53 protein-coding genes and 3 tRNA genes (1 of these 56 running past the window's edge) are annotated in these 56,504 nt (G+C 61.3%); 18 read left to right on the top strand and 38 right to left on the bottom strand.

Annotation, left to right across the window (positions count from 1 at the left end; all coding sequences use genetic code 11):
• The first annotated feature begins 90 nt into the window (after positions 1–90).
• Both nspC and speB read left to right on the top strand, forming a co-directional pair.
• A complete protein-coding gene (nspC, locus tag ACR0NJ_RS16905; RefSeq protein ID WP_480818294.1) occupies positions 91–1,260 on the top strand; it encodes a carboxynorspermidine decarboxylase in 1,170 nt (389 codons plus the stop codon).
• Positions 1,257–2,099: an agmatinase gene (gene speB / locus ACR0NJ_RS16910; protein ID WP_480818295.1), complete on the top strand. Its 843-nt coding sequence runs from the start codon at positions 1,257–1,259 to the stop codon at positions 2,097–2,099. The genes nspC and speB overlap by 4 nt, the downstream gene beginning before the upstream one ends.
• Here the strand turns inward: speB and ACR0NJ_RS16915 are convergent.
• Positions 2,096–2,686 carry an HD domain-containing protein gene (locus ACR0NJ_RS16915; RefSeq protein WP_480818296.1) on the bottom strand — a complete coding sequence of 197 codons (591 nt, stop codon included), beginning with the start codon at positions 2,684–2,686 and terminating at the stop codon, positions 2,096–2,098. The genes speB and ACR0NJ_RS16915 overlap by 4 nt on opposite strands.
• Positions 2,687–2,786: 100 nt before the next feature.
• On the opposite strand from ACR0NJ_RS16915, the gene ACR0NJ_RS16920 reads away from it, so the two are divergent.
• Positions 2,787–3,617 carry a LysR family transcriptional regulator gene (locus tag ACR0NJ_RS16920; RefSeq protein ID WP_480818297.1) on the top strand — a complete coding sequence of 277 codons (831 nt, stop codon included), beginning with the start codon at positions 2,787–2,789 and terminating at the stop codon, positions 3,615–3,617.
• 2 nt (positions 3,618–3,619) lie between these two features.
• On the opposite strand, the gene lptF is transcribed toward ACR0NJ_RS16920, so the two are convergent.
• Entirely contained in the window at positions 3,620–4,753 is a 1,134-nt protein-coding gene (gene lptF, locus ACR0NJ_RS16925) for an LPS export ABC transporter permease LptF (protein ID WP_480818298.1), read from the bottom strand.
• Positions 4,754–4,862: 109 nt separating this feature from the next.
• The gene (locus ACR0NJ_RS16930; RefSeq protein WP_480818299.1) at positions 4,863–5,306 is read right to left on the bottom strand and encodes a hypothetical protein; all 444 of its coding nucleotides are present in this window, start codon (positions 5,304–5,306) and stop codon (positions 4,863–4,865) included.
• A 195-nt stretch (positions 5,307–5,501) separates the two neighbouring features.
• On the opposite strand from ACR0NJ_RS16930, the gene ACR0NJ_RS16935 reads away from it, so the two are divergent.
• On the top strand, positions 5,502–5,708 hold the full coding sequence (locus tag ACR0NJ_RS16935; RefSeq protein WP_480818300.1) for a hypothetical protein: 207 nt from the start codon (positions 5,502–5,504) through the stop codon (positions 5,706–5,708).
• Between the two features lie 1,065 nt (positions 5,709–6,773).
• The gene (locus ACR0NJ_RS16940) at positions 6,774–7,532 is read left to right on the top strand and encodes a nuclear transport factor 2 family protein (protein WP_480818301.1); all 759 of its coding nucleotides are present in this window, start codon (positions 6,774–6,776) and stop codon (positions 7,530–7,532) included.
• A gap of 22 nt (positions 7,533–7,554) precedes the next feature.
• Here ACR0NJ_RS16940 and ACR0NJ_RS16945 read toward each other — a convergent pair whose 3' ends face one another.
• The 7 genes from ACR0NJ_RS16945 to ACR0NJ_RS16975 all read right to left on the bottom strand — a co-directional run bounded on the left by ACR0NJ_RS16945 (position 7,555) and on the right by ACR0NJ_RS16975 (position 17,000).
• Positions 7,555–9,165: a GMC family oxidoreductase gene (locus ACR0NJ_RS16945; RefSeq protein ID WP_480818302.1), complete on the bottom strand. Its 1,611-nt coding sequence runs from the start codon at positions 9,163–9,165 to the stop codon at positions 7,555–7,557.
• Positions 9,166–9,251: 86 nt separating this feature from the next.
• Positions 9,252–10,322 (bottom strand): acyl-CoA dehydrogenase family protein, encoded by a 1,071-nt coding sequence (locus tag ACR0NJ_RS16950; protein WP_480818303.1) that lies wholly within the window; start codon positions 10,320–10,322, stop codon positions 9,252–9,254.
• Between the two features lie 3 nt (positions 10,323–10,325).
• Entirely contained in the window at positions 10,326–11,513 is a 1,188-nt protein-coding gene (locus ACR0NJ_RS16955) for an acyl-CoA dehydrogenase family protein (RefSeq protein WP_480818304.1), read from the bottom strand.
• A 2-nt stretch (positions 11,514–11,515) separates the two neighbouring features.
• Positions 11,516–13,576, bottom strand: coding sequence for a 3-hydroxyacyl-CoA dehydrogenase NAD-binding domain-containing protein (locus tag ACR0NJ_RS16960; RefSeq protein ID WP_480818305.1), 2,061 nt, complete (start codon positions 13,574–13,576; stop codon positions 11,516–11,518).
• 21 nt (positions 13,577–13,597) lie between these two features.
• Positions 13,598–14,323, bottom strand: coding sequence for an IclR family transcriptional regulator (locus ACR0NJ_RS16965; protein WP_480818306.1), 726 nt, complete (start codon positions 14,321–14,323; stop codon positions 13,598–13,600).
• 6 nt (positions 14,324–14,329) lie between these two features.
• On the bottom strand, positions 14,330–15,517 hold the full coding sequence (locus ACR0NJ_RS16970; RefSeq protein WP_480818307.1) for an acetyl-CoA C-acyltransferase: 1,188 nt from the start codon (positions 15,515–15,517) through the stop codon (positions 14,330–14,332).
• Complete coding sequence (locus ACR0NJ_RS16975) at positions 15,510–17,000, bottom strand: class I adenylate-forming enzyme family protein (RefSeq protein WP_480818308.1); 1,491 nt, start codon at positions 16,998–17,000, stop codon at positions 15,510–15,512. Before ACR0NJ_RS16975 ends, ACR0NJ_RS16970 begins: the two co-directional genes overlap by 8 nt.
• 193 nt (positions 17,001–17,193) lie before the next feature.
• On the opposite strand from ACR0NJ_RS16975, the gene ACR0NJ_RS16980 reads away from it, so the two are divergent.
• The 3 genes from ACR0NJ_RS16980 (at position 17,194) to ACR0NJ_RS16990 (ending at position 22,683) form a co-directional block, all read left to right on the top strand.
• Positions 17,194–17,649 (top strand): putative molybdenum carrier protein, encoded by a 456-nt coding sequence (locus ACR0NJ_RS16980; protein WP_480818309.1) that lies wholly within the window; start codon positions 17,194–17,196, stop codon positions 17,647–17,649.
• A 213-nt stretch (positions 17,650–17,862) separates the two neighbouring features.
• A complete protein-coding gene (locus ACR0NJ_RS16985) occupies positions 17,863–19,719 on the top strand; it encodes an SLC13 family permease (RefSeq protein WP_480818381.1) in 1,857 nt (618 codons plus the stop codon).
• A gap of 171 nt (positions 19,720–19,890) precedes the next feature.
• Positions 19,891–22,683: a bifunctional aconitate hydratase 2/2-methylisocitrate dehydratase gene (locus ACR0NJ_RS16990; RefSeq protein WP_480818310.1), complete on the top strand. Its 2,793-nt coding sequence runs from the start codon at positions 19,891–19,893 to the stop codon at positions 22,681–22,683.
• A 63-nt stretch (positions 22,684–22,746) separates the two neighbouring features.
• Here ACR0NJ_RS16990 and ACR0NJ_RS16995 read toward each other — a convergent pair whose 3' ends face one another.
• The 5 genes from ACR0NJ_RS16995 to ACR0NJ_RS17015 all read right to left on the bottom strand — a co-directional run bounded on the left by ACR0NJ_RS16995 (position 22,747) and on the right by ACR0NJ_RS17015 (position 29,719).
• Complete coding sequence (locus tag ACR0NJ_RS16995; protein WP_480818311.1) at positions 22,747–24,450, bottom strand: ABC transporter ATP-binding protein; 1,704 nt, start codon at positions 24,448–24,450, stop codon at positions 22,747–22,749.
• Between the two features lie 4 nt (positions 24,451–24,454).
• Entirely contained in the window at positions 24,455–25,405 is a 951-nt protein-coding gene (locus ACR0NJ_RS17000; RefSeq protein WP_480818312.1) for an ABC transporter permease, read from the bottom strand.
• Positions 25,402–26,379 carry an ABC transporter permease gene (locus tag ACR0NJ_RS17005; RefSeq protein ID WP_480818313.1) on the bottom strand — a complete coding sequence of 326 codons (978 nt, stop codon included), beginning with the start codon at positions 26,377–26,379 and terminating at the stop codon, positions 25,402–25,404. The genes ACR0NJ_RS17000 and ACR0NJ_RS17005 overlap by 4 nt, the downstream gene beginning before the upstream one ends.
• A 101-nt stretch (positions 26,380–26,480) precedes the next feature.
• Positions 26,481–28,046: an ABC transporter substrate-binding protein gene (locus ACR0NJ_RS17010; RefSeq protein ID WP_480818314.1), complete on the bottom strand. Its 1,566-nt coding sequence runs from the start codon at positions 28,044–28,046 to the stop codon at positions 26,481–26,483.
• A 92-nt stretch (positions 28,047–28,138) separates the two neighbouring features.
• On the bottom strand, positions 28,139–29,719 hold the full coding sequence (locus tag ACR0NJ_RS17015) for an ABC transporter substrate-binding protein (protein WP_480818315.1): 1,581 nt from the start codon (positions 29,717–29,719) through the stop codon (positions 28,139–28,141).
• 269 nt (positions 29,720–29,988) lie between these two features.
• On the opposite strand from ACR0NJ_RS17015, the gene ACR0NJ_RS17020 reads away from it, so the two are divergent.
• From ACR0NJ_RS17020 to ACR0NJ_RS17045, 6 genes are read left to right on the top strand one after another with little or no spacing between them, the layout of a single operon-like run.
• Positions 29,989–31,122 carry a LacI family DNA-binding transcriptional regulator gene (locus tag ACR0NJ_RS17020; protein ID WP_480818316.1) on the top strand — a complete coding sequence of 378 codons (1,134 nt, stop codon included), beginning with the start codon at positions 29,989–29,991 and terminating at the stop codon, positions 31,120–31,122.
• A 24-nt stretch (positions 31,123–31,146) separates the two neighbouring features.
• A complete protein-coding gene (locus tag ACR0NJ_RS17025; RefSeq protein WP_480818317.1) occupies positions 31,147–32,502 on the top strand; it encodes an ABC transporter substrate-binding protein in 1,356 nt (451 codons plus the stop codon).
• Positions 32,503–32,560: 58 nt separating this feature from the next.
• Positions 32,561–33,793 (top strand): carbohydrate ABC transporter permease, encoded by a 1,233-nt coding sequence (locus ACR0NJ_RS17030; RefSeq protein ID WP_480818318.1) that lies wholly within the window; start codon positions 32,561–32,563, stop codon positions 33,791–33,793.
• Positions 33,793–35,001 (top strand): carbohydrate ABC transporter permease, encoded by a 1,209-nt coding sequence (locus ACR0NJ_RS17035; protein ID WP_480818319.1) that lies wholly within the window; start codon positions 33,793–33,795, stop codon positions 34,999–35,001. Before ACR0NJ_RS17030 ends, ACR0NJ_RS17035 begins: the two co-directional genes overlap by 1 nt.
• A gap of 5 nt (positions 35,002–35,006) precedes the next feature.
• Positions 35,007–36,254 (top strand): MGH1-like glycoside hydrolase domain-containing protein, encoded by a 1,248-nt coding sequence (locus tag ACR0NJ_RS17040; protein WP_480818320.1) that lies wholly within the window; start codon positions 35,007–35,009, stop codon positions 36,252–36,254.
• Complete coding sequence (locus tag ACR0NJ_RS17045) at positions 36,254–37,300, top strand: ABC transporter ATP-binding protein (RefSeq protein ID WP_480818321.1); 1,047 nt, start codon at positions 36,254–36,256, stop codon at positions 37,298–37,300. The genes ACR0NJ_RS17040 and ACR0NJ_RS17045 overlap by 1 nt, the downstream gene beginning before the upstream one ends.
• A 127-nt stretch (positions 37,301–37,427) precedes the next feature.
• On the opposite strand, the gene ACR0NJ_RS17050 is transcribed toward ACR0NJ_RS17045, so the two are convergent.
• The 6 genes from ACR0NJ_RS17050 to ACR0NJ_RS17075 form a co-directional block, all read right to left on the bottom strand.
• A tRNA-Phe gene (locus ACR0NJ_RS17050) sits at positions 37,428–37,502 on the bottom strand.
• Between the two features lie 79 nt (positions 37,503–37,581).
• Positions 37,582–37,764, bottom strand: a complete 183-nt coding sequence (locus ACR0NJ_RS17055) for a DNA gyrase inhibitor YacG (RefSeq protein WP_480818322.1) — start codon at positions 37,762–37,764, stop codon at positions 37,582–37,584.
• Entirely contained in the window at positions 37,761–38,783 is a 1,023-nt protein-coding gene (locus tag ACR0NJ_RS17060; RefSeq protein WP_480818323.1) for a ribonuclease E/G, read from the bottom strand. The genes ACR0NJ_RS17055 and ACR0NJ_RS17060 overlap by 4 nt, the downstream gene beginning before the upstream one ends.
• The gene (locus ACR0NJ_RS17065) at positions 38,780–39,358 is read right to left on the bottom strand and encodes a Maf family protein (protein WP_480818324.1); all 579 of its coding nucleotides are present in this window, start codon (positions 39,356–39,358) and stop codon (positions 38,780–38,782) included. Before ACR0NJ_RS17065 ends, ACR0NJ_RS17060 begins: the two co-directional genes overlap by 4 nt.
• An 11-nt stretch (positions 39,359–39,369) precedes the next feature.
• Positions 39,370–39,588, bottom strand: coding sequence for a translation initiation factor IF-1 (gene infA, locus ACR0NJ_RS17070; RefSeq protein ID WP_005978431.1), 219 nt, complete (start codon positions 39,586–39,588; stop codon positions 39,370–39,372).
• 91 nt (positions 39,589–39,679) lie between these two features.
• On the bottom strand, positions 39,680–40,555 hold the full coding sequence (locus ACR0NJ_RS17075; protein WP_480818325.1) for a carbon-nitrogen hydrolase family protein: 876 nt from the start codon (positions 40,553–40,555) through the stop codon (positions 39,680–39,682).
• Between the two features lie 147 nt (positions 40,556–40,702).
• Here ACR0NJ_RS17075 and ACR0NJ_RS17080 point away from each other — a divergent pair, with 147 nt between their 5' ends.
• Positions 40,703–40,918: a hypothetical protein gene (locus ACR0NJ_RS17080; RefSeq protein ID WP_480818326.1), complete on the top strand. Its 216-nt coding sequence runs from the start codon at positions 40,703–40,705 to the stop codon at positions 40,916–40,918.
• 91 nt (positions 40,919–41,009) lie between these two features.
• Here the strand turns inward: ACR0NJ_RS17080 and ACR0NJ_RS17085 are convergent, their stop codons facing one another.
• The 9 genes from ACR0NJ_RS17085 to ACR0NJ_RS17125 all read right to left on the bottom strand — a co-directional run bounded on the left by ACR0NJ_RS17085 (position 41,010) and on the right by ACR0NJ_RS17125 (position 46,799).
• Complete coding sequence (locus tag ACR0NJ_RS17085; RefSeq protein WP_480818327.1) at positions 41,010–41,603, bottom strand: GNAT family N-acetyltransferase; 594 nt, start codon at positions 41,601–41,603, stop codon at positions 41,010–41,012.
• Positions 41,596–41,994, bottom strand: coding sequence for a ketosteroid isomerase-related protein (locus ACR0NJ_RS17090; protein WP_480818328.1), 399 nt, complete (start codon positions 41,992–41,994; stop codon positions 41,596–41,598). The genes ACR0NJ_RS17085 and ACR0NJ_RS17090 overlap by 8 nt, the downstream gene beginning before the upstream one ends.
• On the bottom strand, positions 41,991–42,449 hold the full coding sequence (locus tag ACR0NJ_RS17095) for an arsenate-mycothiol transferase ArsC (RefSeq protein WP_480818329.1): 459 nt from the start codon (positions 42,447–42,449) through the stop codon (positions 41,991–41,993). Before ACR0NJ_RS17095 ends, ACR0NJ_RS17090 begins: the two co-directional genes overlap by 4 nt.
• A gap of 3 nt (positions 42,450–42,452) precedes the next feature.
• Complete coding sequence (locus tag ACR0NJ_RS17100; protein WP_480818330.1) at positions 42,453–42,932, bottom strand: UPF0262 family protein; 480 nt, start codon at positions 42,930–42,932, stop codon at positions 42,453–42,455.
• Between the two features lie 85 nt (positions 42,933–43,017).
• Positions 43,018–44,319: a histidinol dehydrogenase gene (gene hisD, locus ACR0NJ_RS17105; RefSeq protein ID WP_480818331.1), complete on the bottom strand. Its 1,302-nt coding sequence runs from the start codon at positions 44,317–44,319 to the stop codon at positions 43,018–43,020.
• Positions 44,320–44,371: 52 nt separating this feature from the next.
• A complete protein-coding gene (locus tag ACR0NJ_RS17110; protein ID WP_480818332.1) occupies positions 44,372–44,842 on the bottom strand; it encodes a GNAT family N-acetyltransferase in 471 nt (156 codons plus the stop codon).
• A gap of 53 nt (positions 44,843–44,895) precedes the next feature.
• Positions 44,896–45,372: a DUF2948 family protein gene (locus tag ACR0NJ_RS17115; protein ID WP_480818333.1), complete on the bottom strand. Its 477-nt coding sequence runs from the start codon at positions 45,370–45,372 to the stop codon at positions 44,896–44,898.
• Positions 45,369–46,637: a UDP-N-acetylglucosamine 1-carboxyvinyltransferase gene (gene murA, locus ACR0NJ_RS17120; protein WP_480818334.1), complete on the bottom strand. Its 1,269-nt coding sequence runs from the start codon at positions 46,635–46,637 to the stop codon at positions 45,369–45,371. Before murA ends, ACR0NJ_RS17115 begins: the two co-directional genes overlap by 4 nt.
• A 6-nt stretch (positions 46,638–46,643) precedes the next feature.
• Complete coding sequence (locus ACR0NJ_RS17125; RefSeq protein ID WP_480818335.1) at positions 46,644–46,799, bottom strand: hypothetical protein; 156 nt, start codon at positions 46,797–46,799, stop codon at positions 46,644–46,646.
• An 83-nt stretch (positions 46,800–46,882) separates the two neighbouring features.
• On the opposite strand from ACR0NJ_RS17125, the gene ACR0NJ_RS17130 reads away from it, so the two are divergent.
• Positions 46,883–46,957 (top strand) — tRNA-Thr (locus tag ACR0NJ_RS17130).
• 644 nt (positions 46,958–47,601) lie between these two features.
• On the opposite strand, the gene ACR0NJ_RS17135 is transcribed toward ACR0NJ_RS17130, so the two are convergent.
• The 4 genes from ACR0NJ_RS17135 to ACR0NJ_RS17150 form a co-directional block, all read right to left on the bottom strand.
• Complete coding sequence (locus tag ACR0NJ_RS17135; protein WP_480818336.1) at positions 47,602–47,829, bottom strand: hypothetical protein; 228 nt, start codon at positions 47,827–47,829, stop codon at positions 47,602–47,604.
• A 228-nt stretch (positions 47,830–48,057) separates the two neighbouring features.
• On the bottom strand, positions 48,058–48,855 hold the full coding sequence (locus ACR0NJ_RS17140; RefSeq protein ID WP_480818337.1) for a metal ABC transporter permease: 798 nt from the start codon (positions 48,853–48,855) through the stop codon (positions 48,058–48,060).
• Positions 48,855–49,595 carry a metal ABC transporter ATP-binding protein gene (locus tag ACR0NJ_RS17145; protein ID WP_480818338.1) on the bottom strand — a complete coding sequence of 247 codons (741 nt, stop codon included), beginning with the start codon at positions 49,593–49,595 and terminating at the stop codon, positions 48,855–48,857. Before ACR0NJ_RS17145 ends, ACR0NJ_RS17140 begins: the two co-directional genes overlap by 1 nt.
• Positions 49,592–50,110, bottom strand: a complete 519-nt coding sequence (locus ACR0NJ_RS17150; RefSeq protein WP_480818339.1) for a transcriptional repressor — start codon at positions 50,108–50,110, stop codon at positions 49,592–49,594. The genes ACR0NJ_RS17145 and ACR0NJ_RS17150 overlap by 4 nt, the downstream gene beginning before the upstream one ends.
• 56 nt (positions 50,111–50,166) lie before the next feature.
• Here ACR0NJ_RS17150 and ACR0NJ_RS17155 point away from each other — a divergent pair, with 56 nt between their 5' ends.
• Complete coding sequence (locus tag ACR0NJ_RS17155; protein WP_480818340.1) at positions 50,167–51,336, top strand: zinc ABC transporter substrate-binding protein; 1,170 nt, start codon at positions 50,167–50,169, stop codon at positions 51,334–51,336.
• A 37-nt stretch (positions 51,337–51,373) separates the two neighbouring features.
• Here ACR0NJ_RS17155 and ACR0NJ_RS17160 read toward each other — a convergent pair whose 3' ends face one another.
• Positions 51,374–52,264, bottom strand: a complete 891-nt coding sequence (locus ACR0NJ_RS17160; RefSeq protein ID WP_480818341.1) for a LysR family transcriptional regulator — start codon at positions 52,262–52,264, stop codon at positions 51,374–51,376.
• Positions 52,265–52,360: 96 nt separating this feature from the next.
• Here ACR0NJ_RS17160 and acdA point away from each other — a divergent pair, with 96 nt between their 5' ends.
• Complete coding sequence (acdA, locus tag ACR0NJ_RS17165; protein WP_480818342.1) at positions 52,361–53,590, top strand: 3-sulfinopropanoyl-CoA desulfinase; 1,230 nt, start codon at positions 52,361–52,363, stop codon at positions 53,588–53,590.
• 82 nt (positions 53,591–53,672) lie between these two features.
• On the opposite strand, the gene ACR0NJ_RS17170 is transcribed toward acdA, so the two are convergent.
• From ACR0NJ_RS17170 to ACR0NJ_RS17180, 3 genes are all read right to left on the bottom strand, one after another.
• A tRNA-Arg gene (locus ACR0NJ_RS17170) sits at positions 53,673–53,749 on the bottom strand.
• Positions 53,750–53,813: 64 nt separating this feature from the next.
• A complete protein-coding gene (locus ACR0NJ_RS17175) occupies positions 53,814–55,196 on the bottom strand; it encodes an ATP-binding protein (protein WP_480818343.1) in 1,383 nt (460 codons plus the stop codon).
• 19 nt (positions 55,197–55,215) lie between these two features.
• Positions 55,216–56,504 carry the 3' portion of a dihydrolipoyl dehydrogenase family protein gene (locus ACR0NJ_RS17180; protein ID WP_480818344.1) on the bottom strand. Its footprint extends 130 nt past the window's final position, so only the last 1,289 of its 1,419 coding nucleotides appear in the window; its start codon lies off the right edge, out of view — the gene reads right to left on this strand; the stop codon is at positions 55,216–55,218.

Genomic DNA, 56,504 nt, shown 5'->3' on the forward strand with positions numbered 1-56,504 from the left:
GCCCTCCACACCTACTTCGCCGGCGAAAGGGTGGCGGGGGGGGCCGGGGCGCCTGCCCCCCCTGCCTCTCCACAATCGGAGACGCCGGCAATGTCCGACATGATGACCACCCAAGCGGGCGACGCCAAAGCTTTCCGCAAGTTCGATCTGGCCCGCGTCCCCACCCCCTGTTTCGTGGTCGACGAAAAAGCAATCGAACGCAACCTGACCACTCTTGCCGACATCGGCACCCGGTCCGGCGCCCATGTCCTCAGCGCGCTCAAGGCGTTTTCGATGTTCTCACTGGCCCCGCTGGTGCGTCAGCACCTCGGCGGCACCTGCGCCAGCGGCATCTACGAGGCCCGTCTGGGCCGCGAGGAGTATGGCGGCGAGGTCGCCACCTTCTGCGCGGGTTACAAGGACGCCAATATCGACGAAATCCTGTCGCTGTCCGACCACATCATCTTTAACTCTCCGGCGCAGAAGGACCGCTTCCTCACCAAGGCAAAGGCCGCGAAGGTTCAGGTCGGCCTGCGCATCAACCCCGAACATTCCGAAGGCGAGATCCCCAAATACGATCCCTGCGCGCCCTGCTCGCGCCTTGGCACCCCTGTCAGCCAACTGACCGCCGAAACCCTGACTGGGGTCGATGGGCTACACATGCACACGCTCTGCGAACAGGGGTTCGAGCCGCTGCAACGCACATGGGCGGCAGTCGAACCAAGGCTCAAATCCTTCCTCGGTCAACTCAAATGGCTGAATTTCGGCGGTGGCCATCACATCACCCGCGACGATTATGACCGCGATGGGCTGGTGGCTTTCATCAAAGCCATCCGCGCCGAATATGACATCGATATCTACCTCGAACCCGGCGAGGCCGTCGCCTTGGACGCAGGCATTCTGGTGGGCGAAATCCTCGACCTGCCGACCAATGGCATGAATCTGGCGATCACCGATATCTCGGCCACCTGCCACATGCCCGACGTGATCGAAGCCCCCTATCGCCCCGCCCTGATGGACGAGGCAGAGGCAGGGCATACCTACCGTCTGGGCGGGCCGTCCTGCCTCGCGGGCGATGTGATCGGCGACTATACGTGGGACAAGCCGCTGGAGATCGGCCAGCGCTTTGCCTTCCTCGATCAGGCGCATTATTCGATGGTCAAGACCAACACGTTCAACGGTGTCCCGCTGCCCACCATCGCCCTGTGGAACAGCGATACGGACGAGCTGAAAATCATCCGGCAATTCGGCTATGACGACTTCAAAGAGAGACTCTCATGAGCATCTTCCTCGACAGCGAACTCACCGCCGCAGAACGCAGCGAAGACGCCCGCTTCCGCGTCATCCCGGTGCCGCTCGAACGCACCGTGTCTTATGGCGCGGGCGCCGCCAAGGGCCCCGGCGCCATCATCGAAGCCAGCAATGAGCTGGAGCGCATCACTGGCCATGCCGAACCCTGCGTCGAGGGGATCTTTACCGAAACCCCGCTGGACTGCGACGGCCCGCTGCCCGACGTGATGGAGCGACTGGCCCAACGCACCGAGGCCGCCATCCGCGCAGGCAAGGTGCCGGTGACGCTGGGCGGTGAACACTCGCTGAGCTACGGTGCCGTGACGGGCGTGGCCCGCGCGCTGAACCAGCCGCTGGGCATTGTCCAGATCGACGCCCATGCCGATCTGCGCAACGCCTATCAGGGCGAGAAACACTCTCACGCCTCGGTCATGCATCTGCTGGCTGAAGAAGGCATCCGTCTGGCCCAGTTCGGCGTCCGCGCCTTTTCCGCGGAAGAGGCGCAAAGCCGCCTGAAAAACCACGTCTTCCACGTCGATGCCGAAGAGTTGGTGACCGGCAATATCCACGCCGTCGACTTGCCCAAGGATTTTCCCGAACTGGTCTATGTCAGCTTCGATGTGGACGGTCTGGACCCGTCACAGATGCCCGCCACTGGCACCCCGGTTCCGGGTGGGCTTGGCTATTATCAGGCGCTGCGGCTGGTCGAACACGCCCTCAAAGGCCGCAAATGTGTCGGCTTTGACGTTGTCGAACTGGCCCCTGACGGCAATGCCGCCTGGGATTTCACTGCAGCTCAGATCGTCTATCGCCTGATGGCGGCCTGTTAGCTTTCAGAGGTTTCGTTCAACTCCATGTGGCCTTCGCCTTTATTCAGAACGCGCCGCAGCATGGGTTCAAAGAACTCAAGCGGTTTGGTCGGGTAATCCGGGTCGAACGCCTTCTGATCGTATTCATGGCAAAAATACCGGCAGTCCTCCCAATACGGGCTGTCGCGGTACTTGTCGCGAGCGTTGCGGTCACCACCCAGATGGTGGTTGTAGTAATAGCCCTGAAACACGCAATGGTACTTGAGAATCCAATAGGTCTTTTCGCTGACATAGGGCTTCATCATCGCCGCCGACAGCTCTCCGTGGTTGTAGGGGGACAGGATATCGCCGGTGTCATGGATCAGGGCGGCGACCACCAGTTCCTCCTCCGCGCCGTCCTCATAAGCGCGGGTCGCGGCCTGCAGGCTGTGCTGGTAGCGGTTCACCGGATAGGGCGTCCAGTCCTCGTCCAGAGACCGGATCGCATCCAGAATCCGGTCGGGCAGCGCGGCGTTATACGCCTCTTCATACTCCATCACCGCGTCCCAGTCGGCCTTGGTGGCCTGTTCAAAACTGGTCCAGGTCGGCTTGTGGCTTTTGTCCAGCATGGCATGTCCTTTGATCTGGTTCTTGCAATCAGGATACCGCATGCCGCAACATCAAAAAAATGAATTGATTTTATCACCTTGATCAAAAAATACTTTCGCTATGCAAATCAAAGCTCTGGAAACCTTTCTCTGCGTTGCTGATACGGGCGGATTCCACGCCGCTGCTCGGAAGCTAAATGTCACCCAAACCGCCGTCAGCGCCCGCATCCGGCTGATCGAGGACGAGACCGGTAAGCAACTGTTCACCCGTGGGGCCGGCGGCGCGGCGCTGACCGAATTCGGGCGGCAGTTCAAACCCTATGCCGAACAGATGCTGTCGCTGTGGTCCTTTGCCTCGACCGACCTGCCTGCGCAGACGCAGGACCGCCTTGCCCTGCGGCTGGGCGCGCAACTCAGCATCTGGGACCCGTTGCTGGTCGATCTTGCAGTGCGCTTCGAGCAGCAATTCGGCAAGCTGCTGCTGACGTTGAACTACGACCACGACCTGAACATGACAGAAGCCGTGGCGACCCATGTTTTGGACGCTGCCCTGACCCACGAAAAACCCTCGGACCGCCGGGTGATCTGTCACGAGCTGACCCCGGAACGCCTGTCGCTGGTCGGAACCCCCGACGATTCGGCAGGGGACGCCTCATTATTCGTTAATCTGGAACTTGGCGAGATCTATCAGGATCACGTGCGCTCTACAGCACGGCAAGCGGCAGGCCAAACGATCTTTCTGGGCAATTGCATGATGGCACTGCGCTATGTGCTGAAACGCAGCGGCTGCGGGTATTTTCCCGACTACGTCATCGGCGACCATCTGGCTTCGGGCAGGTTGATGCGTCTGGACAGCGCGCGGGACCTGATGCTGCCTCTGTATCTGGTGGTGCGAAAAGACAGCGAGGAATTTGCCAACATCCTGACCTGCCTGACCGACCTGCGCGGCTGAGATCAGGTCGAAGGCACAGCCTCGCCCCGCCGCCTTGCTGGCATCAGCGGACGTCCGGCGATTAGCAGAAACAAGCAGGATATCAGAACGCCCATGATCGCGGGCAGGTAGAGCAATATCCACAGGTTGGGGTCGGCAATGACCACGGGCGACACAAACCCTCGAACACCTTCCAGCAGCACCAGAATGGTGAAGGCCGCCAATATCTGCGGCCATAGCCCGAACCGCGAAAAACTTCCCAGCATCAGGGTCGAGTATCCGGCCAGCGCGACCGCGATGCAGATGGCCACCCAGGAAAACCGCTGATGCAGTTCTTCGACCAGTTGCCCCTCGCTATAGCCGTCAGCAGCGGCGACCCCGGCGCGGTCCTGCAACAGATCTGCCGTCGGTATCGCCTCGAGGCTGCGGCGGGTCATGCTGCTGGTATTGGTGAGTTCCGAGATGTCGTAAGAGGCATCTTGAAACAGGGTCGATGACAAGGTCCTTCCCTGCTGGTCCAGACGCAGGGCAATGCCATCCACCATCACCAGATGGATGCCGGTGTCGTTGTTGACCAGATACGCCGTCGCGCTGGAGTAGCTAACAGCGTTTTCCGCATCGCGCCGGTCCGAGACGAAGACCTCGTGCAAGGTGCCGTCCAGATCAATCTGCCCGATATAGACGGTCACGCCTGTGGCCGGATGCAGGAATTCACCCTCGTTCAAAAGCTGCGCCGTTACATCGCCTGCGACCTCGGCCTGTCGCACCTCAAGCTGTTCGACCGAGGCCGGGCGCAGGAACACGCTGATGATGGCCATCATCAGCCCCGTCACCACGCCGAACAACACAATCGCCCGCGCCAGACGCCAGGGGCTGGACCCGGTGGCCAGCATCACGGTCAACTCGCTTTCCCGGCTCAAGCGGTTGGTGGCATAGACGGCGGCGGCGAACACAGCCATCGGCATGACCGTGCGGACAAGCGTCGGCAGGGTCAGAGCGGTGAATTCCAGAAACACCATCGCGGACTGCCCGCCGCTGATCACGCGATCAAACAGGCTGACCGAGCGGGTGATCCAGAACACCCCGACAAGGACCAAAGTGAAAAAGCCGAACAGAATCAGCAATTGCCGCAGGAAATATCCATCAAAGCGCGACATGAGGCTCCATCCCAGTGATCCGTTCGCGCGGACAGTAGTTCATTCGGCAGGCCGTGGAAACCGCGATTGGCGGGTGGCCAGCGTTTTCCGGTAACGCGCGTACGCCGGATCAATCCGGCAACAAATGAATGGTTAGGTAGCACAACAGCTGAAACCCGCCCTGCACCATATGGTTTTCCTCAAGATCAAACTTCATGACCGTTTGATCCGCAAGAAAGAATGCAAGCCAAAGGCCGAGCGAAACGATAAAGGCGATATCGACCCGGCGAAGCCATTTGTCTTGCTGCTCATAGGGCGTGATGGCTGCAAAGACGAACAGAAGCGTTGACAGCAAAGCCCAAAGGATGATGCCGACAAACAGGGCGACATTGATCACCGTGGTCGAGCCGAACTGTTCCAGCGTCTTAACCAGGAACGGGTAGTTGTGCCCGTCAAACCATGGGGTCGATGTTACGCCCAGCAACTCTAGCCCGCCGATGAAGTCTGTCAGAAACGCGAAGGCCCACCAGAGCAGCCAGAAGATCACCAACCCCTGTTTGAAGAAAACCCGCATTGATCATCCTCCGCCCATGTCACAATCATTGCATCCAATGACAACAGGATACGCGGTTAAGTCGGGAAAGCGAAACGCGAGGCCGGTTTTGCGCAGCTTGCTGAACGAAGGTTAACCCTCGGGCCATGCGGGGTTCAGCACCAATCACGATGTCTGGTTCAAGCCCAGCCAGTCACGAAACAGAAGGAAACCGCGATGGCCTATGCAGACACAAATACCGGAAGCGGTTACTTCTCGCGCTTCTTCGCATCGGCCAAAAGAAGGGCGCGGCGCCAGAAAATGGCAGAGTACAAAGGGAAGCGGCGCGAGGTGGACTTGATGTCCGACAAAGTGCTGGCAAAACTCGGCCACAGCAGATGCGACATGCAGGAAGTTCTGTACCGGCACTATTTTCAGGGTTGATGAGCGGCCGCGGTTTCAGCCCATGAAAGCCTGATTGATCCTCACGCTCCGGGCGCATCCGAATAGATGTACGGGAAACCCCTAATTTCAAAGGCGTGACAGTGCTGCTATCCGTCGGGCAACGGACCACTTTAACCAATCCGTAACCCCCTAGATGAGGGGCTGGTCGAGACCCCCTCACCCAGCCCCTCACACCACCCATCACATCCAGAGGCGACGCGACAGGCGATAACGGTTGCTGGCAGCTGCTTTGAGCCAATGCACCGCGATTCCCGGTCCGAGTACACTCGCTATTTCTGAGGGGTTTGAGACGGCGGATGCGCTTCAGTGTGTCCGAGGATGGTCCAAAAGCCTCGTAAATGCCGAATTATTAACAGAACGTTAACGAAACGTTTCCCCTGCATTCAACTGGATTGTTGCAGGGTGGCAGACAGTCGCGCTGGTGAAGCTATCGCGACAAACGCTCAATGATCGAGAGAGGAAGTCTGATGTTGGATTATTTTCTGAATTTCTCTGTTGCATCGACAGCGATCCTTATCGGGTTCCTTGCGACTTTTATTGTCGCGTAACGGAAAGGACGCGGACACCTGTGCACAAACCATCGACCGCAAACACAGCCGTTCTGAATGCAAACCGACTGCACCAGGACGACGCTGAATATGTCGCCGCCATGTGGGCGGCCTGCGCTTTGGCGGCTTTGTGCCAAAAAAGGTCAGATCACTTCGCAGAATACGCGCATGCCTGGGCCAGAAAGCTGCATCCAAGCAACTCCCGGTGAATGCGTACTCGGGGCGGACAAACAGGACATCTGATTCAAATTCCCCATAAAAATATGCGGTTCGTCGTGCGAACCGAACTAACCTGAAAGGGGCTGGCGCCCATACACCCCCCCTCGGCCAGCCCCTTATTTTTTCGAATGCAGATTGATGCGTTCCCTGGCGCTGCAAGACCGCGCGCGTCGCTCGACTTCCAAGGCCCGACCCAACTAGAATGGACGTTCAGGGAACATGAGCGCCCGGCACGCGCATAAGACAAATCCATCTGTGCCGGTCAGGGGGGAATCGCATGGCGTCGAAAAAAGAGCTGTTGCAGAAGCTTCTGAAAGGCATCGAAACCGGAGACGCGGCAGCCGCAGCCGTAGTGAACGAGGAAAAGTACGTTCAGCACAACCCGCAAACCCACGAGGGCAGCGAGGGGCTGGCCGAATTGTTCGCGCGCCTGTCCAAAACAAACCCGCGGGTCAGGTTCATTCGGGTGTTCGAGGATGGCGATTTCGCTTTTGCGCATAACGAATACGATTTCTCGAGCCTGCGCGCCGCCTTCGAGGTATTCCGGTTCGAGGATGGCAAAGCTGTGGAACATTGGGACAATATTCAGCCTCTAAAAGGCCCGAACCCATCGGGGCGCGGCATGCTGGACGGCAGTACCGAGATCACTGATCTGGACAAGACCGAGGCCAACCGGGACCTCTCGCGCAGCTTCGTGGAGACGGTTCTTATAGACCACCAGATCGACCAACTTCATCGCTTTGTCGCTGACGGTTTGATCCAGCACAGTCCTGACATTGCCGATGGGCGCACTGGCTTGCGTTCCGCGTTGGAGGCCACCAAAAACGGCACATTGCGCATTCAGTACCACCGCCTGCACCGCGTGCTGGCAGAGGGCAACTTTGTCCTATGCATAAGCGAGGGCAGCAAGGACGGTGTCCATTCCAGCTTCTACGATCTGTTCCGCCTTGAGGACGGTTTGATCGTCGAGCACTGGGACACGGTCGAGGCCATCGCCCCACGCAGCGAATGGAAGAATGACAACGGCAAGTTCTAGGGCCGTTGCCCTCGCCAAATCGTCACCCCGACCGGATGAGATCGGCAGCCTTTTCCGCAATCGCCATTGTCGGCGCGTTGGTGTTGCCCGAAATCAGGTTCGGCATGATCGAAGCATCGACTACGCGCAACCCTTCAACCCCGTGCACGCGCAACTGCGGATCGACCACGGCCATCTCGTCCACGCCCATCTTGCACGAGCCCACCGGGTGATAGATCGTATCCGCCCGGGCGCGGATGTGCTTTTCCCAGTCGGCGTCGGTCGTGACGGTATCGGTACCGTGCATCTCGGACAGTTCATAATCGACCAGCGGCGGGGCCTTCATGATCTCGCGGGTGATCTTCACGCCCTTGATAAGGGTCTCAAGATCGCGCGGATCGCTCAGGAAGGCGGGGTCGATCCCCGGCATCGCAAAGGGGTCGGCGCTTTGCAGGAACACATTGCCCCGGCTGTCGGGGCGCAGCTTGCACATGTGGCAGCTATAGCCGTGACCCCGGTAAATCTTGCGCAGATGATCCTCGACGATGGTCATCATGAAGTGCAACTGAATATCAGGGCGGTCCAGATCGGGTGAGGTTTTCAGAAACGCCCCGCCTTCGGCCACGGGCGAGGCCGCCATCGACCTGCCATCCCGGCCCCAACGCCAGAAGTGGCGCATCAGGTTCACCCCGCCCCAGGCACTGAGGCCCAGATTGTCTTTGTATGTGGTACGGAAAGACAGTGAGAAATCCAGATGGTCCTGCAGGTTCCGGCCCACGCCCGGCAGGTCGTGGACCACATTGATGCCCAGACGCGCCAGATCCTCGCCGTTACCGATGCCCGACAGTTGCAGGATCTGCGGCGATTTCAGCGCACCCGCGCAAAGCAGCACCTCGCGCTTGGCTTTGACGTGAACATCCTGCCCTTTGTGGTGATAAAGGACGCCGGTCGCCCGCTTGCCCTCGGTCAGCACGCGCTTCACCGAGGCGCGCGTGATCACCGTCAGGTTCGGGCGATCCAACACCGGAAACAGATAGGCCGCGGCAGCCGAGCAGCGCTCGCCGTTCTTGTCCCGGTCGTGGAATTGCGTGACCTGATACAGGCCTGCACCTTCCTGATCGCCGCGATTGAAATCGTCGATAGCGCGGTGCTGCACGCGGGTGGCGGCCTCGACAAAAGCATGCGAGATCTCACGTGGGTCCTGTTGGTCCGACACTTGCAACGGGCCGTCCGCACCGTGTTCGGCATCGCCGCCGCGCTGGTTGTTCTCGGACATTTTGAAATAGGGCAGCATGCTGTCCCAATCCCAGCCCTCATTGCCCAGATTAGCCCAATCGTCGTAATCCTGCTTTTGCCCGCGCACATAGAGCGCCGCATTGATCGCGCTGGACCCGCCCAGCGCCTTGCCGCGCGGCTGATAGATCGTGCGCCCGTTCAGACCGGGCTGTGGCACCGACTCCATGCACCAGTTGTTGATCTGAACCGGCCTGTTCTGGATCATGAGGGCCCCGCCCAGCATCATGCGGACAAGCAGCCCGTTGCCGCCACCGCCCGCTTCCAGCAGGCAGACGCTGACATCCGGGTCTTCGGTCAGACGGCGCGCTAACACACAGCCAGCCGAGCCGCCGCCAACAATCACATAGTCAAAGATCATTTGGTCCCTTCCACGGCGGACACCGTGCCGGGGCTTTGCCTATGCTTCAATCGTGCCGTTGCGGCACTCCGTTCCCCTATCGCTTTTTAGCCGGTCGCACCCACGGCCATGACGCGGTGCAACTGCGCATAGCGGTCGCCCAACTGGTGGTCGATCATGACCAGCCGCTTGGCATAGTGTGAGGCGGGATATTCCCACGTCATACCAATCCCGCCGTGCATCTGGATACTCTCCTCGGCAATCATCGTCCCCGCGCGACCGATCAGGTTCTTGGCCATGGCGATATACGTTCCGGCCTCATCCGTGCCCAGCTTACTGGCGGCCAGAATGGTGATCGAGCGCGCTTGTTCAAGCTCGATCGCCATATCCACCGCCCGGTGTTGCAGCGCCTGAAAACTGGCGATGGGGCGGCCAAACTGCGTGCGTTGCTTGAGGTAGTCGACCGTCATGTCGACCAACACCTCCATCACCCCCACTGCTTCAGCACACAGCGCCAGACGGCCTGCATCCAGCGCCGCTTCGATGATGTCGTCGGCTGTCTCGCTCAGGCAGGTCGCCCGGGTGGCGTCGAGGATCAACTCTCCCGCGCCGCCGCCGTCGATCATGGCGTAGTCGATGGCCTCGGGCGTCTCGACCAGAAACAGGCCGATGCCTGCGCTGGTACGCGCGGCGACGAGCGCGCCATCGGCACCGGGCAGGCCATAGACCATCGATTTTCGGCTGTTCAGAACCCAGCCATCCCCGGACCGGTCGGCGCTGGCCCGGATCAGCGGCAGGCTGTCCGCTTCCGGTTCGAACACCGCCAACGGCAGGCGCCTTGTGCCCGAAATCATCTGTTCGACCAGTTCAGCCGCTCCGCAATCGGCAGCGGCGCGTACACTCATCAGTGCCGCCAGCATCGGTTCAGGGCAGAGCCCCCGGCCCAGTTCCTGAAACACGGTGGTGATGTCGAAACCCGCGCCTCCGAACCCGCCCTGCCGTTCGGACACAAAGGCCCCAATCAGACCGAGGTCGGAGAGCTCCGCCCATTTGGCAGGCGAATGATAGGGGGCAGAGTCGATCACGCCGTTGCGGGTCTCGAAATCATATTGTTCCACCAGATAGCGCCGCAGGGTATCGGACAGCATCTGGCGGTCTTGGGTCGGGGTGAAATCCATCGGTCAGCCTCCGAACAGGTCTTTGGCGATGATGTTGCGCTGAATCTCGTTCGACCCGCCAAAGATCGACAACTTGCGGTGGTTGAAATAGGTGGCGGCGGACCGCGCGGCCTCTTCTGGCACGGTCAGCGCGTTTTCGGGCAGGTCCTCGGCCGGAAACGGCGACGCGGCGGCCCCAAGGGCCGAGCGGGTCAGAGACAGAATCCGCTGCCGGATCACCGTGCCCTTGATTTTCAACATCGAGCTTTGCACCCCAGACGCCGCACCTTCGCGGGCCGCAGACAGCATGCGCAGGTTCATGACCCGGAGCGCCTCAAGGTCGATCTCAACCTCGGCGAGTTCAGCGGCAAACAAAGGGTCCTGCGCCAGCGGTTTACCGCCGCGAAGCACATGCTGCGACAGGGTTTTTAGCTTTTCCAGATCGCGCGCCGAAAAGCCCACGCCCGCGATATTGGTGCGTTCATGGGTCAACAGGTATTTGGCGATGGTCCAGCCCTTGTTTTCCTCACCCACCAGATTGGTCACGGGGACGCGGACATCGGTAAAGAACACCTCATTCACCTCATGCCCGCCATCCAGCAGCCTGATTGGGCGCAACTCGACACCCGGCGCGTTCATATCCACCAGAACAAAGCTGATGCCTTCCTGCGACTTACCCTCGGTCGAGGTCCGTAAGAGGCAGAAGATGCGATTGGCGTATTGCCCCAGCGTGGTCCAGGTTTTCTGGCCGTTGATCACGTAGTCATCGCCGTCCCGCACCGCACGGGTTTTCAGGCTGGCGAGGTCTGACCCCGCGCCGGGTTCCGAATAGCCCTGGCACCACCAATCCGAGCCATCCAGAATGCGCGGCAGAATCTCGGCCCTTTGCGCCTCGGTCCCAAACTGGATCAACACCGGACCCAGCATGTTCAAGCCGAAGGGCACAATGCGCGGAGCGTTGGCCAGTGCGCATTCTTCCTCGAAAATATGCCGCTCGACCGCGCCCCAGCCGGTGCCGCCATAGTCGACGGGCCATGTCACGGCCAACCAGCCGCGCGCGTTCAGTTTGGCGTGCCAGCCCTCCATCTCGGCCTTTGTCAGCGGCTCGGAGTTGCGGCCTTTGCGGGCGAGGTCTTCCGTCAGGTTTTCATCCAGAAAGGCGCGGACTTCGGCGCGGAACGCCTGTTTCTCGGGGGTGAAACGCAGGTCCATCCTCAGCCCCTTTTGTTCAGATCATCGAAGGTTCTGCCCGCCTCGGCCAACTCGCGCAGCAGGGTCGGAACCCGCCAATAATGGGGGTCTTCCTGCGCGTACTGCTCGATCCGCCGGACCAGCACGTCCAGCCCGATGATATCGGCATATTGCAGCGGGCCACCCCAGTGGCGCGGGAAGCCGTAGCCGAACAGGAACACCGCATCCACGTCGATCGGGCGCAGGGCGATTTTCTCTTCAACCACCCGCGTGGCCTCGGACGCCATTGCGGCCATGTAGCGTTCGACGATCTCCTGATCGGTGAAGCTGCGGGCGGTGATGCCTTTGGCGCCGCGCTCCGCTTGCGCATATTCAGCCACGGCAGGGTTCACGCTGCGGGTCTTGCCGTCGTAGATGTAGAACCCCTTGCCGGTCTTGCGCCCGAACCAACCCTGTTCGCAGACGCGATCGGCGATCTCGACATAGCGTTCGTTGGCCGGGCGGAACGCGGCCTGACGCTTGCGCGTGGCCCAACCGATGTCCTGCCCGGCGAGATCAGAGACCGCGAAGGGACCCATGGCAAAGCCGAAATCCTCCAGCGCTTTGTCGATCTGTTCAAACGGCGCGCCGTCGAGCTGCATATAGGCCGAGGATTTGCGGTAATGCGCCAGAATGCGGTTGCCGATGAAGCCGTCGCAGACCTCGGACCGCACGGCGATCTTGCGCAGTGTCTTGGCCAGTTTGAAGCTGGTTGCGACGATTTCGGGGGCGGTCTCCTTGCCCACCACGACTTCGAGTAGGCGCATGACATGGGCGGGTGAAAAAAAGTGCAATCCGACTACATCTTGCGGTCGGTTGGTCGTCGAGGCGATTTCGTTCACGTCCAGATACGAGGTATTGGTCGCCAGAATGGCCCCCGGTTTGCACACCTGATCCAGCGTGCCGAAGACCTGCCGTTTAACATCCATGGATTCAAACACGGCCTCGATCACAACATCCACCTCCCCCAACGCGGCCATGTCGGTGGTGCAGGTCAGCGTGCCCAGTTCCGCATCGCGCTGCGCCTCGGACAGCTTGCCGCGCTTCACTGCCCCGTCGAGGTTTTTGGTGATCGTCTCGCGGGCGAAGGCGACGCGGTCCTCCTCCATCTCAATCAGGGTGACGGGCATCCCGGCCAGCAGCATCGCGGTGGCGATGCCCGAGCCCATGGTGCCGCCGCCGACCACACCGCCCGATGTCAGATCGCGCGCCTCGGCCTTGGCTTCGGGGATATGCGCCACCGCGCGTTCAGCGAAGAAGGCGTGTTTCAGGCCCTTATGGGCGTTGCTATTCAGAGCCTCCATGAACAGGGCGCGTTCCGCCTTCAGCCCTTCGGCCAGCGGCAGGCTGCTCGCCTCTGCCGCTTTCAGGGCGCGTTCGGCGACCTCACCCTTGGCCTTGGCGCGGAAGGCGTCCAGTTCCTCGGCAGTGATGCGGTTGTTCAGTTCGGCCGTTACGCGGGGTTTCAGCGTGCCGTCCAGCAACTGCTGACCGGCGGCCAGAGCAACCCCCTCGGGGTCGCCATCCTGCAGATCATCCAGTAGGCCGGCCTGCAGCGCCACCTCGGCCGGGATCGGTTTGCCCGACGTGATCATACTCAGCGCCGTCTGCCCATCGACCAGACGCGGCAGGCGCTGAGTGCCGCCCGCGCCGGGCAGCAGGCCCAGATTGACCTCGGGCAGGCCCAGTTTCAGCCCCTTGATCCCGACCCGCGCCTGACAGCTCAGCGCGATTTCCAGACCGCCGCCCAGAGTGGTGCCGTGCAGCACGCAGACGATGGGCTTGGCGCTGGCTTCAAGCACCTCACACACCTCGGGCAGGACCGGCTGTTTCGGCGGCTGGCCGAACTCGCGAATATCGGCCCCAGCAACAAACGTCCGCCCCGCCGCATAGAGCGCGATGACTTTGACCGCATCGTCCCCGGCCAGTTCCCGCAACGCGTTCACCAGCCCGATCCGCACGTGATAGCCTGCCGCATTCACCGGCGGGTTGTCGATCCTGACCAGCGCCACCGCGCCCTCTTTGCGAATTTCGACCGCAGCCATGGAAGCTCTCCTGTTTATCAATCACATATGCCCGAGGCTCAGCCTGAGCGTTTGCACCGTGTCGCGCAGTTTCGGCGCGACCGTCTGTTCAAGTTCCCCGGCATCCAGCACCGACGCATTTGCTCCGCACAAAAAGGCGAAGGGCTGTGTACCCGGCGCGGTCTGAAACGGCACGGCGCAGGCGTTGACGTCGCGGTTCCACCCCCCAAGCGAGGTCACGTAGCCGATGCTCTCCAACTGATCGCGATCGGCGCGCGCCTGATCGCTGTCAGGCACCTGCGCCGGGTCCGCCGCCAGCATTGCCCGCCCGGGCGCGCTGCGCTCCATCGGCAGGCGGTGCCCCTCGCTCAACCACAGCGAGGAGGCGTTGCGGGGACGCCAGCAGCGGGTCAGCATTGCCGTGCCGCCATGGCGCATGGTCAGGGCGACCAGAACACCGGTGTCGTCGGCCAATTGTTGCATCATGTTCTCGGCCATCGGCAGAAAGGACAGCCCCGCCCGCGCCGTATATCCCAGCGCCATGACCGAGGGTCCAAGGCGGTAGGTCTCGGACGGCTGCAATTGTTCCAGAAAGCCCATTGAGGCCAGCGTGAAGGTCATCCGCGCCACGGTTGAAGGCGGCATCCCGGTGCGGCGCGCCAGTTCGCGATTACCTAGCGAGGGATCGTCGGGCTTGAACGCCTGCAGCACCTGCAACCCTTTGGCGAGGGTCGAGGCAAACCGGCGATCTCGTTCCGCGTCCGACATGAGGGGCTACACCCGTTCCAGGATCAGGGCGATCCCCTGCCCCACGCCGATGCACATCGACAGGCAGGCATAGCGCCCGCCGGTGGCCTCAAGCTGCCGCATCGCGGTCAGCACGATCCGCGCGCCGGACGCGCCCAGAGGGTGCCCAACCGCAATCGCGCCGCCATTGGGGTTCAGGCGGCTGTCGGCGTGATCGAGGCCCAGATGTTTGCAACAGGCGAGCACCTGCGCGGCGAAGGCCTCGTTAATCTCGATCAGGTCCATGTCAGCCATGGTCAGACCCGCACGCACCAGCGCCTTGGGCACCGCGTAAGCCGGGCCGATCCCCATGATCCGGGGCGGCACGCCAGCGACGGCCCCGGCCACAACCCGCGCGCGCGGCGCGGCGCGGTCGGTATTGGCCCCGATCATCAGCATCGCCGCCCCGTCATTGACGCCCGAGGCATTGGCCGCCGTAGTGACACCGCCCGGAAAGAGGGTCGGCAAAGCGGCCATCTTTTCAGGCTGCACATCTGGGCGGGGATGTTCGTCCTGTGTCACCTCATGGTTCGCACCTTTGCGGCCCGTGATGGTGATCGGCGTGATCTCATCGTCAAAGAAGCCCCGCGCGCGGGCGGTTTCGAACTTGCGCTGCGAGCCATAGGCAAAGGCATCCGCCGCGTCGCGCGTGATGTCATACTCCGCTGCCAGATTGTCCGAGGTCTGCGGCATCGTATACTCACCGAATTGCTCGGCGATGCGATTGTTGGGAAAGCGGGTTCCAATGGTGCTGTCATACATCTCGGGCTGGCGCGCCCATGCGGCGTTCGACTTGGCGACGACAAACGGCGCGCGGGTCATGCTTTCGACCCCGCCCGCGATGTACAAAGGCGCTTCGCCAAGGGTGATCGAGCGGGCGGCGTCCAGAACCGCCGACATGCCGGACCCGCACAGACGGTTCACGGTCATACCTCCGGCCTCAATCGGCAGACCTGCCAGCAATCCTGCAAAACGCGCGATATTCCGGCTGTCCTCGCCGGACTGGCAGACATTGCCCAGAATGACATCCTCGATCCTGGTCAGATCAAGCTCGGACCGCCCGACCAGATCGGCAATGACCTGGGCCGCCAGATCGTCGGGACGTACCGACGCCAAGGCCCCGGCATGACGACCAAAGGGGCTGCGGAGCCCGTCATAGATGTAAGCGTCAAGCATTTTGAGCCTCTTCGTCCAATTGCGCCAGTTCGTCCGCGAAGGTCTCGACCAGCTTGTGTTTCAGGATTTTCCCGGTCGCCGCCTCGGGCAACGTTTCGGCAATCACGATGTGATGGGGAAGCTTGTAGCGCACCAGCCCCCGGCCCAGATGCGCGTTTAGCTCTGCTGCCGTCGCCGGGGCGCGCAGGGTCACAAAGGCCAGCACGTCCTCATTCCCGTCGCGCGCGCGGCCAACCACCGCGGCCTGCGTGACCGAGGGGTGGGCATTCAGCGCGGCCTCAACCTCAGGCGGGTAGACGTTGAAGCCGGAATGGATGATGACCTCTTTGCAGCGACCCACGATATAGATGCGCCCATCCGCTTCGATCTGCGCCAGATCGCCGGTACGCAGGAAGCCATCATCGGTGAACACCTCAGCCGTGGCTGCGGGGTTCCGGTAATAGCCCTTCATGATGTTCCTGCCGCGCGCCAGCAATTCGCCGACACCATCCGCGCCGGGGTTGTCCAGCCGGACCTCGATCCCGGGCAATGCGGGGCCAACGCAGTCGTCCTGCGGCGGGTGTTCGATCTGCGTCGTCGCGATCCCCGGCGCGCCTTCGGTCAGTCCATAGCCGTTGTGAATGGGCAGGCCAAAGATTTGCTCGACCCGGCGCTTCCAGCTTGGATCAAGCGGGGACCCGCCCGATGACATGTAGCGCAGCTTGGTCTCGATCCGGTCGATGCCGTTGTCCTTGCAGTGCTTCAGGATCAGCGCAAACATCTGCGGCACACCGGACAGCATAGTGGCTCCGTTTTGCAGCGCGTCGATCACAAGGGCCGGATCGAACCGGGGTTGAAAGCGCAGGCTGCCCCCGGCCAAAAAGGTTGTCAGGATGATCGAAGAAAACCCGAAGACATGCGTTCCCGGCAAGACCGCCAAGGACTGATCCGCCGCCGTCGCCTGCCGCCGCTGCATCGAGGCATTGGCCGCGCATAGCAGGTTCTCATGCGTCAACATCACGCCCTTTGGCGTTCCGCTGGTGCCCGAGGTGTAGAGGACCGCCGCCACTTGTCCTGCCCCCGCCTCAATCGGCTCGACCTCGGTTTCGTTCAACGTCGAGACCTTCAGCCGCCCGAGCGGAGCCGCACCCAGCCGGTCCGCATGGGCCTGCGCCGCGTCCGAGGCCTCGGTCGTGCAAATGACACAGCGCGCGCCGGAATGGGCGATGATGGTCTCCACCTCCTGCTCGGTTGCCCGCGCGTTGAGGGGGATGATCCATGCATCCAGCAGACTCAGAGCCAGAATAACCACCGCATAAGTCGCGCAGTTTTCGGCCAGCACAACGACCCGATCGCCCGGACGCACACCATGGGACCGGAGCGAAGCCGAGGCCGCGCGCGCCGCTTCCGACAGGTCCCCATAGCTGAGGCGCGCGCCGTCATGGTCGATGACCGCCAGAGCCGAGGCCTGTTTGCCGTCGATCAACTGGTGAATTCGGTGCACCGCCTTCCCCCTTCAGCGCAAATGGCCGGTTCAGCAACCATGCTAAAGGATATCAATATGCGGTCAAGTGTTCCGCATTGCGGAACTTCGCTGCCAGCCGGTTAAGCGGCTGGTCGCCGGGAAATCTGGTTTGTGATCTGCTATGATACGGAACCGATTAACAAAAGGGAGCAGCGCGAGCGACGTGAAGATAGTGACTGGAGGACAAACCGGGGTCGATCTGGCGGCATTGCAATTTGCGCGCCAGAACGGCATTCCATATGGCGGATGGGTGCCCAAGGGCCGAATGAATGAGGCCGGTCGTATCCCCGATCAATTCACTGGTCTGGTTGAAACGCAGTCCGAGGATGTCAGCGAACGCACAAAGCTGAACGTAAAATCCAGCGACGCGCTGCTGGTCTTTTCGGACGGATCTCCCAGCCCTGGCACCCAACTGACGGTGGATTTCGCGAAAGAGACCGGGAAGCCCTGCCTGATCGTCGATGTTCGGGACGGGGTGGAACTCTGCGCCCGCCGGATACGCTCTTGGTTGGGCGCGCATCCCTTGGCGGCGCTGAACATTGCCGGCCCGCGCGAATCTGAGGCCCCGCAGATCGGAGCGCAGGTGACAGATATTCTGCGCCTGTCGCTGGTCCGGTCCGGGGACTAAACCTAAGAGGGCCATCCGTTCCCTACCGAACGCAATTTCGATTGCAGAACGTGAGCGCAGAACCCGCCGCACCCCAATCTAGAAATTATGTTTCGCACGGACCAGCCAAAACGAAACTTCATGACAAGCCCCCCGCGATAGTCTAATTATCTCATTTAAGCCAAGTTTTAAGTCCCGGTGAATTTTGTGGAATACGTGACCTTTACGTTCGAGATGGGTGTGGTTTGCGCACTGCTGGCCTTTACCGTGTTCCTGTTTGTCTCGGAAATCGTCCGAATTGACCTGTCTGCCATTCTGGTTCTGGTGATCATCGGCCTGCTCAGCTATGCGCCCGGGCTTGAGAATCTGGCCGACGTGCCGCATCTGTTTGACGGGTTTGCCTCGAACGCGGTGATCTCGATCATCGCGGTCATGATCGTGGGCGCGGGTTTGGACAAGACCGGCATCATGAACAAAGTGGCGGCGATCATCCTCAAATACGGCGGCTCATCTGAAAGCAGGGTTCTGCCCATCATATCGGGAACTGTGGGCGTGATTTCGTCCTTCATGCAGAATGTCGGAGCCGCTGCCCTGTTCCTGCCGGTCGTCAGCCGGATCTCGTCGCGCTCGGGCATACCGTTGTCGCGGCTGCTGATGCCGATGGGGTTCTGCGCCATTCTGGGCGGGACGATGACGATGGTCGGGTCCTCGCCGCTGATCCTGCTGAATGATCTGATCCAGACGGCCAATGACGGGCTGCCCGACGCCCAGAAGATGGAGCCCTTCGGCCTGTTTGCCGTCACCCCGATTGGCGTTGTCCTAATCCTGTCGGGGATCGCGTATTTCCTGCTGCTGGGCCGCTGGGTTCTGCCCGGGGATTCCGGAGCAGACAATACGGGCACCGGTCAGGGCACGCAGGAATACCTGCAACGGGTCTACGGACTGAACGCGGATGTGTTCGAGGTGGTCGTGCCCGCCGACAGCCCGCTGGTGGGTCAGGTTCTGGCGGACATCAACCACGAAAACCATCTGTATATCATCTCAACCTTCTATCGCGGGAAAACCTCGATGGTGCAGGTCCTGACCGCTGAAATCGCCGCCCCCTGCCGTCTGGCCATCATCGGTCGGCGTTGGGTGGTCGAAGAGTTCGCCAAGAAGTTTGGCCTTACCGTCCTGCCCGATCTGGACATCTTCGTCGAAGAGTTCGCACCTACCAACGCCGGTATAGCCGAGGTCGTCGTCACCCCCGACAGCAAGCTGATCGGGAAATGCCCGCGCGAACTGCTGTTCCGCAAGACATACGGCATGTCGTTGCTGGCCATTCACCGGGGCGAAGAAACGCTCAGCCATGTCGAGACTGACGACCACCATTCGACGCAAATCGGGCTGGAGAAGTTCCATGCGGGCGACATGCTGGTTGCCCATACACGCTGGGACAACCTGATGCGGATCAAGCGCGATCCGGACTTCGTGGTTGTTACGACGGATTTCCCGCAGGACGAGCTACGACCCCAAAAGGTCGGCTGGGCGCTGGCTTTTTTCGCCATCTCGCTGTCGCTGATCCTGTTCACCGATGTCCGTCTGTCCCTGTGCTTGCTGACCGGGGCCGCAGGCATGATGCTGACCCGCGTGCTGAGCGTGGATGAGGCCTATCGCGCCGTGGGGTGGAACACCGTCTTCCTGCTGGCCTGCCTGATCCCTCTGGGGCAAGCGGTTCAGAACACCGGCACGGCGGCATGGATCGCGCAACAGATCATGGTCATTCTCGACGGCTGGCCGACCTGGTCGCTACAGGCCGGGGTCGCCATTCTGGCCACCGCGTTTTCGCTGGTGATGTCGAATGTGGGGGCCACGGTCCTGCTGGTGCCGCTGGCGGTGTCCATCGCGGTCGCTGCCGGGGGCAACCCGGCGGTGTTTGCACTGACGGTCGCGATCTCGACCTCGAACAGTTTCATCATCCCGACCCATCAAGTGAATGCTCTGATCATGGGTCCGGCGGGATACAAGGTTATGGACTTTGTACGCTCGGGCGGGGTGATGACAATTGTGTTCCTGATCGTCTCGCTGCTGACCCTGAACCTGATCTACTAAGGGGCACCAGAGGCCCACCCGTCCAGATGGGGCAACATGCCACTGCCCGGGTGTATTGCAACCTGCAGAAAATTAGTATACCGCCGCATACAATGAGTTTGGCCGGGCCTGCGAACCCCCTTTGCGACCCGGCACTCTCGCCTGATTCAACGCTTACACGTCGGGATAGCCATGAGCCTTTATACAGACTACTTAACCGAGATCGAAACCCGCAAGGAACAGGGGCTGAACCCCAAGCCCATCGAAGACGGCGCGTTGGTGCAAGAGATCATCGCGCAGATCAAGGACACCGGGAACGCGCACCGGGCGGACTCGCTGAACCACTTCATCTACAACACCCTGCCCGGCACAACCAGCGCCGCAGGTGAAAAGGCGCAGTTCCTGAAAGAGATCGCCCTGGGCACCGCCGAAGTTGCCGAGATCACGCCCGCTTTTGCGTTCGAGCTGCTGTCGCATATGAAAGGCGGCCCCTCAGTCGAGGTTCTGCTGGATATCGCCTTGGGCGACGATCTGGCCATCGCCGAACAGGCCGCCGAGGTTCTGAAAACGCAAGTGTTCCTGTATGACGCCGACACGGACCGGCTCAAGGCGGCCTATGCTGCCGGGAACCCGGTGGCGAAGGACGTTCTGGAAAGCTATTCCAAGGCCGAGTTCTTCACCAAGCTTCCAGACGTGGACGAAGAGATCAAGGTTGTGACCTATGTCGCGGCCGAAGGCGACATCTCGACCGATCTGCTGTCGCCGGGCGGTCAAGCGCATTCGCGGTCCGACCGGGAGTTGCACGGCAAGTGCTTTATTTCCGAGAAGGCGCAACAGGAAATCGAGGCGCTGAAACTGCAGCACCCGGACAAGCGCGTGATGCTGATCGCCGAAAAGGGCACGATGGGTGTTGGCTCATCCCGGATGTCGGGCGTGAACAACGTGGCGCTCTGGACCGGCAAACAGGCCAGCCCCTACGTGCCCTTCGTCAACATCGCGCCGATTGTGGCGGGCACCAACGGGATCTCTCCGATCTTCCAGACCACCGTGGGCGTCACCGGTGGCATCGGCATCGACCTGAAGAACTGGGTCAAAAAGGTGGATTCCGAGGGCAACCCGATCCTGAACAATGACGACAATCCCGTCCTTGAACAGAAATACTCGGTCGAGACCGGGACCATTCTGACCATCAACACCAAGGACAAGACCCTGTGCAATGAAGCCGGTGACGAAGAGCTTGTGGATGTCTCCTCGGCCTTCACGCCGCAGCAGGTCGAATTCATCAAGGCCGGCGGGTCCTACGCGATTGTCTTTGGCAAGAAGTTGCAGACATTTGCGGCCGAGACGCTGGGCGTGGAACTGAAATCGGCCTTTGCCCCGGCCCGAGAGGTTTCGCACCCGGATCAGGGCCTGACGGCGGTTGAGAAAATCTTCAACAAAAACGCCGTGGGCGTCACCGAAGGCGCGATTCTGCACGCGGGTTCCGATGTGCGGGTCAAGGTCAACATCGTGGGCTCGCAGGACACGACCGGCCTGATGACGTCGCAGGAACTGGAAGCGATGGCGGCCACGGTTATCTCCCCGACCGTTGATGGCGCGTATCAGTCGGGCTGTCACACAGCCTCGGTCTGGGACGCGAAGGCGCAGGCGAACATCCCGAAACTCATGAGTTTCATGCACAAGTTCGGCCTGATCACGGCGCGCGACCCCAAGGGTGTTTACCATTCGATGACGGATGTGATCCACAAGGTGCTGAATGACATCACGGTGGATGACTGGGCGGTCATCATCGGCGGCGACTCGCATACGCGGATGTCGAAAGGTGTGGCCTTTGGCGCGGACTCGGGCACCGTGGCGCTTGCGCTGGCAACCGGTGAGGCAACGATGCCGATCCCGGAATCGGTGAAAGTGACCTTCAAGGGCGCGATGGCCGATCACATGGATTTCCGTGATGTGGTCCACGCGACGCAGGCGCAGATGCTGAAGCAGTTCGGCGAAAACGTCTTTCAGGGCCGCGTGATCGAGGTGCATATCGGCACCCTGCTGGCCGATCAGGCGTTCACCTTCACCGACTGGACCGCCGAGATGAAGGCGAAGGCGTCGATCTGTATCTCGGAAGATGAGACGCTGATTGAATCGCTGGAAATCGCCAAAAGCCGCATTCAGATCATGATCGACAAGGGCATGGAGAATGACGGTCAGACTCTGCAAGGCCTGATCGACATTGCGGATCGGCGGATTGCCGAGATCAAGTCCGGAGAGAAGCCTGCTTTGGCCCCCAACGGCAACGCCAAGTATTTTGCCGAGGTCGTCGTCGATCTGGACGAGATCAACGAGCCGATGATCGCGGACCCGGATGTGAACAACGCCGATATCTCCAAGCGCTACACCCATGATACGATCCGGCCGATTTCCTACTACGCGGCTGAGAAGAAAGTTGATCTGGGTTTCGTCGGGTCCTGTATGGTTCACAAGGGCGATGTGAAGATTGTCGCCCAGATGCTGAAGAATCTGGAAAAAGCCAATGGCAGTGTCGAGTTCAATGCCCCGCTGGTCGTGGCCGCGCCCACATACAACATCATCGATGAACTGAAGGCCGAGGGCGACTGGGAAGTTCTGCAGAAATACTCGGGCTTCGAGTTCGATGATTTCATGCCGAAAACAAAGGCCCGGACCGAGTACGAGAACATCCTGTATCTGGAACGCCCCGGCTGTAACCTTTGCATGGGCAACCAGGAAAAGGCGGCCAAGGGCGACACCGTTCTGGCCACGTCGACACGTCTGTTCAAAGGGCGGGTGGTCGAGGATTCGTCCGAGAAGAAAGGCGAGTCTCTGCTGGCCTCGACGCCGGTTGTGGTGCTCTCGGCCATTCTGGGCAGAACACCGACGGTCGAGGAATATAAGACCGCCGTGGAAGGTATCGACCTGACCAAGTTCGCCCCGCCGCTGCAGAAACCGGCGGGCACGCAGTCGGCCCATTTCTAAGGGCTTAACCTGAAAGAAACGCCCCGGCAGTTGAGGTCATGCTCAGCGCCGGGGCTTTTTGTTCTAAACTTCCAGACCTTCGGTCGACAGATCGTCAAGCTTGGGCATCAGCCGCAGCAATTCGCGCGCATAGTCCGTCTGCGGGTTGGCAAACAGCGCGTCGGTTTCCTGTATCTCGACCATCTGCCCGGCCTTCATCACCGCCACCCGGTCGCACATCTGTCGGACCACCGGCAGGTCGTGGCTGATGAACAGCATGGTCAGGCCCAGATGTTCCTGCAGGTCCTTCAGGATGTTCAGAATCTGCGCCTGAATCGAGACATCCAGCGCGCTGGTCGGCTCGTCACAGATCAGGAACCTGGGCTGCGTGGCCAGCGCCCGCGCGATGGAAATCCGTTGCCGCTGACCGCCCGAAAACTCATGCGGGTATTTCTGGCCAGCCTCGTGGCCCAACCCGACCTGATCCAGCAACTCATCCACCCGGCGCTTGATGTCGGCGCCCTGCATCAGGCGGTGATGGCGGATCGGTTCCGCCACAATCTCATCCACACGCATGCGGGGGTTGAGCGAGGAATAGGGGTCCTGAAAGATCATCTGGATGTTCTTCCGGTATTCCTCTTGCACCGCTTTGTTGCTCAGATCGCTGACCAACTGTCCGCCGAAGGTGATGGTGCCGCCATCCACCGGGTAAAGCCCCGCAATCATCCGCGCGACGGTGGATTTGCCCGAGCCGGATTCGCCCACGACGCCGAACACCTCACCCGCCTGCACGTCGAAACTCACGTTATCGACGGCGGTGAAATAGGTGCGGTCCCATGGCAGCAGGCCGCGTTTTTGCAGAAACTTCTTGGTCAGGTTGCGAATCTCGAACACCGGTTTGGACGTGTCATTGTCCACCTTGGGCCAGTGACGCGCCATATCCTCGATTGCAAAGCGTGTTTCGCGCCCGCCATAGCTGATCTGCGGAAAACGATGCAGTTTCAGCGTCGGGCGTGGAACGGCGGCGATCAGCGACTTGGTGTATTCGTGGCTGGGCTGGCCCATGACCTGCGCGGTCGGGCCGGATTCGACCACCTTGCCCGCATACATCACCGTGACCTTGTCGGTTGTATCGGCGATCACGCCCATGTCGTGCGTGATCAGGATGACGCCGACCTGACGTTCGCGGGCCAGTTCCTTGATCAGGTCCAGAATCTGCGCCTGAACCGACACGTCCAGCGCCGTGGTCGGTTCGTCCGCAATGATCACATCCGGCTCGGTACACAGGGCCAGCGCGATCACCACGCGCTGCCGCATCCCGCCCGAGAACTGGTGTGGATACTGATCCAGCCGCGTGTCCGGGTCCGGGATGCCGACCCGATCGATCAGGTCGCGCGCGCGGGTATTGGCCTCGGCCTCGGACCCGCCCAGATGGGTCAGAATCGTTTCGGTCAGTTGCTCGCGCACCGTGAACAGCGGGTTCAATGAGGTCAGCGGGTCCTGAAAGATCATCGAGATCTTCTTGCCGCGCAGCCCGCGCATCGCATCCGCATCCAGCCCGCTGATCTGATCGCCGCCCAGCATGATCTGACCAGCGGCGATCTGCCCGGGGCGTTCAAGCAGCCCCATGACAGCCGCGCCGATGGTGGATTTCCCGGCCCCAGATTCGCCGACCAGGCCATGTATCTCGCCCGGCTCGACCGAGAGGCTGGCATGGTCCACGGCAGTAAACAGTTTCCGGCGGGTGGGGAACTCGACGGTGAGGTCCTGAATCGTAAGAAGGCTCATGAAATCACCGCAGCTTGGGGTTCAATGCATCGCGCAGCCAGTCGCCCAGAAGGTTGACCGACAGGGCCAGCGCCAGAAGGGTGCAGGCCGGGAAGAACAGAATCCACCACTCACCCGAGAACAGGAAGCCCTGCCCGATGCGGATCAGCGTGCCCAGCGAGGGTTGCGTCGGCGGTGCGCCGACCCCCAGAAAGCTCAGCGTCGCCTCGGCAATGATGGCCAGCGCCAGCGAGATCGTTGCGATCACCAGAACCGGGCTGAGGACATTGGGCAGGATGTGCCGGAACATGATCGGGATCGACCCGCGCCCGATCAGGCGCGCGGCCTGCACATATTCCTTGTTCTTTTCCACCAGCGCAGCGCCGCGCACCACGCGGGCGAACTGCACCCAATCGGACAGGGCAATCGCGACGATCAGCACATAGATCGCCATCTCGTTGCGGTATTCCGGCGGGGTGACGCCCTTGGCGATGCCAAAGATCAGCATGGCGACCAGAATGGCCGGGAAGGTCAGCTGCACATCGGCAATGCGCATGATCAGCGTTTCGACCCAGCCGCCGAAATAGGCCGCGACCAGCCCCAGGATCACCCCGATGATCATCGCCAGCAGAACCGCAGCCGAGCCCACGAACAGCGAAATGCGCAAACCATAGAGGATGGTTGAAAACACATCGCGGCCTTGATCGTCGGTGCCCAGCAGGAACGTCTCTTGCGTGAATGCATTGGGCGTGCCGGGCGGCGTGAAGCCGTTCATCAGGTTCAGCGTGGCCGGATCGAACGGATTATAAGGCGCGATTAGCGGCGCAAAAATGGCCGCCAGCACAAGGATCACAACCACCAGCGTGGCGATCACCGCCACCGGAGAGTGGCGGAAGGACCAGGCAAAATCGCTGTCCCAGAACTTTGCAAAACGCGATTGCGCCGGGGCTTTGGGGGGTAAAGGCGTATCGGTCATGTGGCCCTCGCGTCGACGCGCAGGCGCGGGTCGATTGCATAATAAAGCAGATCCACGATCAGGTTGATCGCCACGAACATGACCGAAATCAGCATCAGATAGGCGGCCATGACGGGGATATCGACGAACTGAATCGCGTTGATGAACAGCAGGCCCACGCCGGGCCACTGAAACACCGTCTCGGTGATGATGGCAAAGGCGATGATCGAGCCCAGTTGCAAGCCAGTGATGGTGATCACCGGGACCAGAGTGTTCTTCAGCGCATGACGGAAGTTGATCACCCGGTCCGACAGCCCGCGCGCGCGCGCGAAGCGGACGTAATCGGCGCGCAGGACTTCCAGCATCTCGGACCGGACCAGCCGCATGATCAGGGTCATCTGGTACAGGCCCAGCGTAATCGCCGGCAATATCAATGCTTTAAGACCTGATGTCGTCAGGAATCCGGTGGACCAGCCCCCTATCATCACGGTTTCCCCCCTGCCGAAACTGGGCAGCAGGTCCAGTTCGACCGAGAAGATGTAGATCAGCAATATCCCGATCAGGAAGGTTGGAAGCGATACGCCAATAAGGCTGACGGTCATGATCACATTTGCCGCAATCCCTTGTCGTCGGATCGCGGTGAACACGCCCAGCGCGATGCCCATGGTGATGGCAAGAAAGCCCGATACAAAGGCCAGCTCCAGCGTCGCGGGTGCGCGTTCGGCTATGATGGTCGAAACCGGACGACCCTGACGGTATGAGACGCCGAAATTGCCCTGAACGGCCCCTTGCAGGAACTTGAAATATTGAACCGGAAAGGGCTGATCCAGGCCAAGTTCGGTCCTGAGCCGATCGATATCGGCCTGCGTGCGCTCCTGACCCAGCATGTTGTCGATCGGATCGCCGACAAACCGGAACATCGAAAAGGCAACCAGACCCACGACCAGCAAAACGATCACGGACTGGAACATCCTTCGGACGATAAATGCGAACATGTGTTCTCCCCATTGATCGGTCCGTCTAAGCCCTACCCGATCAGATGGTCAAGGTGCGGCTGGAGAAAAGAAACCGGAATCGGGGCCCAAAGCGGGTGGCGTCAGTTGACGGTCACCCAGCGCAGGATGAAAAAGTCATCCGGGCGTTGCGTCAGGTCAATGTTGTTGCGCGTCCCCCAGACCAGAGGCTGGACGTAAAGCGGCACATAGACCTGATCATCCTGATAGATTTGCGTCACCTCATCCAGCATGGCCTGACGTTTGGTTTGATCCAGTTCGGATTGGATCTTTGGCAACAATTCGTCGACCCGCGGGTTCGAGTAGCCGCCGAAATTCCAGCTTCCCAGCTTTTTCTCTTCGTTCGGGGTGGCCACAAGGAACCGCACCGGGTGTTCCGCGTCAAAAGTGCCGGGGCTCCAGCCCAGCATGTACATGTCGTACTTGTCCTCACGCAGTTCCGGCCAGTAGTTGCGCACCGGCATCGCGTCGAGTTCTGCCGTGACCCCGATCTGGGCCAACATGCTGACAACGGCCTGACAGACGGCCTCATCATTAAGGTAGCGGTCATTGGGGCATTTCAGACCGAACGAGAACCCATCCGCGTACCCGGCCTCGGCCAGCAGCGCCTTGGCGCCGTCGATATCGAAAGCAGGCCGTTCCGAATTGGCCCGCGAATACCCGCTCATCGCGGGGCTGACCAGTTGCGAGGCAGCCTCGGCATTGCCGCGCATGATTGTGGCAAGGATCGCGTCGACATTCACGGCCTTGGCGACGGCCTGACGCACGCGCGCATCCCGGAACGGGTTCGGCTTGCCCGCATCGTCGGTGTATTTCAGCGCTTCGGCCTGATGGTCGAAGCCCAGCATGATCACGCGGGCCTCGATACCCTGAATGACGTCCACGTCGCCACTGCCCTGCAACCGCGCCACGTCCTGAATTGGCACCGGGTTGATCATGTCCACATCGCCGGACAGCAAGGCCGCAACGGCGGTGGCGGGATTTTGGATCGGGGTGAACTCGGCCCGGGTGATGTTGTGCCCGGACTCATCCCACCAGCCGTCAAATGGCTCAAGCACCGTGCGCAAACCCGGCTCGCGCGCGGTGACCCGGAAAGCCCCCGTGCCGTTGGCGTTGAGGGTGGCGTAGTTGCCGATTTCCTTGTCTGGCAGGGTGGCTTCATTGGCCTCGGCCCAGCCCTGATCCATGATCATCCAGTTGGCAATCGAGGACGGGAACAGCGGGTTCGGGGCCGAGGTCATGAAATCGACCGTATAGTCATCGACCACCTTCACTTCGCTGATCGGCGCGAACCAGCTACGCGTATCCGCCACCTCGTCCGAGGCGCGTTGATAGCTGAACAGAACGTCCTGCGCATCAAAGGTGCTGCCATCGTGAAAGGTGACACCTTCGCGCAGATGGAACCGCCAGCCTTCACCATCGCCAATCGGCTCCCAACTGACCGCAAGCGCGGGCTCGACGCGCATGTCCTTGCCCCGGCGCACAAGCCCTTCGTAGACGTTGTTGAGTAAGCCCAGCACAGCGGCCGAGTTCACCGCGTGCGGGTCCATCGTCTGCGGGTCGGTTGTCGAGGCCCATTTGAACTCGGCAGCCTGCGCCGCGCTTGCGGCCAGCATGGCCAGGCCAATGGCACTGTTTCTGAGGATCATGGCGACGACTCCCTGATTAGCCCGCAGGCGGTTTTCGAATATCCTAAAGCAAAACAGGGCGCGAAGCCGCGCCCTGTTTCCAGTTGCTCACCTTAGTTCATGGTGAAGTATTTGATTTTCGGCGAATCTTCGGGCTCGACAATGGTGCCGACATCCGACTTCATCCCCCAGTTCAGCACCTGATGGTGGATCGGGATATAAAGCTGTTCGTCCTGAACAACCTGCCAGATTTCCGCGATCTGCTGATCTCGCGCAGGCAGATCGGTTTCCGACGCCAGCGCCTGAATCTTGGCGTCCAGATCGGGGTTGCTGTAACGCGTCCCGTTCCACGAGCCGTATTTCTCACCCTTGGTATGCGCCAGGAAGTTGAAGATGTATTCCGAATCGTAGGTCGGAACACCCCAGCCCAGCATGTAGAAATCGGTCTCAAGGTTGTTGATCAGCGGGAAGTGCTGCGCCTTTGGCTTGGCATCCAGATTCACGGTGACCCCGATCTGCGCCAGCATGCCGACAGCGGCCTGACAGATCGCTTCATCGTTGATGTAGCGGTCATTCGGGCAGTCAAGCTGGATGGTGAAGCCATCGGGATAGCCCGCCTCGGCCATCAGCGCCTTGGCGCCTTCGATATCGGTGGTCGAGGAGCTGTCCATCCCCTCATCCCAGCCATTGACGAAGGGCGGGGCAATCATGCCTGCGGGGGCCGACTGGCCGCGCATCACGACCTGCTTGATCGCATCACGGTTAATAGCCTTGGACATGGCCTGACGCACGCGGACATCCGACAAGGGGTTCTTGCCGTCCACGTTGTCATTGGCCAGATCGGCGTCGCCCATATTCATGCCAAAGAAGATCACGCGGTTCTGCGGCGCAGTGCGCACGTCTAGCCCATCGGCGCTGGCAACGCGCTGAAGGTCCTGCACGGGCACGTCCTGGATAAAGTCCACCTCACCCGACAGCAGGGCCGCTACACGGGTCGCGGCGTTCTGGATCGGGGTGTAGATGATCTCGGTCACTTGCAGCGGGAACTCATCCTTGCCCCAGTAGTTCTCATGCGCCGTCAACACGGTTTTGACGTCCGGCTCGCGGCTGACCACCTTGTAGGGCCCGGTGCCGTTGGCGTTCTTGGCCGCAAAGGTATCCTCGCCGCCCTCATAGTCCTGAACCTTGACCGCGTTGTTCGCCTCGGCCCAGCCTTTGTCCATCATGAACATGTTGGTCAGGTTGTTCGGCATGATCGGGTTCGGACCGTCAGTTTCGATCTCGACCGTGTATTTGTCCGGCGCGCGCACTTCTTTGACCGAGGCCAGAAGTTCCTTGTAGTCCGAATCCGGCGTCATCGCCCGGTTCAGAGAAAAGACGACATCCTCGCTGTCGAACTCGGCCCCGTCATGGAACGTCACGCCCTCGCGCAGTTTGAACACCCAGACATTCGGGTTGTCTTCCGAAGGGGCCCATTCCGTGGCCAACGATGGAACCAGCGCGCCGGAATGGTCGCGCATGACCAGCGTTTCCATGATCTGATGCGCCAGTGCCGAGGTCGGACCTTCGTTCTGCGCATGCGGGTCCAGAGTCAGCGAGTCTCCCGCGCGCGCCCAGCGCAGCGTCTCGGCCGAGGCGCTACCGGCAAGCAGCGCCGTTGCGCTGGCTGCGATCAGCAAGTGTTTCAGTTTCATATTGGATCTCTCCCCTATTGGTTTTTGCCCGCGCAGTTGGCGGGAGACCGGGTTGTTCGGTCTTCATGCCCCTGATCATCCAAATCAGGCTGGAACTTTCAACCGCATAATTGCCGTTAAACCGGATTGCTGCAGGGTCAGGTCCGGCGGGTAACCGGTGGCAACGCACCCCCATAAAGCGAAGCGTATCTTGTCGAAAATTGGTCGACCTGCACCTTTTTTGAACTTTTTGGTTGCCGAAACCGGTTTCGGAACTCCTAATTGACCCTATGGCAGCGAATCTGGATACCCTTCATGTTGGCTCGGCAGCCCCTCGCACAGCGATTGCAGGCCGCGTAAAGCTGAATGAACTGGCCGAGCATCTGGGGCTGTCCAAAAGCACCGTGTCGCGCGCGCTGAACGGGTATCCGGACATCTCCGAGGTCACCCGCAGGCGGGTTGAAACCGCTGCGCGCAAGCTGGGCTATCGCCCGCTCAGCCATGCGCAGGCAATCCGCACCGGGCGGGTGCGCGCCATCGCGATGGTCCTCAACAGTGATGAGCCGGACGGGCACAACCCGTTCCTGCAGGAATTTCTGGCCGGAGCCTGCGAGGCCGCCAGCGGGTTCGACTGGACCCTGACAATTTCGACCGCGAAATCCGAGGCCGACACCCTGACCGTGCTGCGGCGTCTGGTCGAGGAACACAAGGCCGACGGGTTCATACTGCCCCGCACCGCAGTCGAAGATGCACGGGCCAATCTGCTACGGAATCTGAACGTGCCGTCCATCCTGTTCGGTCGAACCGGGTACGGGCGCGACGAGCCGCAGGATGACATCTCATGGTTCGACATTTCGGGCGAAACCGCGATGCACAAGGCCGTGCAGCGGCTGGCCGATCATGGGCACAGCCGTATCGCCTATGTGGGCAGTGACCCCAAGTTCAACTACAGCCACCTTCGGCAGGACGGGTTTGTCGAAGGTCTGGCCGCCGCCGGTCTGCCGCATGATCCCGATCTTATTCGAAACGGCGCCCGGACCCGCGAGGAAGGGGCCGCCGAGGGTCGCGCCCTGCTGCAGCTTGACCGCCCGCCGACCGCCATTGTCTTTGCAACGGACCTTGCGGCGCTTGGGTTCTGCTCGGTCGCTGTAGAACGGGGGCTGGAGATCGGGCGGGACATCTCGGTCATCGGCTATGACGGCATTCCCGAATGTGCCTATGCCAACCCGCCGCTGACCACCTTCAGCGTCGACTCGCGCAAGGCCGGGCACCGGCTGGCGACCTTGCTGATCCGACAGATCCGGGGCGAGGCCGCTGGCACGCTGCGGGAACTGGCCGACGCCACGTTGATCGAACGGCTCAGCGACGGCCCTCCGGCGCTGACGAGCGAAGGCTTGGCCTGGAAATTACAAAATACCCACTGAACACAAACGGGGAGGAAACAACCGATGAAACTGACACCCACAGCCGCACGGCTGATGATGGGCTCGTCCCTTGCACTGGCGCTGACCGCGCTGTCCGTGCAGGCCGACACGATCCGCTTCTGGACAACCGAGGAACAGCCCGAGCGGCTGGCCAAACAGCAGGAAATGGCCGATCAATTCAAGGCCGAAACCGGCACCACGGTCGAGGTGATCCCGGTCACCGAAACCGATCTGGGCACCCGTGCCACCGCAGCCTTTGCCGCCGGTGACCTGCCGGATGTGGTCTATCACCCGCTGCAATACGCCCTGCCCTGGGCCGAGGCCGGCATTCTGGATACCGAAGCCGCCAGCGAGGTGATCGAGGAACTGGGCGCCGACACATTCGCGCCCGGCGCATTGGCCATGGCCGCGTTCAATGACGAAACCGCCTCGGTTCCCGTCGATGGCTGGACGCAGATGGTGGTCTACCGAAAGGACCTGTTTGATGAGGCCGGGCTGGGGGCTCCGTCCTCGTTCGGCGACATTCAGGCGGCGCTGGAAAAACTGCACAACCCGCCTGAAATGTACGGTTTTGTCTCGGCCACCAAGGTTGACGAGAACTTCATGAGCCAGGTGCTGGAACACGTTTTCCTTGCCAATGGCGTCAGCCCGGTCGGCCCGGATGGGTTCCAGCCACTGGATGAGGCCAAGACGACCGAAGTTCTGGATTTCTACAAGGCGATCTCGAAAGCGTCCCCTCCGGGAGAGTTGTTCTGGAAACAGTCGCGCGAGCTGTATTTTGACGGCAAGGCCGCGATGATCATCTGGTCGCCCTTTATTCTGGACGAACTGGCTGGTCTGCGAGACAGCGCACCGCCAACGATCAATGACGATCCAACCTCGCGCGATCTGGCGGGCAAGACCGGCATCGTGACCAAACTGTCCGGCCCGTCGAACCCCGATGGCGCGGCTTGGGGCGACATTCGGTATTTCGGCATCACCAACGATGCGGATACCGACGCTGCGATGGAGTTTGTGAAATACGCAATGGATCAGGGGTACACCCAGACGCTGGCCATCGCACCCGAGGGCAAATTCCCGGTCCGGCGCGGCACTGCGGACAATCCGACCTCGTTCTCTGAGGCGTGGGCCGAACTGCCCGTCGGCGTCGACCGCAAAGCGCCTTTGGGAGAGCTTTATGAACAGTCGATGATCGACGAGATTGTCGGTGGTCTGGACGTAGCCCAACGTTGGGGCGTGGCCGAGGGCCAACTGGCGCTGGCCTCGAAAATGATCAACTCTCAGGCCATCAACCGCGTTGTCCGGCAATATATCGACGATGAAATCGACGCCGCCGCCGCTGTTGCGGCCATGAACGAAGAGCTCGCCAAGGTTCAGTAACCTTGTGACCGATGCAGCGGCGGTCCACGCCGCTGCGCCCAACCCTTCGAGGTATCCCATGACTTCGGCCACCCCACCGACCGGAACCGGGGCGCTTGCCAAACGCGAGGCGCGATTGGCCTGGGCGCTGCTGTCTCCGACCGTGATCAGCGTATCGCTTGTGGTGATCCTGCCTTTGCTGGCGATCTTCTGGATTAGCTTCAAGCCCTTCACCCTGTCCGACCTGCGCCCACCTGCGCCTGTGGTTCGCGAAAGCCTGCGCGGATCGGGTGATGACCTGCGCATCGAATACCGCCTGCGCAACTCGAGCCAGGAGATCGCCATCGACGGCGTAACCCTGACCGATGTGCTGCCCGACGGCGTCTCCCCCGCCGAGGTCACCGCGCCCTGCGTGCTGGACGGGCAGGACCTGTTCTGCGATTTCGGCACGCTGGAAGGCGGTCAGCGCGAGCGCATCCGCATACCCGTCACGCTCAACGGGGACCCGGACGCCTTCGAGGATCTGATCGAAGGGTCGGAACCCGATGTCACCGGCAGCGGTCCCAATGTACTGACCAATTTCGAATTCAGCCTTGAGAACTTCGCCCGCGTCTTTGATGGGTCCGAGTTCTGGGGCGTTCTCTGGGTCACGCTATTCTACACGGTGTTCGGCACCATCGGCGCGCTGGTCATGGGCCTGTTCGCCGCCCTGCTGCTAAACAAGAGCTTTCGCGGGCAGGGCTTTATCCGTGGCCTTTATCTGTTTCCCTATGTCGCCCCGGTCATTGCCGTGGCCTTCACATGGGTCACGCTGTTCGACCCCTTCTCGGGTTCAGCCAACGCGCTGCTGGTGCAGATGGGGCTGAGCTCTGAGCCGATCAACTTCTTCGGCGAACGCCCTTTGGCGCTGATCATGGTCACAGTGTTCGAGATCTGGCGCTATTTCCCGCTGTCCTTCCTGTTCATTCTGGCCCGAATGCAGTCCATCGACAGCAGCATGTATGAGGCGGCAGATATGGACGGGGCCTCGCCCTTCCAGAAGTTCTGGCTGCTGAGCATCCCGCAACTGCTGGGCATTCTGTCGGTCCTGTTCCTGCTGCGCTTTATTTGGACGTTCAACAAGTTCGACGACATCTTCCTGCTGACCGGCGGCAATGCGGGCACCCGCACGCTGACCGTAAATGTCTATGAACAGGCCTTTGCGATCTCGAACATAGGGGCAGGCGCGGCGGTGGCCGTTGTCATCCTGATCTGCCTGATCGCCTTCAGCTTCGTCTTCTTCCGTTTCATCAGCCGAGAGGAGGGTTTGTGATGCGCAATGGTTTTGTCACTGGCCCGGTTCTGGGCGCGTTGTGGCTGGTGGTGATCGCCACCACTATCGCGATCACCATGTCCTTTGCTACAGGCGCGGCGTTCCGCCCGCAGGTTCTGCTGAGCCTGATCTGGGGTGCTATCGCGGGTCTCGTCTATGTCCGGTTCCCGACCCGGCAGGCCCCAGCCCGGCTCGGTGTCTCGGCTCTGCTTGGCCTGTCCTGCCTGACCGGGTTCGGCCCGGTTCTGATCGGCTCGGACACCACGCTGCAGGCAACCCTGATCACCGTGATTGCGATTGCCATCGTGATGCATCTTTCGATGGCCGAGATCCTGAAAGACGTCCCTTTCGGCGAGCTGACCCGTCACGAATTCGAGGACGCTGTGATCCGCTTCTGCACCGGCTTCGGTTACATCTTCTTCACCGCCATCGTCATCATCCCCTTCTACGTCATGGTGATGACCAGCCTGAAATCACAACAGGCACTGCTGCAGAACCCGCTGGATTTCTCGGTCGACCTGTCACAAGGCACCGCCCTGTTCCGCAGCTACACGGAACTGTTCCGGGACTTCAATTTCGGCACCTACCTGTGGACCTCGTTCTACGTTTCGGTCCTGACCGTGTTCATCACACTGGCCTTCAGCGTCCCCGGCGCCTATGCCGTGGCTCGGTTCCGGTTCAAAGGGCAAAAGGCGTTCTCACGCTCGATCCTGCTGATCTACATGGTGCCGATGATCGTATTGGCCCTGCCGATCTACATCGCCTTCTCGATGACCGGCCTGCGCAACTCGATCCTCGGCATCGTGCTGATCTACCCGGTCACAACGATCCCGGTTTCGCTCTACATGCTGCAGGGCTACTTCCGTGGCCTGCCGACCGAGGTCGAGGAAGCAGGCCTGATGGATGGCCTGTCGCGTCTGTCGGTGATCTGGAAGATCACCCTGCCCCTCAGCCTGCCGGCGCTGGCGTCGGTGTCGCTCTATGTCTTCATGATCGCCTGGAACGAGTTCCTGCTGGCCTTCATGCTGCTGGACGACCCGTCGAAATTTACCCTGACCCGAGGGGTCACGATGCTGAACTCCTCGGAAATTCCCCGGCAGCACCTGATGGCCGGTGCGGTGATTGCCACCGTCCCGATCATGGCGCTGTTCCTGGGGCTTGAACGTTTCATGACCAAGGGCCTGACTGCGGGGTCCGTCAAAGGATGACTGAGATGAACCAACATACAAACCCCGACCGCGAGGCGCGCAATACCCTGATCGCCAATGATCGCGGCGGCTACACCATCCCGACCGAAGGGCTGTACCCCTATCAATGGAACTGGGACAGCGCGATTGCGGCGCTTGGCTTTGCCGAGTTCGACATCGACCGCGCCTGGGTCGAACTGGAAACCCTGTTCTCGGGCCAGTGGGAGGACGGCATGGTGCCGCATATCCTGTTTCACCAGCAGGATGACGGCTATTTTCCCGGACCCGACGTCTGGGGCTGCAACGGCCCCATCCCGTCCTCAGGCATCATCCAGCCCCCGATTGCCGCCACGATGGCACGGAAAATCTGGGAGAAAGACCCCGAAGCAGGCGAGGCGCGCATCCGCGCCCTGTTCCCGGCAATGTTGGCCTGGCATCGATGGATCATACGGTGGCGGCTGGACGACCAGAATGCCGTCTGCACCACCCATCCGTGGGAAGCAGGCCGCGACAATGCGCCGGACTGGGATCAGACCATGGAGCGCATGGATGCCTCGGGCGTCGGTGAGTACCAGCGCCGTGATACGACCCATGTGAACAGCGAGGATCGCCCGACCAAGTTTGACTATGACCGCTATATCAAGCTGGTCCAGATCGGACGCGAGGCCGGGTGGGATCAGCAGAGCCTGCTGACCCTCAACCCCTTCCGCGTGGCGGACCCGACAATGACTTTCACCACCCTGCGCGCGGCACGGGATCTGCTGGCAATCAGCGACGCACTCGGGATAACCGCAGAGGGGCTGGAGACCGATATCGAGCGACTGGTGACAGGCGCGCTATCGCTGTGGAACGACACGCTGGGCGCCTTCGATTCCCGCGATACGCATAGCGGCGAATGGTCCGGTACGCTGTCGAACGCCTCGTACATGTGCTGGTTCGCGGGCGTGGACTCTGCTCAGATGCTGGAACGGGTAAGGACCACTCTGGCCAATGTCCCGCATCCGATCCCGAGCTACGACCCCGGCATGCCCGGTTTCGACGCCCGCCGCTACTGGCGCGGGCCGACCTGGGCGATCATGAACATGATGATCGGCTTCGGGTTGGAAGACATGGGCCACGCGGACGAAGCTGCGCAGCTGCGCGGCAAGACCGCCGAGTTGATCTCAACCTTCGGCTTTGCCGAGTATTTTGACCCCATGACCGGCAGCCCCGCTGGCGGCAATGCATTCACCTGGACAGCCGCCGTCTGGCTGCACTGGGCAGGGAGGAACTGATGGGCAGTATCGCACTGAAATCCGTCGAAAAATGGTTCGGCAGCGCGCAGGTGATCAAGGGCATCGACCTGCAGATCGACGAGGGCGAGTTCGTCGTCTTCGTCGGCCCCTCGGGCTGCGGCAAATCTACTTTGTTGCGTATGATCGGCGGGCTTGAAGACATCTCACGCGGTGAGTTGCTGATCAACGGTGCTGACGTGACCGATCACCCGCCCTCGAAACGCGGCCTGACCATGGTGTTCCAGTCCTACGCCCTGTACCCGCACCTGACCGTGGCCGAGAATATGGGCTTTTCGCTCAAGGTCGCGGGCGTCCCGAAGGCCGAGATCGAAGAGCAGGTGAACCGCGCGGCGGATGTCCTGAAGCTGGGTCCGTTTCTAGAGCGCCGTCCCAAGGACCTGTCAGGCGGTCAACGCCAGAGGGTCGCCATCGGTCGCTCAATCGTCCGCGACCCGACCGCGTTTCTGTTCGACGAACCACTGTCGAACCTTGATGCCGCCTTGCGGGTCGAGATGCGCTACGAGATCGCCAAACTGCATCAGAACCTCAAGCGCACGATGATCTACGTGACGCACGATCAGGTCGAAGCCATGACCCTCGCCGACCGGATCGTGGTGCTGGAATACGGCACGATCGCACAGGTCGGCACCCCGCGTGAGCTATACGAGCGACCCGCAAACCTGTTCGTGGCTCAGTTCATCGGCAGCCCGAAAATGAACATCCTTCCCTGCACAACGCGCGATGGTCACTACCACCTGGAAAACGGCGGCAGCGGGGTGCTGGATCGGTCGGGCGAAGCAACCAAACTGGGCATCCGCCCGGAACACATCAGCCCCGTGGCACCCGGCGAAGGCCAAAGCGACGGCACGATCGAAGTCATCGAATACCTCGGCGCAGACACATTCCTGATCGTGGATTGCGGCGGCGAAGAGAACGTCACAGTGCGCATAAACGGCGACACCGACTTGAATCCAGGAACCAAAATCGGCCTGCACTTCGCCCCGGAAAGACTGCACTTCTTCGACGGGGAGGGGCTGGCTCTCTGATCATTGGCCCATCGTCGCGGGCCCCGAGCAATCCGCTTCGGGCCCGCAGGCGTCCGGACCTGCGACAGAGCACCAAGGCCCGTCATCTTGATGAACGGTTTGAAGCCGCGTGGCGTCTCGGTTGAAATGGTGCCCGGGGGCGGAATCGAACCACCGACACGAGGATTTTCAATCCACTGCTCTACCCCTGAGCTACCCGGGCACGGGAACGACATTTGTCGTTGGGTGGGGGCCTTCTATGACCTGAACCATGCAGTGTCCAGAGGCTTTTTGACATTTTTTCAGTGCGGACGCCGAACCTCGTCTTCGGGTTCTGAACCGGTCGGATCGGCTTCTTCTTCGCGCTGCGACGGGACGGCATAGGAGCCGTTCAGCCACTTGGCAAGGTCGATGTCGGCGCAGCGCTTCGAGCAGAAGGGGCGGAATTTGGTCACCGTGTCTTCGCCGCAGATCGGGCAGCTCATGACAGCACCTCAGACAGCGGGATACGTCCGCGCTTGCGCTGCATCTCGTAGTGGCCCAGAGGGGTCCAACCCGCCAGTGTGGTTTCGATACCATCGGCCTTGAAAGCCGCCCGTAGGGCGGTTTCGAACCCCCGGCGGTCTTTCTTGGGCATCGGCGCAAGGTCCAGTGTGATCTGCCCACCGAGCCCGCGCACCCGCAACGCGCGGGCCAGAGCTTTGGCGCAGGCGAAGTTGGCTTTGGTGCCTGCCGCCAGTGAAGTGTCAGAGCCGGTGTTGACATCTACGGCCACCAGCGCGCGGGTGGGTTGGATGTACAAATGGCCACCGCCGGTAAGCGGTTCGGATATTCCGCGCGCGGTGTCCAGCGCGTCGAGCACGCCGTGGGTCTCGAACCCTCCGGCTTTGGTCACGACCTCGGCCGGGTCGGTCCAGTCGCGCCAGGCCAGAACATGGGGGTTGTCGCCCTCCAGCAGCAGTTCCGGCTCGGTGCCCGGATCGTTCAGCACCTGATCGGCATGGGAAAGCATCGCGCTGATATCTTCGGCGATCTCGGCAGCGTCCTCGCCCTGACAGCACGAGCGCAGAATTAGGCCGTGGGTACTGCCCTCCATGCTGTCATGAGCGATTTCAAGCAGGCGGTCGCGTTCGTCTTCATCGCGGATGCTGCGCGAGATATTCAGGCCGGGCACATCCGGCGTGACAATGGCATAGCGGCTTTTGAATAAAATGCGGTCCGTCACCGGCAGCGCTTTGCCCGGCTCGGCAAAACCCGTCACCTGCACCAGCAGCGGCGCGCCGGGGGCCAGCCCCTTGACCTGCCGCAAAAAGGCCGGACCGTCGGGTGTGGTCAGGAACATCCCGCCCTGCCCTTTGACCGGACGGTCGGCACGGGCGCGGTAGATTGTGCCGGGCGCGGGGGCGTCTGAGGCGATCAGGAAATCATCCAGCTTGCCGTCCACCATCAGGGCTGCGGCTTCCCGACCCTCAATGTGGTCCAGAACGATGGTACGACCTTTCATGACGCCTCTTTGTACAATGGATAGCCGATGCCCTGCAAAAGCCCGGCAGTTTCAGACAGGGGCAGGCCCACGATGCCAGTGAACGAGCCTGAAATCCATGGAATGAAGGCCCCGGCGGGCCCCTGAATCGCGTAGGCCCCGGCCTTGCCCTGCCAGTCGTTGGTTGCGAGGTAAGCGTTGATCTCAAGTTCCGACAGGCGTTTGACCTTGACCTGAGACACCACATCGCGCTGCAAAACCCGCGCGCCGCAGCGCACCGCGACTGAGGTCACGACCCGGTGCCGCCGCCCGGACAAGGCATGCAGATACTCAGCCGCCTGCCCGGCATCTTCCGGCTTACCTAGAATGCGGCGGCCCAGCGCGACGGTGGTGTCGGCGCACAGGACAATATCGCCGCTATCCGCCTGAACCGCCTGCACTTTCTCGCGCGCGATGCGGCTGCAATAGAGCACCGGCAGCTCGCCCTTCAGGGGTGTTTCGTCGATATCAGGGGGGCGGATCGCGTCAGGCCGCACGCCAAGCTGCGCCAGCAGGTCCAGCCGCCTTGGGCTGCCCGATCCGAGGATAAACGCCATTGGGCGAGGCGTTACTTGAAGCGGTAGTTGATCCGACCCTTGGTCAGATCGTAAGGGGTCATCTCGACCTGCACCTTGTCGCCAGCCAGAACACGGATGCGGTTCTTGCGCATCTTGCCTGCCGTATGTGCGATGATCTCATGGCCGTTTTCCAGCTCGACCCGAAACGTCGCATTAGGCAGGAGTTCCTTCACGACACCGGGAAATTCGAGCGTATCTTCCTTGGCCATGTTGTCTCCATCATTACGTTGCACCCGCAGAATCTGCGAGGATGTGCGCTTAAATGAGCCTATTTCGGCCTTATTTCAAGGGCGGAATCACCTAAAGGCGGGATATTGTGACCGAATCGACTCGGGGCGCTTGTTCGTCCCAATGCGTCCTGTTGAGCACATGCCCGTCCGCCCGGACCTCGGCGATGGTGGTCAGGTCAATGTCCGCATAGGTCCATCCAGGCTGGTTCAACTGACCCTCGGCCAGAACGCCGGTGGCCGGGAACCCCTTGTCGGGCGGGCCGAAGGCACCGCCCATACCCGTGTTCATGTCCACCGCCTCGGACCAGTCGTTGCTTCCGACCAGCGAGGCCATGACCGTAACACATTGATTTTCAAGCGCCCGCGACATGGCCCCGATGCGCACGCGCCAATAACCCGAGAGCACCTCGGTGCAGGACGGTACTAGGATCAGATCGGCCTCGCTGAGCGCGCGGCCCAGCAGCGGGAATTCGCTGTCATAACAGATGAGAACGCCGATCCTGCCCAGCGCCGTGTCGAACAGTTTCAGCGGCCCGCCGGGGGCGATGTCCCAAGCCTCGCGCTCGAACCGGGTCATGATTTGCTTGTCCTGATGATCGCAGCCACCATCCGGAGCGTAGAGCGCTGCCCGGTTCACCGCTCGGCCCGCGCCGTTCAAAACCGGGGCCGATGCGCCCAGAATATAGACCTTATGTTCTAGCGCGAGGCGCTGATGCAGGGTCTGTGCATCCTCCATTCGATCCGACACCGCACGGATCGAGCGTTCCAGATCACCGGCCACCTCGGCCCCGTCCAGTGTCGACAGTTCCATCGCGCCGTACTCGGGAAACACCAGCAGGGCTGCCCCCTGCCCTGCGGCGTCAGACACCCATCGGTCCAGCTTGTCCTCGTACTGTGTCCAGCTATCGAGCCAGTCGAGGTTATAGGCGGCGGTGGCGACTTTCATTGGTTGGTGTCCTTCGGAGCTGGTTTGGCGTGACAGTAAGAGAGGACCTCGTTCCCTGTACAGACCGATTTGCCGGTTCTTCCAACGACGCAAAAGTGAGTTGGCTTACAGCACAAGACTTGGTTCAATAGAAACCGGAGGATCACCATGCGAAACGCGGAAAGCTTTGAGAAGTTCTATTTCGCCAAAGTGGGTATGGGCGAGGCCTGCGGCTGTGCTGAACGCGTAATCGACGTGTTCGAGTTCAACAGGAAAGGCGGCGAAACGGCCAAGACGGCTGTGAAGCAGGAAAAGGTCAAACGCCGAACCCTTAGGGGATGGGCGGTCAAATACGGCCTGCTCAGTCGCAAGCGTCAGACCTGAAACATCGGACAGGGCCCTATTCTTTGGCGTATGTCTGTCGGTCAAATGGCCGGAGCAGGCACCACTCTGGCGAAACGCTCAAGGATTCTGCTTACAAATCCCTGATCCAGAACTGTAGTGGCTTCAACGTCTCACTATCATCCCCAACATCCTTCCACGAGAACTGCGCTATCACACCAGGCACAGGCTCATAGCCCCGGGCGCGCCAGAAGGTGTCCAGTGGGCGGTAGTGTTCGGGCCGCATCGGGTGATCCGCCGAACGCTGCACGCCGCAGAAGGCGCATTTGGTGAAGCCCAGGCTGCGGGCATGCGCCTCGCGCAGGTCGAAGAATTTGTGGCCGACGCCCTGCCCCCGGTAGTCGGGCAGCAGGACGGATTCAGCACAGTAGAAGATGCCGGACAGGTCCAGCCCGGTGCCGTCGAAGGCCGCTGCAAAATCGTCGGCGTGGTCGGTCAGGGGCGCTCCGGTCGAAGCTCCGACAAGGCGGTCACCGTCGAAAGCTCCGACCACAATAGCCTTGTCGCTGTCGCGGTAGGATTGCAGGTATCTGCGCTCGTACTCCAGGTCCCCGTCATACAGATAGGGCCAGGCGCGAAACACCTCGATCCGCAGGCGCGCCACATCGTCCAGCGCGGCCTCAAGCGCTGCCCCTGTCAGGGCGCGGACCTCGGTTACCTCAGCCATTCGACACCTGCTTCACCCAGTCGGCGAGGTTGTAGAAGGTGGTCACGCGAGTGATCTTGCCGTCGCGCAGGTCAAAAAACGACCCGGCAGGCAGGCGATAGGTCTGACCGTGGGCTTGGGGCAGGCCGTCGTCGGTTTCCAGATAGGTGCCGTTCACGATAAACTCGGCGGCGGCGCGGGTGCCGCCTTGGGCGTCGAAGATCACGATATCGGTCAGGTTCTCTTTGTAGCAGCGGTTCATATGGGCGCAGAAGGCGGCAAATTTCTCTTTGCCGACGCGAATCTGGCCCTCGTTGACGTGATGGGCCACATCGTCGGACAGGCAGGCCAGCATGCCGTCCACATCCCCGGCGTTGAAAGCATCGAAATAGGCTTTGACGGTCTGGTTCATGTCCCCTCCGTAGGTTCGCCCCAGCGGTCTTTCAGATGTTTGATGATCTGATCGCGGGTCTGTCGGTAGTGGTGTAGCTTCTGTTCACGGTTCTCACCCAGCCCGGTAGGGTCCATAATTGGCCAATAATCGACATCGAGGTGAAAAATCCGCGTCAGTTCCAGCGCCTTACGTTGGCTGGCCGGGGACAAGGCAACAACCAGATCGAACGAGCCCAGATCGTCGCCCCATTCCTGCATCTCGTCGAAAGACCGCGACCGATGGCGCGACAGTTCAACCCCCACTTCGTGACAGGCAGCGATGCTGAAGCCGTCGATTTCCAGATCATTGTGGACACCGGCGGACTGGACATAGGTGCCGGTGCCATAGAACTTCTTCATCAGCCCCTCAGCCATGGGGGACCGAACCGCGTTGTGGTCGCAACAGAACAGGACCGACTGCGGCAGCGGCGTCACCCGTTAGCCTCCGAAATGCAGCACGCAGATCAGCGTGAACAGGCGGCGGGCGGTGTCGGTGTCGATATCGGCTTTGCCTTCCAGCCGTTCCTGCAACACGCGGCTGCCTTCGTTGTGGATGCCGCGCCGGGCCATATCGATGGTTTCGATCTGACTGGGTGGCAAGGTTTTCACCGCGTCGAAATAGCTTTCGCAGATCTGGAAATAGTCTTTGACCACCTGCCGAAAGGGCCCGAGCGACAAATGGAACTCGGCCGCCTTTTCGGCATCTTCCGTTGCGACATCGAAGACCAGCCGCTTGTCGCGGATCGAGAGCTGCACGTGATAGGGCCCGTCCGGGATCGCGCGATCATCGCGTTTGGGCAGCAAAAAGCTGTTATCCTCGAGCAGATCATAGATGGCGACCTTGCGCTCCTGCTCGATCTCGGGCGTCGGCGGCGGCAGGTTTCTGTCATCCAGTTCGATATGCGAAATGCGGGTCATCTTTACGGTCACCATCCTTCACGTCAGCACAGACCTATAGCAACGTATTTCGTTGAGCAACGGATAGAAACACCTCGGCAGCAGGTCAGCCATTCAGCCGGTTGAGACGCGCCGTGACCGACAGGCCGTGCGCTTCCAGGCTTTCGGACTTTGCCAACTGTTCAGCCGCTGGCCCGATGGCGCGCAGCGCCTCGGGCGTCATCTGGCTGAGCGTGGTGCGTTTGAGGAAATCCATCACGCTGAGGCCCGAGGAAAACCGCGCAGACCGCGCCGTGGGCAGGACGTGATTGGGGCCGCCGACATAATCGCCGATGGCCTCGGGCGTGTATTGGCCAAGGAAGATGGCACCTGCGTGGATGGTTTTGTGGCTGAGCGTCACGGGGTCGGCCACGCAAAGCTCAAGGTGTTCGGGGGCGATGCGGTTCGACAGGGCCGCGGCCTCGTCCAGATCGCGCACGGTGATCACCGCGCCGAAGTCACGCCAGCTTGCGCCCGCGATGGCACGGCGCTGCAGGGTTTCCAGCCGTTTCTCGACCGCCTGCGCGACGGCTTGACCAAAACCGGCATCGTCGGTGATCAGGATGGATTGCGCGCTTTCGTCATGTTCGGCCTGACTAAGCAGATCGAGTGCAATCCAGTCGGGGTCGTTGTCCTTGTCTGCGATGACCAGAATCTCGGACGGCCCCGCGATCATGTCGATGCCCACCTTGCCGAACACCCGGCGTTTGGCGGCGGCAACAAAGGCATTGCCCGGCCCGGTGATCTTGTCGACCGGCGCGATGGTGTCGGTGCCATAGGCCAGTGCGGCAATCGCTTGCGCGCCGCCGATGCGATACACCTCATCCACGCCCGCCAGTTGCACCGCCAGCAGGACCAGCGGGTTCGCCTGCCCGTCGGGCGTGGGCACGACGATGGCCAGCCGCCCGACCCCCGCCACCTTGGCCGGGATCGCGTTCATCAGCACCGAGGACGGGTACGAGGCCAGACCGCCCGGCACATACAAGCCCGCTGCCGAAACCGCTGACCAGCGCCAGCCGAGCGTTGCGCCCGCCGTGTCGGTCCACTCCTGATCCTCGGGCATCTGCTGTTCGTGATAGGCCCGGATGCGCTCGGCGGCCAGTTCCAGCGCGGCGCGATTCTCGGGCGTGACCTGTGCCACCGCCTCGGCAATCTCGGCGGCGCTGAACGCCAGTGTCTCGGGCGTCAACTCCAACCGGTCGAATTTGGCGGTCAGTTCGATCACCGCCGCATCGCCCCGACTGCGCACATCGTCGATGATCTGCGCCACGACCGCGTCCACATCCGGGCTGTCCTCGCGCTTGGCGCTGAGCAGCGATTGGAATCCGGCTTCAAAATCGGGCGAGGTCGTGTTCAGGAAAACGGGCATAATCAAGCACTCCGGGCGTTTGCATGCGTCTTATCGCCGGGGCCGGTGCGCCTCAACCCTCGACCTTGGGGTGCAGCGATTTGCGCATATGAAATTGCCGCAGGCCATAGTGATCCGTCGAGGTGCCAACCTCTTGCCAACCTTGCCTCAGATAGAAGGCACGCGCCGTGGTTGTCGCAGTTAGATGGGCCTGATCGCATCCTTGCGCTGCCAGTTCGCGTTCCAGCTTGGCCAGCAGAGCCGATCCAACGCCGTGGGCAACGTGGTCCGGCCCCACAAAAAGGCGCGAGATTTCGGCATGACCCCGCAAACTGCCCACCCCGGCGATCTGACCGTCGGTTTCAGCCAACCAAACCTCTGTGTCCGACTGAACCCAGTCGCGGATTGTCTGCGGGTCCTTGTTCGCAGTCCACTCCGCCACAAGATCGGGGTCATTGCCATGATCGGCCACGCAAAGCTCGGTGATCGAACGGATCAAAACGCGGCTTATATCGAAAACGTCAAACACCGTCGACGGGCGCAAGATAAGCCCAGGCGGCACTTGCTGAAACGCCTGAGAGATACCGCGCTTGTTGTTCACTCGGGATGATGCGGCGCGTGGCCCGACGGGGCGCGATAGGGTCGGGTGACATCCTTTAGCGTGGCCTCCAGCGCCTCGACCGTCAGCCGGATCGCACCGTCGCCGGCAAGGGTCAGCAGCACCTGCCCGGCACCATCCTCGCCCGGTTCAAAATCGACCGACAGCAGGGACAGGATCATGTCCGGATCGCGGCGGTCAATGCCCTGACTGGCGACCGAGAGAACGGAGTCAAACACCAGAACCGACTGCACCCTCTCGAACGGGCGATCGCGGCGCGTGGCGGCTTCCTTGTCTTCCCACCGGAACCGGTTCAGCAGCAGGCCAAAGCGCCGCTGCGCCGGCTGCCACTTCATCTCGGTCACCGGGAAAACCGCATCCTGCGTCAGCGTCGCAACGACCTGCAGGTCATCGCCGTCCTCAGCCCCCAGATTCAGCGGCGCCTCGCGCCCGTCTTCGAAACTTGCGTCTGTCATTCGCCCTTGATCCGTTCAATCTTTGCGCCCACGCCTTCCAGCTTGCGCACCACATGCTCATATCCGCGGTCCAGATGATAGACCCGGCTGACCACCGTTTCCCCTTCTGCCGCCAATCCGGCCAGGATCAGCGAGACCGAGGCCCGCAGGTCCGTCGCCATCACCGGCGCGCCTTTCAGGCGTTCGACCCCGGTCACGGTGGCGGTGCCGCCATGTACCTCGATTTCAGCGCCCATGCGAACCAGTTCCGGGGCGTGCATAAAGCGATTCTCGAAAATACGCTCTTCAAGAACGGACACACCTTTGGCAATGCACATCAGCGCCATCATCTGCGCCTGCAGATCGGTGGGGAAGCCGGGGAAGGGTTCGGTGACCACATCGACCGCCGTCACGCGGCCATTCTTGCGGGCGACTTTCAGGCCCTTTTCGGTTTCCGAGACGTTGATCCCCGCCTCATCAAGCTTGGCCGCAAAGCTTTCGACCAGCCGCATCCGGCCGCCCAGCAATTCGACCTCGCCGCCGCAGATCGCGGGGGCCAGCATATAGGTGCCCAGCTCGATCCGGTCGGTCACGACCTGATGGGTCGCGCCGTGCAGGCGGTCGACGCCCTGAATTTCGATGGTCGAGGTCCCCTCGCCCGAGATCTGCGCGCCCATCTTGCGCAGGCATTCGACCAGATCGACAATCTCGGGCTCGCGCGCGGCGTTTTTCAGGACCGTGGTGCCCTTGGCGAGCGTGGCCGCCATGACGATATTCTCGGTCGCGCCGACCGAGGCAAAGCGCATCTCATGCACCGCGCCTTTCAGCCCTCCCGGAGCCTTGGCGTGCAGGTAGCCGTCTTTCAGATCGATCTCGGCCCCCAGCGCTTCCAGACCTTCCATATGCAAATCCATCGGTCGCGCGCCGATGGCACATCCGCCGGGCAAAGACACCACGGCCTGCCCGAACCGCGCCAGCAATGGCCCCAGCACGAGGTTCGAGGCGCGCATCTTCCGCACGATGTCGTAATCCGCCGTCTGACTGGTCAGATCGTGACTCGACATCGCGATCACCTGCCCGTCCTGCAGGGCCGAGACCTCGGCCCCCAGCGATTGCAGCAGCGCCGTCATGGTCTTGATGTCGCTCAGCCGCGGCGCATTGGTCAGCGTCAGCGGTTCTTCGCTTAAAAGCGTCGCGGGCATCAACGTCAGGCACGCGTTCTTCGCCCCCGCAATCGGAATCTGCCCGTTCAGCGGGCCATTCCCCGTCACCAGAATCGAATCCATCTGCTCTTATCCCTCGTCCTTACCGGCCTTGTCATCCGAGGCCGCGCGCGCCTTGGCCTGCGCCTTGCGCCGCCCCATGTTCGCTTTCAGCGCCGCTTTCAAGCGGTCTTCGCGCGTTTGCCCCGGTTTACCGTGTTTTTTGGGTGAATGTTTCTCTGCCATTGTCTTTCTCTACAGGAGGCGAAAAAAACCGTCCAGACACCCTTGCGCCGCGTTTCGTTTGAGTCTAATCACCCGCCCACAGCGCTGCTGTAGCTCAGAGGTAGAGCACTCCCTTGGTAAGGGAGAGGTCGAGAGTTCAATTCTCTCCAGCAGCACCATGATTTTCACATAAAACACAGAAGCTTACGCCAAAACGACGCCCGACGCTCGTGGTGTTTCGCGCCGCGGGTTCAGCCCAGCGTTGCCGGTGCAAGATCCGACGGTTGTTCTGCTGCACCCCGCCAAACCTAACCGGGGCATCCCGTTCAGTGGGCGGAATACACTGACGCTGCGCGCTTCTGGTCCGTAAGAAACTGTCCGCAACGCGTGTATGAAATTGATGGGTGGTGTGAGGGGCTGGACGAGGGGGTATAGGCCAGCCCCTCAGTCGGAGGGGGTGTTACGGATTGGTTTAAGTGGTCCGTTGAATTCAGACTATGCGCTAAATCAAATCTCGGAAATTGGGGTTTTCCCTTAATTGGAACAAAACTTGTGAAACGCAGGGTTTCCGCAGTGGAAACGGTGAGTTTCACAATGAGTTGTGGACACATTTTCGCCATAATGCCACCTTTCTGACGTGGGCGACACGTTCGGATTTTAGCACGTACTGGTTTTCCAACTGGTTTTTGAGGGGGTTATGAGTGCAGCGTGTCGCCCCACGAATACACATCCAACAATGCGCAGCAACGATTCTGCCGCTCCTGCGGGGCCGCGCACGCGCCTCTCATACCGCTGACAGACGTCTTCTTCCCAATCTCCGGTATCATCCGCCAAGGTATACGCCGCTTTTAGGACGATAGAAAATCTTCTGATCATGGAGCCTGCCCAGAAGGTCATGTATCCGACGGACGGTGTCTTCGCGCTCGCGCATGTTACTTTCGGACTCGCCCGGCTGCTCAACCGCGTAAGAGGTCATGGCCTGACGCAGCGCTTTTTCGATCAGGTCCATATCCTCGACCGACAATTCAAACATGTCGTTGTACTGGGGCATTGCTGGTCCTCCTGCCCGATTGCACATGGGTCAGGGTGCATCGGATTTCAGGGATTTTCCACCGAAACCGTGTAAGGCGATGCTGGCCGCGTGTTATGGCGACCCGAGTTTGCGTTGAATGGCCTGGGGCCATCGCCTGCGCCGGGTTTTGGATCGAAACCCAAAATATTTTGCGAACATCGCTACGCGAGGACGCCACCATCTACTCGGGTTTGACCCGCCCCGCGATCACGTCCTGCGCTGACCGCCCCAGCCCAACAGGCTGAAACAGGCGAATATAATAGCGGCCACGCAAACGATGGACGGCCCCGCTGGCGTATCGAACACATAGGCCGCCCGCAACCCGGCAACGGCCGAGGCCGCGCCGATTGCCGCCGCGATCAATGCCATCGACTCGGGGGATCGTGCCAGACTGCGCGCGGCGGCCGCCGGGATGATCAGCATTGCCGCGATCAGCAGAACGCCAACTACCTTGATCGCAACCGCGACCGTCACCGCCAGTGATAGGGTCAGGATCAACTGCTCGCGCTTGGGATCGAAGCCGCTGGCATAGGCCAATTCCTCGTTCAGGGTGGCCGTCAGCAGTTGCGACCAGCGCCACGCGATCAGGCCGATGACCAGCGCCGCACCGCCCCAGATGACCGCCAGATCGGTGCGGGAGACGGCCAGAATGTCGCCGAACAGATACGCCATCAGATCGATGCGCACGCCAGACAAGAACGACACCGCAACCAGACCAAAGGCCAGCGCGGAATGGGCCAGAACGCCCAGCAGCGTGTCCATCGCATAGCCCCGACCAGTCAACAGCGTCACGGTCAGCGCCATGACCAGCGCCACGGCAAGCGCTCCGGTAAAGATCGACATCTGAAAGGTCAGCGACAATGCCACCCCCAGAATCGCGGCATGCGCGGTCGCATCCCCGAAATAGGCCATCCTCCGCCAGACCACGAAACACCCCAGCGGAGCGGCGGCAAACGCCACGCCCACTCCGGCGAGCGTCGCCCGCGTCATAAAATCATCAAGCATTACTCTGCCGCTTCCTGCGCGTTTGACCCGTGGTCGTGATGGTGGTCGTGGTCATGGCGATAAAGCGCCAGCGCGCCGCCGGTACCAGTCCCGAACAGGGCGCGGTATTCCGGGGCCGAGGCGACTACGGCGGGCGAGCCCTCGCAGCAGACATGGCCGTTCAGACAGATCACCCGGTCAGACGCGCTCATGACCACGTGCAATTCGTGGCTGATCATGATGATTGCGCAGCCGGTGTCGCGCCGCACCGTCTCGATCTGCTGATAAAACGCGGCAGAGCCCGGTTGGTCCAAACCTTGCGTCGCTTCGTCCAGCAGCAGGATATCGGGCCGGTTGATCAAAGCCCGAGCCAGCAGAACGCGTTGAAACTGCCCGCCGGACAATTGCGACATCTGGCGTTTCATAAGGTCCGGCACGCCCGCAACCTTTAGCGCATCGGCGCAATCCTTGCGCGTCACCGGATGGGTCAGCCGCATGAACCGTTCGACGGTCATGGGCAGGGTCGGATCAATATGCAGCTTCTGCGGCACGTAGCCAATTTTCAGTCCCGGCTTCCGTGTAACCCGCCCGGTCGATGGCGGCGTCGCGCCGATGATCGCACGCAGCAGACTGGTTTTGCCCGAGCCGTTGGGGCCGACAATCGTCACGATCTCACCCGGCTCGACCGCCATGTCCACATGGCGCAGCACCGTGTTTGCGCCATAGCGCACGGTCAGGTCTTCGACACGGATCAGGGTCATTTCGACGCTTTCTGGGTGCAGGCAGGGCAGATGCCCTCGGCCTCGACCACGGTGCGCTCAATCTCGAACCCCACGGCGCGGGCCGCAGCTCCCAGCGCGCCTTTGGCCGGGGCGGATTGCGCCTCGGCCACCGCGTCGCATTTACGGCAGATCATGAAGGCGGGGGAATGCGACGCGCCGGGATGCGCGCAGGCGACAAAGGCGTTCAAACGCTCGATCTTGTGCACAAAGCCGTTCTCGACCAGGAAATCCAGAGCCCGATAGGCCACCGGCGGCTGCGAGCCAAATCCTTCGTCCCGTAAACGGTCGAGGATCGCATAGGCCCCCAGTGCGCGGTGTTCCTGCAGCAACAACTCCAACACCTTGCGCCGGACCGGGGTCAGGCGCAGTCCTTCGTCGCGGCAGCGCGCCTCGGCCGTGGCAAGGGCGGAGCCAACGCAGGTGTCGTGGTCATGTTTCTGAAACCCGATCAGGGCCGCATCTTCGGCGGGAACGGGGCGCGTCTCACTTGTCATATTATTACATATCATGTATTTGGCTGGCAATGTTATACAATCACATAGAGGGTCTGATGTCCAGAAAGCTTCTTCCGGTTTCGGTCACGGCGGTTTTGATGGGGGGCACTGCGTTGGCGGATGCCCCGAACGTGGCGGTTGATATCGCGCCGGTGCATTCGCTGGTCGCGCGCGTGATGGAGGGGGTCGGCACCCCGAAGCTGATCGTGCAGCCCGGCGCTTCACCCCACGAATACAACCTGCGCCCGTCCGAAGCAGCTGCGCTGCAAGAGGCCGATTTGGTGTTCTGGTTGGGTGAGGATCTGACGCCCTGGATGGAGGGCGCGATTGAAACCCTTGCCGACGGTGCAACGGTCACGACCTTGCTGGAATCCGATGGCACCGTCCTGCTGGATTTCCGTGAAGGCGCGTTGTTCGAAGCGCATGATCATGGCGATGAGGATGATCATGAGGACCATGCCGACGGGGACGGTCACGACGATCACGATCATGATGAGGATCATGCCAAGCATGACGAACACGGGCATGATGACGAGCATGATCATGATGAGCACGCGCATGATGACGACCACGATCACGAAGACCATGCGGGCGACAAGGATCACGACGATCACGGGCACGACGACGAACACGCGCATGACGAGCATGCCGAAGACAAAGACCATGAAGATCACGCCGGTCACGATGACCACGGACACGAAGGGCACGATCACGGCGACCACGACCCTCACGCCTGGCTATCGCCTGCCAATGCCAGCACCTGGCTGAATCTGATCGCGGCACAGCTGTCCTCGGCTGATCCGGACAACGCAGGCGCTTACTTCGCCAATGCCGCCGCAGCGCGCGAAGAAATGGACGCGCTGTCGGCAGAAGTGGCCGAGATGCTGAACCCCCTTCGCGGCGGCAGCTTCATCGTCTTCCACGACGCCTATCAGTATTTCGAGGATGCGTTCGAGTTTCCTGCCTCGGGAGCGATTTCCCTCAGCGACGCCTCAGACCCAAGCCCGGCTCGGGTCGCAGAAATTCAGGGGCGCATTCGCGACGAAGGCGTTGATTGCGTTCTGGCCGAACCGCAATTCAATCAGGGCCTCGTCGATACTGTGATGGACGGAACGGACGCCAAAACAGGCGTAATCGACCCTCTCGGGGCCGACCTGGAGCCCGGCGCGGACCTGTATCCGCAGGTGATCCGCAACATGGCCAAAACACTGGCAGAGTGCCTGTAGTTGCAACCCGGCTGACCCGCGCCAAATTGGCCTCGGGTCAGCCGTCTGGCCGGTCCACCTCGGGCAAGCTTTCTTTCAACAACTGTTTCAGTTCTGGCCGCCAAGACGCGGCCAACGCATCATCCCGCGTCACCAGCGAGAGGTTGCGGAACAACGGCTGCGGCCTGCAGGGCAAGATCTGAACCTGATCGCCGCCGTACCGCGCGACATCCGGGCGCGGCAAAAGCGCATATCCGATCCCGTTTCTGACGCATTGGACAATCGCTTCGATACTGTCCAGCACGATCACGTTTCCAGACGTAAGCTGCATGCGATCCCGATACCGCGCGATCAGCTTGCCAATCCCCGAGGTCGGCGCGAATTGCAGAAACGGCAGAGACGCATCCAGATCGGCAAACCCGCCAATGGCGCTTGAGGATGGGACCGCGACAACCATCTCCTCTTGCCGGAGCGTTTCGCAGGCCAGTTCGACGGTGGCATCGTCGATCTCGGTCACAACGGCCGCGTCCAACTGGCCGTTTCTGACCTGATGACACAGGGTTTCCGAGAGGGCCGTTGTGGCGCTGAACGCGGCCTTCGGGGCCTGCTGTGCGGCAACCCGCAATAGCCTTGGCAGAATGCGGGCACTGGCTGACGGAACAAAGCCGATCCTGTAGGCCCCGGTCAGTTCGCTGGTCGACAGGCAGCGTGAGCGTAGCAGCGCGTAAGCTTCCACGATGGACCTTGCATCCTGCGCAACCCGTTTCCCCAGCGGCGTCAGCTTCGGCGGTCGGAACCTGCGGTCGAACAGCTCAGCCCCCAGCTCATCCTCCAACGACTTCATCTGCATGCTCACCGCAGACAGGGTCATGTTGCGAATGTCCGCCGTGCGGGAGAACGAGCTGTGCTGTGCCACAGCAACCAGCGTTTCGAGGGAAGATATCTGCATAACTTCAACAAACCTCAATTTATCCATCAAGTAAATTCGTTTGTGAAAGAGATGCTCAGTCTCACATAATAGTGAGAACACGAAAAGGACGGCTCAATGCTCGACCAAGGCACCAACAGCTATCAGGCAATTGCCCGCGACCTCGCCCCGGGCTTTGCAGATCGCGCCGGATATTGGGACGAGACTCGCATCTATTGCTGGGGCAATGTGCGCACCCTGACCGACGCAGGCCTGATGGGCATGACGATCCCGACAAAGTTCGGAGGGTTGGGCGCAAGCTATAGCGACGTGGTTCTGGTGGTCGAGGAAATCGCCAAAGCCTGCGCCCTGACCGCCCGGATCGTGGTCGAGGCCAACATGGGCGGCATCAGCGCAATCATGGCCTATGGCACCGACGCGCAGCGCGCCTATGTCGCCCCCATCGTTCTAGCGGGGGACAAACCGGCCATTTGCATATCGGAACCCGACGCCGGCAGCGCCGCGACCGAGATGCAGACAACCGCCCGGCGTGTTGGCGGCACATACCTCATCAACGGCACCAAACACTGGATCACCGGGGGCGGTGTCTCCAAGCTATACCTCATCTTCGCGCGCGTTCTGGATGAAGACGGAACCGAACAGGGCATAACCGGCTTTCTGGTGCATTATGACCCGAACAACGGGATCGCGCCCAAAGGGTTCGAGGTCGTGCGCCACGAACGCACCATGGGCCTGTGCGGCATGCCCGAGGCCGAGCTGCGGTTTACCGATCTGGAAGTGGATGCCCGCTTCATGCTTGGCCCCCCGTCCGGGATCGGGCGCGGCTTTGCCGACCTGATGACCGCCTATAACAGCCAGCGCGTCGGCGCAGGCACGGTCGCCATGGGCATCGCCGCTGGCGCGCTGGACCATGCCAAAAGATATCTGCGCCAGCGCCACCAGTTCGGCCGCCCCCTGCAGGAATTTCAGGGTCTGCAATGGATGTTCGCCGAGATGGATACAGCCGTCCATGCCTCACGCCTAATGCTGCACGAGGCGGCGAGGGCGCTTGGCCCAACCGGTTTTCCCGACATGTTGATGGCAGCGCGCGCCAAGGCCTTTGCCTCGGAACAAGCGGTGAAGGTCGTGAATGACGCGCTGCAGATGTTTGGGGCACGCGGCTACGGGGCGCAGGAACCGATTGAGCGCATGTACCGCGACGTGCGCATGTTCACCATCGGAGGCGGCACCGCCCAAGTCCTGAAAACGCAAGTCGCAGGCGCATTGCTGGGCATCAAAACACCCCAGACACGGGACGGCTACGCGAAACTGGCAGAGGAAACCCCAGCGGCTCGGTCTACGGGCTGAAACACACGCCTGCGACGACGGCGCGGCTTTAGCGCGGAGCAAGCCATTTAAACTGCAGTAACTTAAGGGATTTTTTACCAAATGGCGGACCGAGGAGGATTCGAACCCCCGACCCCTTGATTCGTAGTCAAGTACTCTATCCAGCTGAGCTATCGGTCCGCGTTGGTGAGGCGCTATGTAGACCCGGGATCAGGCACGTGCAAGCCGATTCTTCAAAAAATCTTCAAAAAGTCACGTCCCCGCGCGGCAGCCTTATTTCAAAGGTGGTTCCCTCGGGGCCAGTGTCTTTCAGCAGCAGATCGCCGCCATGCCCGCGGACAAGTTCCTGCGAGATTGCCAGCCCCAGACCAGAGCCGCCCTTGCGCACGCCACCCTGAAACGGGGTGAACAGGTTCTCGCGGGCTTTGGGGGGCAGGCCGGGGCCGGTGTCGCGAATTTCGATGCACCAGCTGTTGTCATACTCGCAACCCGCGATGGTAATTCGCCCGGGTTTACCCGAAGCCACCAGCGCCTGACGCGCATTGCGCACCAGGTTCATGATCACTCGGAACATCTGTTCCGGATCGGCGCGGGCCACCAGATCTTCGGGCAGGTCGTTTGCGATCTCGACGCAAGCATCGGCGAGGGCGAGCCGTTCATTGGCGGCCACGTCCTCGGCGATGTCGCGCAGGTGCACCATGGTCAGGGTCGGCGCAGGCTCCTCGGCGCGGCCGAAGGCCAGCGTGCTTTCGCACAGCGACACCGCCCGCGTGATCGAGTTGACCAGCTTGGGTGCCATACGGCGGACCAGCGGGTCGTCGCTTGCCTCGATCCTGTCGGTGAACAGTTGTGCCGAGGTCAGAATATTGCGCAGATCATGGCTAACCTTGGCCACCGCACCGCCCAATTGCGCCAGACGCTCCCGTTGCTTCAGGGCTTGGGTCAGATCTGTCTGCAGTTGCTGCAGGGCCTCTTCGGCCTCGCGCAGTTCGGTCACTTTGGAATTGGGCGAGATGATGCCCCGCGCATCCTCGGGCGCGCTGGCGTAGCGCTGCATATAGCCGACCACGCCTTTGATCGGCTTCACCAGAACAACGCGCACGGCCAGAAACAGGAAAAACGCCGTGATAATCGAGATCACGAAGGACAGGCCCAGAATTCGCAGGCCGTAATCGGTCATGGCCATGCGCAAGGGCATGCTGTCGGTGGTCACCTCGATCAGAAGGCCCGCGCTTTTGACTGGTTCGCCAATCACGCGGATCACCTCGTTCTCAGGCGTCAGCAGCCGGGAGATCGCGTCGCGGATCAGAACCCACGGGCCTGCATCGCGCAGGTCGTAGGTCTTGGTAATCTGCTCGGGGATGGGTGACGACAGCATCAACTGGCGCACTTCGTCGCGGCGCAGCACGACGTTATAGACACCCGCATTGGCCAGCAGCTCGGTCTCAAGATCGTCGGCCAGCATGTCGTCGGCCAATAGCGCCAATGAGGCGATCTGGGCGCGTTCCAGCCGGTTCAGCAGGAAATCCTCGCGAAAGCGCGCGATCGAGGGGACAAAGATCAGAATCTCGGCCAACATGACGAAGACCGTGGTCAGGATCAGAAATCGGCCTGACAGCGAGTTCACTCTGCTCTCCCTTTTCCAGTCAGGGTATCCAGCGCTGGACGAATCTGACCATTCGTTTAACCGTTTGATTCTCAAACAGCCTTGGCGAGAAATAAGCACCCGCGACGCGTTTGTTAAGCTCTCCGATCGTCGGATAGGGGGAAACCATCGCGGCGATCTGGCCCATCTTCAGGTTATTGGCCAGCGCCAGCGACCACAAGTTGATCAGTTCGCCCGCCTGATGACCCACGATTGTAGCCCCCACGGGTCGGCCTTTTACGACCATGACCTTAATGAAGCCTTTCGTTTTACGCTCGGATATCGCGCGGTCGTTGTGGTGGTAGTCAAACCGCGCGATTTCCATCCTGTCACCGTGCTGCGCACGAGCCTGCGCCTCGGTCAGGCCGACTTGGGCCAGTTCGGGGTCCGTGTAGGTGGCCCAGGGGATGTGGGCGGTTTTCGCCTTGGACGGCAGGCCAAACAGGGCCGAGCGGATGATGATCCCCGCGTGATAGCCTGCGACATGGGTGAATTGCAGGCCGCCCGCGACATCGCCAATAGCATAGACCTTGCGGTTCGTGGTGCGCAGTGTTTCATCGACCTTGATGCCGGTTCGGGTGGGCTCGATCCCAGCGGCCTCAAGGTTCAGCCGGTCGGTATTGGCCTTGCGCCCCGCCGCCAGCAGCAGATGCGTGCCCGCGTAAATCTGGCCGGTCTCGGTCACCACCTCGACCTTGCCGTCCGAGCCGTGAATCTGGGCGACCATGGCCTGTTCGTGGATCTCGACACCTTCGGCGCGCAGGGTGTCCAGAACAATCGCGGCGGCCTCGGGGTCATCCTTGCCCAGCGCCTGCATGCCTTCGATTACCGTCACTTTGCAGCCCAGCCGGATATGGGCCTGCGCCATCTCCATGCCAATGGGACCACCGCCGATGATCAGCAGATGTTCGGGTTTGTCGCGCAGATCAAAGATCGTCTCGTTGGTGTAGTAGGGCACCTGATCCAGACCGGGGATCGGCGGCACCAGAGGGGACGAACCGGTCGCAATCACCACGCGGCGCGCTGTGATCAGCGTGTCGCCCGCCTGCACCTGCGTTGGCGAGACAAAGCTGCCGTATTCCCGGATCACCTTGACGCCGAAGCCCTCGAAACGTTCCTGACTGTCCATCGGCTCGATCTGCGCGATGACATCCTGCACGTGGTCCTTGGCGGCGGCATAATCGACCTTGGGCACCACATCCGCCACGCCCAGCGCTGAGGCATGCGCCTGACCGTAAGCCGCCTTGCCGCTGGCGATCAGGGCCTTGGACGGAACGCAACCAAAGTTCA

The organism is Ruegeria sp. F11 (assembly GCF_056533855.1).

Coding starts and splice junctions, on each gene's coding strand:
- nspC (WP_480818294.1), top strand. CDS start 91: ATGTCCGACATGATGACCACCCAAGCGGGCGACGCCAAAGCTTTCCGC.
- speB (WP_480818295.1), top strand. CDS start 1,257: ATGAGCATCTTCCTCGACAGCGAACTCACCGCCGCAGAACGCAGCGAA.
- ACR0NJ_RS16915 (WP_480818296.1), bottom strand. CDS start 2,686: ATGCTGGACAAAAGCCACAAGCCGACCTGGACCAGTTTTGAACAGGCC.
- ACR0NJ_RS16920 (WP_480818297.1), top strand. CDS start 2,787: ATGCAAATCAAAGCTCTGGAAACCTTTCTCTGCGTTGCTGATACGGGC.
- lptF (WP_480818298.1), bottom strand. CDS start 4,753: ATGTCGCGCTTTGATGGATATTTCCTGCGGCAATTGCTGATTCTGTTC.
- ACR0NJ_RS16930 (WP_480818299.1), bottom strand. CDS start 5,306: ATGCGGGTTTTCTTCAAACAGGGGTTGGTGATCTTCTGGCTGCTCTGG.
- ACR0NJ_RS16935 (WP_480818300.1), top strand. CDS start 5,502: ATGGCCTATGCAGACACAAATACCGGAAGCGGTTACTTCTCGCGCTTC.
- ACR0NJ_RS16940 (WP_480818301.1), top strand. CDS start 6,774: ATGGCGTCGAAAAAAGAGCTGTTGCAGAAGCTTCTGAAAGGCATCGAA.
- ACR0NJ_RS16945 (WP_480818302.1), bottom strand. CDS start 9,165: ATGATCTTTGACTATGTGATTGTTGGCGGCGGCTCGGCTGGCTGTGTG.
- ACR0NJ_RS16950 (WP_480818303.1), bottom strand. CDS start 10,322: ATGGATTTCACCCCGACCCAAGACCGCCAGATGCTGTCCGATACCCTG.
- ACR0NJ_RS16955 (WP_480818304.1), bottom strand. CDS start 11,513: ATGGACCTGCGTTTCACCCCCGAGAAACAGGCGTTCCGCGCCGAAGTC.
- ACR0NJ_RS16960 (WP_480818305.1), bottom strand. CDS start 13,576: ATGGCTGCGGTCGAAATTCGCAAAGAGGGCGCGGTGGCGCTGGTCAGG.
- ACR0NJ_RS16965 (WP_480818306.1), bottom strand. CDS start 14,323: ATGTCGGACGCGGAACGAGATCGCCGGTTTGCCTCGACCCTCGCCAAA.
- ACR0NJ_RS16970 (WP_480818307.1), bottom strand. CDS start 15,517: ATGCTTGACGCTTACATCTATGACGGGCTCCGCAGCCCCTTTGGTCGT.
- ACR0NJ_RS16985 (WP_480818381.1), top strand. CDS start 17,863: ATGGGTGTGGTTTGCGCACTGCTGGCCTTTACCGTGTTCCTGTTTGTC.
- ACR0NJ_RS16990 (WP_480818310.1), top strand. CDS start 19,891: ATGAGCCTTTATACAGACTACTTAACCGAGATCGAAACCCGCAAGGAA.
- ACR0NJ_RS16995 (WP_480818311.1), bottom strand. CDS start 24,450: ATGAGCCTTCTTACGATTCAGGACCTCACCGTCGAGTTCCCCACCCGC.
- ACR0NJ_RS17000 (WP_480818312.1), bottom strand. CDS start 25,405: ATGACCGATACGCCTTTACCCCCCAAAGCCCCGGCGCAATCGCGTTTT.
- ACR0NJ_RS17005 (WP_480818313.1), bottom strand. CDS start 26,379: ATGTTCGCATTTATCGTCCGAAGGATGTTCCAGTCCGTGATCGTTTTG.
- ACR0NJ_RS17010 (WP_480818314.1), bottom strand. CDS start 28,046: ATGATCCTCAGAAACAGTGCCATTGGCCTGGCCATGCTGGCCGCAAGC.
- ACR0NJ_RS17015 (WP_480818315.1), bottom strand. CDS start 29,719: ATGAAACTGAAACACTTGCTGATCGCAGCCAGCGCAACGGCGCTGCTT.
- ACR0NJ_RS17020 (WP_480818316.1), top strand. CDS start 29,989: ATGGCAGCGAATCTGGATACCCTTCATGTTGGCTCGGCAGCCCCTCGC.
- ACR0NJ_RS17025 (WP_480818317.1), top strand. CDS start 31,147: ATGAAACTGACACCCACAGCCGCACGGCTGATGATGGGCTCGTCCCTT.
- ACR0NJ_RS17030 (WP_480818318.1), top strand. CDS start 32,561: ATGACTTCGGCCACCCCACCGACCGGAACCGGGGCGCTTGCCAAACGC.
- ACR0NJ_RS17035 (WP_480818319.1), top strand. CDS start 33,793: ATGCGCAATGGTTTTGTCACTGGCCCGGTTCTGGGCGCGTTGTGGCTG.
- ACR0NJ_RS17040 (WP_480818320.1), top strand. CDS start 35,007: ATGAACCAACATACAAACCCCGACCGCGAGGCGCGCAATACCCTGATC.
- ACR0NJ_RS17045 (WP_480818321.1), top strand. CDS start 36,254: ATGGGCAGTATCGCACTGAAATCCGTCGAAAAATGGTTCGGCAGCGCG.
- ACR0NJ_RS17055 (WP_480818322.1), bottom strand. CDS start 37,764: ATGAGCTGCCCGATCTGCGGCGAAGACACGGTGACCAAATTCCGCCCC.
- ACR0NJ_RS17060 (WP_480818323.1), bottom strand. CDS start 38,783: ATGAAAGGTCGTACCATCGTTCTGGACCACATTGAGGGTCGGGAAGCC.
- ACR0NJ_RS17065 (WP_480818324.1), bottom strand. CDS start 39,358: ATGGCGTTTATCCTCGGATCGGGCAGCCCAAGGCGGCTGGACCTGCTG.
- infA (WP_005978431.1), bottom strand. CDS start 39,588: ATGGCCAAGGAAGATACGCTCGAATTTCCCGGTGTCGTGAAGGAACTC.
- ACR0NJ_RS17075 (WP_480818325.1), bottom strand. CDS start 40,555: ATGAAAGTCGCCACCGCCGCCTATAACCTCGACTGGCTCGATAGCTGG.
- ACR0NJ_RS17080 (WP_480818326.1), top strand. CDS start 40,703: ATGCGAAACGCGGAAAGCTTTGAGAAGTTCTATTTCGCCAAAGTGGGT.
- ACR0NJ_RS17085 (WP_480818327.1), bottom strand. CDS start 41,603: ATGGCTGAGGTAACCGAGGTCCGCGCCCTGACAGGGGCAGCGCTTGAG.
- ACR0NJ_RS17090 (WP_480818328.1), bottom strand. CDS start 41,994: ATGAACCAGACCGTCAAAGCCTATTTCGATGCTTTCAACGCCGGGGAT.
- ACR0NJ_RS17100 (WP_480818330.1), bottom strand. CDS start 42,932: ATGACCCGCATTTCGCATATCGAACTGGATGACAGAAACCTGCCGCCG.
- hisD (WP_480818331.1), bottom strand. CDS start 44,319: ATGCCCGTTTTCCTGAACACGACCTCGCCCGATTTTGAAGCCGGATTC.
- ACR0NJ_RS17115 (WP_480818333.1), bottom strand. CDS start 45,372: ATGACAGACGCAAGTTTCGAAGACGGGCGCGAGGCGCCGCTGAATCTG.
- murA (WP_480818334.1), bottom strand. CDS start 46,637: ATGGATTCGATTCTGGTGACGGGGAATGGCCCGCTGAACGGGCAGATT.
- ACR0NJ_RS17125 (WP_480818335.1), bottom strand. CDS start 46,799: ATGGCAGAGAAACATTCACCCAAAAAACACGGTAAACCGGGGCAAACG.
- ACR0NJ_RS17135 (WP_480818336.1), bottom strand. CDS start 47,829: ATGCCCCAGTACAACGACATGTTTGAATTGTCGGTCGAGGATATGGAC.
- ACR0NJ_RS17140 (WP_480818337.1), bottom strand. CDS start 48,855: ATGCTTGATGATTTTATGACGCGGGCGACGCTCGCCGGAGTGGGCGTG.
- ACR0NJ_RS17145 (WP_480818338.1), bottom strand. CDS start 49,595: ATGACCCTGATCCGTGTCGAAGACCTGACCGTGCGCTATGGCGCAAAC.
- ACR0NJ_RS17150 (WP_480818339.1), bottom strand. CDS start 50,110: ATGACAAGTGAGACGCGCCCCGTTCCCGCCGAAGATGCGGCCCTGATC.
- ACR0NJ_RS17155 (WP_480818340.1), top strand. CDS start 50,167: ATGTCCAGAAAGCTTCTTCCGGTTTCGGTCACGGCGGTTTTGATGGGG.
- ACR0NJ_RS17160 (WP_480818341.1), bottom strand. CDS start 52,264: ATGCAGATATCTTCCCTCGAAACGCTGGTTGCTGTGGCACAGCACAGC.
- acdA (WP_480818342.1), top strand. CDS start 52,361: ATGCTCGACCAAGGCACCAACAGCTATCAGGCAATTGCCCGCGACCTC.